Here is a 57,671-nt window from a genome sequence, read left to right as displayed (position 1 = left end):
TTTATTAGCTCAACAAGATTTAGAGGCTTTGGAAAAACTTTGGAACCATATAGATATTTCTCAAGTCTTTGCTGGTGGCTTTCAACCAGATTTTCAATTTGATTTAGATACTATGTTAAATCAATCTAACTTAATTATTTCTTTTTTTAAGAAATATATAAAAGAAAAAGGGGCTGATATTACACCATTAAAGGAACTTATTCGAAGTTTGTTAAAAGAAGAACAACTCTTATCATCACCAATTGATTTTGGCTTGTGTACAGTTCATTATCCATCATTAAAACCATTATTCATTACCAAAGAAGAAATGAACAAACAATATATATTTGATTATCTCATTGCAAGTGCATCATGTTTTCCAGTTTTTCCAATTCATTCAATTCAAAACGAAGACTTTATAGATGGTGGTTATTATGATAATGTTCCAATTGACCTCGCTTTTGATATGGGTGCTGATGAGATTATTGTTGTGGATATGAATAGTAAAGAAGCAACTCATAAACATTATGTCAATCGTCCTCATATCACATATACAATGCCTTATGTGGATTTAGGTGGATTCATGGACTTTAGTCGTGAAGCATTAGATAGAAATAAACGTTTGGGTTATCAAACAGCCATGAAATGTTTTGGTGATTACTTGGGGGTAAAATATACATTTCAGCAGTTTGAATCACCTTTGTTTCATGTTTTTTATAAAGATATTCTTTATTTAGAACGTTATATGCGTAAAATGTTTAGAAGTGATACAGGTGGTAATCTTGTTTATAGATTCATGGAGGCTCATAAGGATCAGCCTTTAAGTGAAAATGATTATTTATTTGTAGCTTTAGACTGGACATTAGAACTTGTAGGGCGTGATCCAAGTTATGTTTATCAGTTTGATTTGGTGGTTCAAGATTTGTTAAAGGATTTTGAAAAATACACAAATCCAGAATATCAAATGGTATCATTACGTTCAACAGATGAAATATCTAAAACATTAAAGAATATTAATAAGTTAGGTGTTGTAGGACGTTTGTTGCATGGTATGCTGTATCCTGCAGAAGAGAAGGTCGATGTTGAGAAATTTCTTACATTATTTTCTAAAGAAGTCATTATCGCTAGGCTTCTGTTTATGTTATATAATGAAAAAAGAGATGAGACTTCAGTTGAAAACTGAGTTCTTATCTCTTTTTATAATTAAATATATATGTTCTTTTTCGTTTTATCGTATATAATTTTAAGTCCTTTGAATGTTAAATCAACATCATAAATATCAATTTCATCAGTTTCGCTTGCAATAATACGTCCTAAACCACCTGTTGAAATGACTTTTAGGTTTTCTCCATATTCTTCTTTAATCGTTCTAATAATATATTCAGTTTGACCAATATATCCGAAAACAATTCCAGCCTGCATACTTTTAATTGTATTCTTAGCAATAATTTTATTAGGTTTTTGAATTTCGATTTCTGGCAATTTAGCAGCTTGTGAGGAAAGGGCATTTGTTGATATACCAATACCAGGAGCAGTTGCTCCCCCTATAAACTCACCCTTAGCAGTAACAACATCATAAGTTGTTGCTGTTCCAAAATCAATGACCAAACAAGGTCCACCATAAGTATAAAAGGCACCAGCTGCATCTACTAATCGATCGGCACCAAGTGTTGAAGGATTGTCAATGCGAATATCAATACCTGTTTTGACACCTGGACCAATAAATATAGGATTCTTATGAAGATATTTTTTAATACAGTTGGTAAAAGAATAGTTGATTTTTGGAACGACGCTACTAATAATAATATCCTCGATTTGTTCAACTTCAATTGAAGATGCATTTAAGAAAGATAATAACATGAATCCATATTCATCAGATGTTCTTTGAAACTTTGTTGTTAAACGATAATTACCAATTAACTGATCTCGGTCATAAACTCCCATTGTAATATTTGTATTACCAATATCGATAGCAACTAACATAATGATTCCTCCATCTTTTTTAATGTCATTAAAATTTCATAAGCAAGCTCATCCTTAGATAATAATCCATAATCTTTCATACTATCTTGAGTTATAAATGTTACAATATTTGTATCCCCTTGAAAGCCAGCACCATCTGTTTTTAAATGATTAGCAACAATCATATCACAATTCTTTTTCTTCAATTTATCCTGAGCATGTTCAATCAAGTCACTGGTTTCCATTGCAAAACCACATAGAATCTGCTGTGGTAATTTTTTTTGACCTAAATCAAATAAAATATCTTTATTTTTTATAAGTTCTAAAGTCATTTTATGATCATTTTTCTTGATTTTTTGATCTGCGATATTTTGGCTAGCATAATCTCCAACTGCGGCTGACATAATGATAAAATCTTGTTGTTTTGAAATCTCATGAATAGCCTGATACATATCATCCGCACTCACAACGTTTATGCAATTGATGCCATATGGTTTTTTGAGATAAGTAGGGCCACTGACAAGTGTAACATCTGCTCCTAAACAAAAGGCTGCTTTAGCGATGGCATACCCCATCTTGCCACTTGAATGATTTGTAATATAACGAACGGGGTCAATACTTTCTTGTGTAGGTCCAGCACTCACTAAAATCTTTTTACCTGTTAATGTTTTTTTAGACAAGGCATAATGTATCATTTCCATAATATCTTCTTGATCAGCCAGTTTTCCACGTCCTATATCGCCACATGCTAATAAACCACAAGTAGGTTCTACAAACAATACACCAGTCTCTTTTAAAGATTGCATATTTTTTTGAGTTATAGGATTTTCAAACATGTGAACATTCATAGCAGGCGCAATCAATTTTGGACAAGTTGCTGCTAAGAAAGCACTTGTTAACATGTTATCTGCCATCCCATAAGCTAATTTGGCAATCGTATGTGCACTTGCTGGAACGACTATAAATAAATCAGCATCTTTGACAATATCAACATGTGTAATGATAGCAGGATTCTCATCATCAAAAGTATCAATATAAACTTTTCTTTTTGTAAGTGATTGAATACAAACTGGTGTGATAAATTTTGCAGCACTCTCACTCATCATGACTTCAATATGATAATCTTTTTTTGTTAAATCACTAATCAATTGGATAGCTTTATATGCTGCAATACTTCCAGTTATTCCAACAATAATCTTTTTAGACATACAATAAACCTCATTTCTTTATTTTAATTTTATTAATATACGTGAGACCATAACTGCAATCATGGTTCCAACAATAGCTTCTAATAAGCCACTTGTTGTTATAATACCAATAAGGTAAGGGAATAAAGCACTTAAATCTTTACCAATAGCACTCGCATATTGAGAACCAAAGATAAAATAAATACCACCTAATACCAAAACTGTATTTGTCATAGCACCTAAAAAAGAACCAACAATCATTGCCATGAATTCATTTTTATCTTTTAACTTTTCAAAAAGAAGACCAGCAATATATCCGATAAGAACTCTTGGCACAATTGCAATGAATGCACTCATCAAAGATTTACTGATAAAAGGTGAAAAGACAAAAGAAGTCAAGGTTGGTTGAATAGTATTGATAACTAAACTAGAGATACCAAATACTAGTCCTATGCCTGCTCCCTGTTTTTTTCCAAGAACAATTCCTGCGATAATAACAGGAATATGCAATGTTGTTGCACGTAAAGGTCCAATTGGAATGAAACCAAGAAAAGGCACCATAACCATGAGAATTTCTATCGCTATAAATAGCGACATGAACGAAAGGTTCTTTGTTTTTTGTTTATTCATTTTTCTCCTCCACTGTCGTTTCTTTTGAATACGACGCTTCCTTAAATTTGTCAAAAGAATATATAAGTTAATGCTTATAAAAGTCACTACTTGAGTTATATTTCCTTTAACAAAGCCATTATACACTACTTATAACGAAAAAACAATTTTCCTACTCATTTTATGTTCCATATTTTGACAATCAAAATGAAATAAGGGAGTGGTCTTTTTTTAAATCACTGACATATGTTAAATATGGATATGATCATATTAGTATAGAGATTGCTTTTTAAAATAATTATGTTGGATATGATTGTATTTATAAAAAAGCATATCAAAAATATTAAATAATATAATTATTTAATAGTAATAATTACTATTATTAAAAAAGTTCTTGATTTTGCCAATTTTTGTAGTATAATAAAGACAGATGAAAAAATGAAGGAGGAAATTTAATTATGGCTAAATGGGTATGTAAAGTATGTGGGTATGTACATGAAGGAGATACACCTCCAGAAGTATGTCCAATTTGTAAAGTTTCAGCTGATAAATTTGAAAAAGTAGAAGAAGAAAAAAATTCAAAATATGCAGGTACAAAAACAGAAAAGAATTTAATGGAAGCATTTGCTGGTGAATCACAAGCAAGAAACAAATATACGTATTTCGCAGAAATGGCAAGAAAAGAAGGTTTAGAACAAATCGCTGCTATTTTTGATGAAACTGCAGATCAAGAAAAACAACATGCAAAAATGTGGTTCTCTGAATTTCATGGTATTGGAGCGACTGATGAAAACTTAGTTGCTGCAGCTGCTGGTGAAAATGAAGAATGGACAGATATGTATGCAAGAATGGCTAAGGAAGCAAGAGAAGAAGGATTTGAAGAATTAGCAATTAAATTTGAAAACGTTGGTAAAGTGGAAAGATCACATGAAGCACGTTATTTAAAATTATTGGATTCATATAAGAATGGTAAAACATTCAAAGGAGATGCACCAAAGGGATGGAAGTGTAGACAATGTGGATTTATCTACGAAGGTGAAGAAGCGCCAGAAAGATGTCCAACTTGTGGTTATCCAAAAGCATTTTTTGAAAGAATGACTGAAAACTATTAATTAGTATGTGGTGATGAGATTTTCTCATCACTTTTTCTTTTTCTTAATGGGTTCACATTTTATGAGATTTATTGTAGAATAAAAAGGCATGAAAAAAGGAGAGGTTTTATGGCTAGAGAGAAATTTTCATCGCGTTTTGGCTTTATTTTGATTTCAGCTGGGTGTGCGATTGGATTAGGAAATGTATGGCGATTTCCTTATGTGGTAGGGCAATATGGTGGTGCTCTGTTTGTTTTAATTTATTTGTTGTTTTTAATTCTATTAGGAGCACCAATCATGACAATGGAATTTGCGGTTGGAAGAGCAAGTCAAAAAAGTGCCGTTTCTGCTTTAACAACTTTAAAGCCAGGGCAGAAAATCTGGAAAGGTGTTGGCTATTTTCAGGCAGCTGGAAATTATATGCTGATGATGTTTTATACAACAGTTGGTGGCTGGATGCTTGCTTATTTCTTGAAGATGATCAAGGGAGAATTTAATGGTATAACACCAACTCAAGTGGGAGATATCTTTAATCAATCTTTACAAGATCCATTTATGCAGGTTTTTTGGATGATTGTTGTTGTTGCATTAGGATTTGGTGTTTGTTCATTAGGACTACAAAATGGTGTTGAAAAGATGACAAAGATTATGATGTCATCATTATTTGTCATTATTTTGATTTTGGTTGTTCGTGCTATCACTTTACCTGGTGGCGGTGAAGGTTTAGCTTTCTATTTAATTCCTAATTTAGATTCTATTGCTAGATATGGAGTCTTGGAGGTTATATTTGCAGCTATGGGACAGGCATTCTTCACCTTGAGTTTAGGGATTGGAGCTATTGCTATATTTGGAAGTTACATAGGCAAAGAACGTCGTTTATTAGGCGAAACAATGAGTGTTTGTACATTAGATACACTTGTTGCTTTGATGTCAGGTTTAATTATTTTTCCAGCCTGTTTTGCTTTTGGTGTAAATCCTGAAAGTGGACCTGGTCTTGTCTTTATTACTTTACCTAGTATTTTTAATGAAATGTGGATGGGACAGCTTTGGGGAAGTTTATTTTTTGTTTTTATGAGTTTTGCAGCCATGTCTACAATTATTGCTGTATTTGAAAACATTATATCTTTTGGTATTGATTTGTTTGGGTGGACAAGAAAGAAATCTGTATTTGTTAATTTGGTTTTGATTTTGTTTCTTTCATTACCATGTGCTTTAGGATTTAATGTTTTAAGTGGCTTTCATCCTTTTGGAGCAGGAACATATATTCAGGATTTAGAAGATTTCTTTGTAACATATAATTTTCTGCCACTAGGATCACTTGCTTATTTGATTTTTTGTACATCTCGCTATGGGTGGGGATTTGAAAATTTTTTAGAAGAAGCGAATACTGGTCAAGGGATTCATTTTCCAAAATGGACAAAAGTTTATTTAAAGTATATCTTACCATGTATTATTATTTTCATATTTATTCAAGGATATTGGACTTTTTTTATGAAATGATTAAGATACTTCGTTATGAGGTATCTTTTTTTATGATACCTCTTGACACATTATACTATGTAATGTATAGTATAAGATATAAGGAGGTATATTGATGGATACACAATTAAAAAAGGGGTTCTTAGAGTTTTGTGTATTGGCAAGTTTAATTCAGAAAGATTCATATGGTTATCAGATTATTAAAGATGTGAGTCAATGTATAGATATATCTGAATCAACGCTTTATCCAATTTTAAAAAGATTAGAAAATCATTCTTATGTAGAGACATATACTGTAGAACATAATGGTCGACTTAGAAAATATTATAAGTTAACAGCAAATGGACAGGAACATATTCAGGATTTCTTATCTGGCTGGAATCAAATAGAAAATATATATCATTATATAGAAGGGGAGTTAAATCATGACTAAAAAAGAATTTATTGAAAAATTAGAAGCAGAATTAAAAGATGAAACTTATAGTACTGTTACACAAGTGATGACTTATTATGAAGAAATCATTGCTGATTTAATGGAAGATGGATATAGTGAAGAGGATGCTATCTCAAAACTAGGAAGCATTCAAGAAACAGTTGCGAATGTTAAGGGGAATGAGGAAATTATTGAAATTAAAAAGATGAAAACAACAACATCTGCTTGGGTGAGTATTTTATTAATATTAGGTTTTCCTCTTTGGGGTTCTTTAATGGCTGCTTGGTTATGCTTGTTGTTGGCAGCATATATTTTAATTTGGTGTGTTCCTATCATAACAGTTGCGTTAGGACTGGCTGGCTCTATGAGTTTTATTGTTGGGATTTTTGGTTCATTTGTACTGTTTACAGAATCCGTCTCTTTAGGAATTACACAATTAGGTGTGAGCGCAATATTTGGAGCTGTTGGACTTATTGGGATCGCCCTAACTTATCGAGTATCAGGAACAATTCTTGCATATTCTAAAAAGATGACAGTTTATGTTAAGGAATTTAGTGTTCAAATATTAAGAAAGGTGGGCGTTGTATGTTAAAAACAATGGGAATGCATAAATTGGTTGCTCCAGCAATTGCATTAATGTTAGGAATTGGTGTTGTTCTTACTGGTATAGGTTTTGCAATGGAAAGAAATACAGAATATTTAAAAGAAGATGGAAATCATAAATGGTATCAAATTGTTTATATTGATCAAAATGGATGGTTTCGATTTGGTGTGACTTTTGGTGATTTGGTTTCTTTTGGTGGTTTTGGGATTTCAGATGCACCAGATGCACCAGCAGTGCCACAAGCTCCAAGTGCACCTGTTGCACCTTAGTGATATATGAAATTTGTAGGAACTTAGGGTTCCTATTTTTTTTGGAGATACGATTTTGTCGATATTTGTTGCCTACATGAATAAGGAAGTGGTAAAATATATATGATAGTAAATGGAGGGATATATATGGAATTTATAGATATGCTATCAAATAATTTGGCAGTTATTATTGGTGTTATTGTTGCTGTACTTATTCTCATAGTTATTGTTACAGGATATGTCAAAGCATCACCAGATACTGCTTATATTATTTCAGGGCTAAGAAAACAGCCAAAGGTTTTAATTGGAAAAGCAGGAGTGAAAATTCCTTTTTTGGAAAAGAAGGACGAATTGAATTTACAGTTAATTCCTATTGATGTGAAAACATCAAATGCTGTGCCAACTGCTGATTATATCAATATTAATGTTGATGCAGCAGTTAATATCAAGATTAGTGATGATTCAGAAAGATTAAATCTCGCAGCTCAAAACTTTTTAAATAAACCAGTTGAATATATTGCTAATGTGGCAAGAGAAGTCTTAGAGGGGAATATGCGTGAAATTGTTGGCCGTATGAATCTAGAGGAGATGGTTTCTGATCGTCAAAAGTTTGCTGAATTGGTAAAGGAGAATGCTGAACCTGATTTGGCAAAGATGGGTTTGGATATTGTTTCGTTTAATGTTCAGAATTTTGTTGATGGCAATGGTGTTATTGAAAATCTTGGGGTTGACAATATTGTAAAGATTCAAAAAAATGCGGCAATTTCTCGTGCTGTGAGTGAAAGAGATATTGCTCAGGCTCAAGCCAAAGCATCTCAAGAAGCGAATGATGCAAGAGTTGATGCAGATACAAAGATTGCAGAGCGTAATAATGAGTTGGCTATTAAACAGGCTGAGTTAAAGAAAATTGCGGATGCTAAGCAGGCAGAAGCTGATGCTGCTTATAAGATTCAAGAGGAACAATCTCGTAAGTCAATTGAAATTGCAACAGCTGATGCAAATATTATGAAACAAGAAAAAGAAATTGAATTGAGACGTAAAGACGTTGAAGTTACAGAACAAGAACTTGATGCAAAAATCAAGAAGCAAGCTGAAGCAGAAAAATTTGCTGCTCAACAAAGAGCAGATGCTGAATTATATAAACGTCAAAAAGAGGCAGAAGCACAATTGTTTGAAATGCAAAAAGATGCTGAAGCACAAAAGGCTCAAGCTGAAGCTATAAAATATCAAATGGAACAAGAAGCAGCTGGGATTCAAGCAAAAGGTGAAGCAGAGGCCAAAGCAATTGAAGCAAAAGGGATGGCAGAAGCAGAGGCTCTTAATAAGAAAGCTGATGCGATGAAAAAATACGGTGAGGCAGCCGTTATGGAAATGTATTTTAATATGTTGCCTAAAGCTGTTGAAGCTGCTGCTAAACCTCTTGAGAATGTTGATAAGATTACAATGTATGGTGAAGGTAACAGTGCTAAACTTGTTTCTGATATTGTAACAACTGCAACTCAAGTGAGTGAAGGAATGAATGAGTCTATTGGTATTGATTTAAAGAGTTTGTTGGCAGGTTTTCTAGGTGGAAAAATCGCAACGAGTGATCATGATGATACTGATGACAAAAATGATAAAAGAAAATAAATGAATGAGAACTGAAAATTTTCAGTTCTTTTCTTTTTTCTCATGTTATAATAATCAAAAGATAAGAAGGAGAAAGACATGCAAACAATACCAGCCAAAACAATATTATCAAAAAATAAATATGCCAATGTATGGTTTGGAAATGACTATAATATGAATTTATATCGTGGCTGTCACCATGGGTGTATTTATTGTGATAGTCGAAGTGAATGTTATCAAAACGATGAATTTGATATCGTCAAAAAGAAAGAGAAAGCTTTAGATATATTGAGTTTAGAATTGATGAAAAAAAGACAAAAGGGTGTTGTAGGAATTGGAGCAATGAGTGATAGCTATAATCAATATGAAAAAAAAGAAGAAATAACAAGAGGAGCTCTCCAGTTAATTAGAGATTATCGTTTTGGTGTTTCTTTAGAAACAAAGAGTGATTTGGTTGTTAGAGATATTGATTTGTTTTTAGAAATTCAAAAATATAATGATGTCATTGTAAAGATGACAATTACGACATATGATGATACTTTATCTAAAATTATTGAACCTCATGTTTGTGTATCATCAAAGCGTTTTGCAGCAATTAAAAAAATGAGCCAGGCTGGTCTCTTTACTGGTATTTTAATGGGTCCTGTTTTACCATTTATTAATGATACTGAAGACAATGTTATTCAAATGGTGAGATTGGCGCATCTTCATGAAGCTAAGTTTATTCATGCTTATTTTGGGGTGACCTTGAGAGATCGACAAAGAGATTATTACTATGAAAAATTAGATGAATTTTTTCCTGGTCTTAAAGAAAAATATATGAAATATTATGGAAGTAGATATAACTGCAACTGTCTAAAAGCAAGCCATTTGTGGAGGGTTTTTCAAAGAGAGTGTAAGAAATATGGTTTATTATATAAAATGGATGATATTATTAAAGCTTATAAGACACATCAACAAAAATTTGAGCAATTAACATTATTTTAAAAGCATCCTTAAGGATGCTTCAGCCTGTTGACAAAGAAGGTCGACAGGCTTTACTTAATATGATAGAATAAATAAGGCAGTAAGATGACTACTCAACCTAAAACATGTGGCTCTTACTGTCTTTTATAATGGAAAAATGGTATAATATGTATAGGTTGAGTAGGAGAAAATACATATGACAATGACAAGAAGAATAGGTAAACATGATAATATAATTTTAAATACAATAGAAGGTTTAGTACCACAAGATCATGATGTAAGAAAGCTAGATTCCTGTATAGACTGGGATTTTATTTATCCCTTAGTAAAAGAACTATACAGCAATTTTGGCAGACCCAGCATTGATCCTGTGGTACTTTTTAAAATGGTTTTTATTAATATCACTTTTGGAATTCATTCGATGAGGAAAACATGTAGGGAGATACAAGTCAATTTAGCGTATCGATGGTTTTTGGGTATTTCTATGGATGAGGAAGTTCCTAATTATTCTACATGGAGTCAAAATTACATGAGAAGATATAGTGACAGCGATGTATTTGAACAGATATTTGATGAAATATTAAGGCAGGCTATGGGATATGGATTTGTGGATATGGAAACAATTTTTGGGGATTCAACACATCAAAAAGCAAACGCAAACAAAAATAAGTGTTTAGATAAAGAAGTCGCAATAGTAAAAAAGGTGTATGAAGATGAGTTGTTAGATGAAATCAATAAAGATAGAGAAGCACATGGGAAAAAGCCATTGAAATCAAATGAGAAAGAAGAGTTCAATTTTGATGAAAAAAGTGGAGAACTGAAAAAAGATATAGAAACGAAGCATATTAAGGTTAGTAAAACCGATGGAGAAAGCGGATGCTTTGCCTATTCTCACCAAACATTCTGTGATAAGAATGGATTTGTGGTATTAAGTCTATGTGTGCCTGGAAATGTACATGATAGTGTATCTTTCTTTCCAGCATATCATTTATTAAATAAAAAGTATAAAGACCAAATCAAGAATCTATGTTTAGATGCAGGGTACATCACACCAGCAGTATGCAAGACAATATTAGAACACAAGCAAAAAATGTATGCGCCATACAAAAGACCAATGACGAAGAAAGGTTTTTTTAAGAAATACGAATATGTATATGATGAAAGATATGACTGTTACATATGTCCAAATATAAAGTTACTGGAATATAGCAATACGAATAAATTGGGTTATAAAGAATATAAATCAAATCCAAAAGAGTGTAAGGAATGCCCATTTTTAGAAAAATGTACACAATCAAAGAATTATCAAAAAGTGATTACACGCCATGTATGGGAAGAATATCGAGAAGAAGTCATGGATGAGATACGGCATACTCCAAAATGGAAAGAATTATATCCAAAGCGTAAGGAAAGTATAGAACGGGTATTTGGAGATTGTAAGGAGCAGCATAATTTAAGATATACAAGATTGCGAGGAATAGAAAAAAATCAGCATCAAGCGCTGATGATTTTTGCATGTCATAATTTAAAAAGAATGGCAAGGTGGAGTTGGAAAACTTCATCAAATACCATTCATAATTGGTTGAAAATGATGATTTCCCGCTTTGAAACACACAAAGAAAAGCGATACTCGTTTTGGAGTACCACTTTGTCAACAATCTGAAGCATCCTTAAGGATGCTTTTAATCACTCACTGGACTTGATTGAGGATGACGAGAGTCATTCTTTTTATCATAGCCAACTTTATTTTGGATGTTTTGTTCATAATCTTTTTGAAAAAGACATGAAAAAATAACATTTAATAGATATTCCATAGAGATTTGTGAAGCAAATGGTGCAATCTTTGTAAATATTTTTTCACGAGAACCTATATTTAAGATATAATCAGCGTAATGAGATAAACGATTATCGCCAATAGAAGTTAAAACAATAAGTGGTGTTTTCTTTTCTTTTAAAGTTTGAGCAATTTGAATCACTTCATTGGTTTCACCTGAATAAGAAATAATCATTCCAATTCTATCAGGGTTTGTATTATAGGACATGAAAATCTGTTCGCCATGTAATACTCTTAAATTCACATCTCTTGAAATTCTCATCATCTTATGTTGAAAGCTCATAGCAGCCAATAAAGAATTTCCCGAACCATAGATATCAATTGTTGGATAGTGATATATTAAATCAACAATTTGATGAAGCTGATTAAAATCAATAAGTTTAACTGTATCAGCAATGACTTCTTGCGAAAGTGAAGCCAGCTTATGACAAATCAAAGGATGTGAGTCATCTTTTTGAAATGGGAAATTGACATCTATACGATCAGTGTGTTGTAAATCATATTGAAGTTCAGCAGAATATTTGATTTTAAAGTCATTGTATCCTTCTAGACCAATTTTTTTGCATAGTCTTACTATTGTTGCTGGAGATGTATAAGTATGTTTAGCAAGTTCTTTAACGGACATACTTAAAACAGCTTCACCATGATTTAAAATATATTTTGCAATCTCTTTTTCAGATTCGGAAAACTCTAATTCAAATTCTAACTGTGTCATTATGCTCATTTTTATCACCAGTATTAGTATATCATGAAACGAAGTTTCATAAAAGTAAGATTTTATGAAATGTTTATGAAATTATTTTGAAACAATTCAATATTTGTTTACCCTTATATCATTTTCAAATATAATAGGGGTGTAAATTAAGGAGGAATAACAATGACAATAAAATTACCTAAAGATTTTTTCTTTGGTGCAGCAATGTCTGGACCACAAACTGAAGGATCATGGAACGTTGGTGGAAGACTTCGTTCATATTGGGATATGTATTCTGATCAGGAAATCAATGCCTTCCATAATAATGTCGGTTCATATGTTGGAAATGATATGTATCATAAATATGAAGAGGATATTAAGTTATTAAAAAGTTTGAATTTTAAATCATTTAGAACATCTATGCAATGGACAAGATTATTAGATCAAGATGGCAATATTAATCCAGAAGGAGCTGCATGGTATCATAAATTAATTGATTGTGCGAATGAAAATGGGATTGATATTTATATGAATATGTATCACTTTGATATGCCAGAGTACTTAATTAAGCGTGGTGGCTGGCAAAATAGGGAAGTAGTAGAAGCATATGCAAACTTTGTCAAAAAGGCAATGGAAGAGTTTGGTATGAAAGTGAAATACTGGTTTACTTTCAATGAACCAATTGTAGAACCAGAACAACAATTCTTACATGGAGCTTGGTACCCATATTTACATGACTTCAAACAATCTATCAATGTTCAATATGGAATTACATTGGCCCATTGTTTAGCAGTGATGAATTTTAGAAAACTTCAAGAAGAAGGAAAATTAATTGAAGGTGCCAAGATTGGTATGATTAATTGTTTTGCACCTCCTTATACAAAAGAAAATCCATCACCAGAAGATTTAGAAGCAGTCCGTATGACTGATGGATTGCATAATCGCTGGTGGTTAGATGTTGTGGCGCATGGACATTTGCCTCAAGATGTATTGGATACTGTTGAAAATGACTGGAAAGTAGAAATTGATAGACGTCCTGGTGATGAAGCGATTTTAGCACAAGGAAAGGTCGACTGGTTAGGGTTTAACTATTATCAGCCAACAAGAGTCCAGGCACCAGATTCAAAATTTGATGAAAATGGTTTACCATGTATTGCAAAACCTTATATCTGGCCAGAAAGAAAAATGAATGTTCATCGTGGCTGGGAAATTTATCCAAAAGGAATTTATGATTTTGGAATGAAAATCAAAACGGAATGTCCTGATTTGCCATTCTTTATTTCTGAAAATGGTATGGGTGTTGAAGGTGAAGAGAAGTTCATGGATGATAGTGGAACAATTCAAGATGATTATCGAATTGAGTTTGTGAGAGATCATTTGGAATGGATTGCTAAATCAATTGAAGATGGAGCCAACTGTTTAGGATACCATTATTGGGGAGCTATTGATAACTGGTCTTGGTGTAATGCTTTTAAGAATCGTTATGGATTTGTTAGAGTCTGTTTAGATGATGGATATAAACGTAAAGAAAAGAAATCTGCTTCATGGATTAGAGAAGTAGCAAGAACAAACGAATTTGAATAAAGGTATTTAAACATAATATTTTAATAATGGATTATTTTATTGACGTTGTTGTATATATGTGCATATAATAAATATGTAAATAGCAAGCCCATTGAAAAATGGAGTACGCAAAACTATAGGGTCTAAGCTTGTTGAAGTAGGATAGCCAGTTGCCAATATGATAATGTTGATATACCTGTAGTCAATTACGCATTCTATTTTTCGTGTGGAAATAGTTTGCGTTTTTATATTATGACAAAGGGAGAGAATGTAATGAAAGAATTAAGAAAGGTGTTTTGTGTTTTTGCAGTATTTGTTTTGATGTTGTCTTTAGGGATAGTGGGACATGCTGAGACTGGTTTCAATCATGCACTGACTTTTTCAATAAGTTATAATGGAAATGATTGGACTCCTTATTCACCAACACCCCTTCAATTTGGCGGATTTGATAAAACATACATCACTTTAGAAAATGATTCACAAGATGTCTATTTAAAAATAGATTCTTTTGTAGAAAATAATCAGCAGCTTGATGCTTCTGATATTCATGTGAGTTTTCAAAATGACTGGGGAGTTTATAGTGTGGAATTGGATTCTAACAAATGTACAAAGATACCTGCTTCTGTATTGAATCAATCTAGAGATTCTTATAGTTATCTTTCAATCCAAAGTGCTGGGTTAAATAATAATGCAAATATTGATTTTGGAGAAAAGAGTGGAAGTTCTTTTGATCGTTCTCTTTTTGCAGGGACATACGTTGATTCAAAAGATAATAGTATCGTTATTGATAAAAATGGAAAAGTGACTATTCAGGATATGACTGTATCAGATAATCATCTTGATTCTTATCATATCATTCATAGTGATGGTTCTGTAAAATATAATCATCAATTGTATGTATATACGTACTCTACATGTTTATTATTTAACTATGATCAAAAAAATTCTATTATTGAGTTTGAACAGATAATGAGTAACAATACTCAGTTGCCATCCTTTTTGTATAAAGGAGCGAAGTTTAAAAAAGAAATTCAAGCAGAAAAGATAACTTTAAATAAAAGTAAACTCTTATTAGAAAATGGAAAGGAATTTCAACTCCTTGCAACTATAAGTCCATCACAAGCCACTTCAAAAATAATGTGGATTACTTCTGATTCATCAATTGCAGAAATTAATGAACAAGGAGTTGTTCAAGGGTTAAAAGAAGGTAATGCTGTCATTACAGCATCTTCAGCTGGTCAATCAGCAACTTGCAATGTAACAGTGGTGAAGCCCATTATCATATCAAGTCTACCAGCAATAGATGAATCACTTGACAGCACACAAGTAACAGTGGATCAAAAATCATTAGAAGTCTTAAAAGAACTATTAAACTCTGTTATTGACTCTAATGTACCAGAAGGTGCAATGAGTTCAGATACAATCAATGCTATTGAACAGGCATTAACTCATGGAAAACCGATAACTATAGAACCAACAGCAAAAATGATAGATAAAAATTCTATTGATCAAGTTACAATTGATAAAATAGAAATACTTTTGGATAATCTTTCTTTACAAAATAAAAGTCAGATTAAGATTACTCAGTACCTTGATTTAAGTGTAGTCTTGAAAACTGGAAGTGATATTTTAGGAAATGTTTCTGTGTTGCCAAATAATACAGAATGGACAGTTAAAATTCAACAGAATTTATTGAGTAATCAAAGAAAATTTCATATCATTCGTGTGCATAATGGAAACGCTGAATTGCTTCCTGTAACCATTCAAAATGATATGATAAGTTTTCAGACAGATCGTTTTTCTACTTATGCAATAGCGTATGAAGAAGAAATGGAAAGTACACAAAATTTTCACACTGTTACATTTGTAGATATGAATAATCATATATTGAAAACTGAAAATGTGAGACATGGAGAAGCAGCTACACCGCCATTGGTACCGTATGTGGAAGGGTATGAATTTGTAAAATGGGATGATAATTATCAAAATGTTGTTAAAGATATGACTATAAAAGCAATTTATAAACCAATGAAATCAAATGATAATTCCAGTCATTTGGAGGATAAAGACACTGTACGAACAGAGGATTCCACTTTATTTATATTTTACTTGATTTCTCTTATATCTTCACTATTTGTTCTAGGTTATTATACAAAAACTAAAAATCATTAGTAAAAGATAGATGTTCAAAAAACATCTATTTTTGTTTGATTATCATTAAATCATATCTATAAAAATGAGAAGAAGTCAAAACTATAATAAAAATGTAGATATAAAATAAAGATAAATTTATAACAATGACTTTCTTTTGTTTCTTGAAATTATGATTTTTTTATTGACACGAAAATGATTGAACAATCTATATATAAATTCTGAATATAAAAAGATAAATACTTTGTCGCATAAATTAAAAAAAGACTATTCTTCATGAATAAATAGTCTTTGTCATATTAAAGATAATGATATTGTTTGCGATATATGAAAATAAGTAGTAAAGATATTAAAGAAGTAAGACATTCGGCAATAGGAACAGTTAACCATACAGCAGTCACTCCGAAATATGTTGGTAAAAAAAGTAAACCAATCATAATAAAACCAAATGTTCTTAGGAAAGAAATGAAGGCAGATACTTTCCCATTAGATAAGGCAGTAAAGGTTGCTGATGTAAAGATGTTCATACCAATAAATAGAAAATGAAATAAAAAGATAGTAAATCCTGAATATGCAATCTGATAAACATATGTATCTGAAGATGTGAAAAGTTGAATCAATTGAGATCTAGAAAATAGCGAAGCTAAAAAGATACACAAAGAACTGATGCCAATAAAAGTCAGACATATTTTATATATTTTCTTAAGTGATTTATAGTTTTGAGCACCATATTGGAAACTAATAATAGGTGCAACACCCATTGAAAAACCAATATATAATGTTGTAAAGAGAAATTGAGTATAGATCATAATTGTCATAGCAGCAACACCACTTTCACCAAGTAATGTCATCATAGCTTGATTGAAGAAAAAAGTTGTGATGGCTGTAGCGACTTGACTGACCATTTCTGATGAACCATTTGTACAACATTCTATGAATACCATTGGTTTAAATGATGGTGTGGTCAATGAGAGTGTTCCTTTATGATTTGTAAAAAAGAAGATTCCAAACACAGCAGGTACCATATAACCAAAACCAGTTCCTAAAGCAGCCCCCATAATACCCATATCAAAAACAACAATAAAAACATAATCTAAAATAATATTTATCATCCCAGCACTGATAGAAAGAAAAAATCCATATTTTGGTTTTCCTGCAGTCACAATAAGACTCTGGAATAAGACTTGTAATAGACTGGCTGGAGTGAATATGAAAATAATCAGAAGATAATCCTTGCAGTAAGGAAATAATAAAGGACTTGCACCTAATCCCCATATGATATTCTCAATAAAGAATAAACCTACTAAAGTTATGATTAAACCTAAAAGAATAGTCAATACAAAAATTATTGTAAAGTTTTGATGTGCTTCTGTCATTTTCCCAGCACCCATTTGTCTTGCGATTATAGCACTACCACCAGTTGCTATCATGGTGCCAATTCCTACAATAATGTTAATGACAGGACACACAATATTTAATGCAGATAAAGCAAATGTATTGACAAATTGTGAAACAAAAATAGTATCTACAATTGTATATAGTCCCATAAATAACATCATCACAATTGTTGGAAATGCAAAGTGTAACAGTGATGAAAAGGTAAAGTCTTTTGCTAAAGGATTATTCATAATAAGATTCCTCTTGTTTGGTAAGTCTTAATTTTTGGGTGGGATAATTGAATTCAATTAATAATTCATCTTCGATAAATCCTAAATCTTTATAAAGTTTTCGATAACCAGTATCAGCCTTATCACCTAAACGAAAAGTTGTTATTGTGATATCAATATCTGGAATGAGTTCATTTCTCAGTTTATTGATGAATGCTTCCATAATTCCATATTTATGATAAAGTGGGTGAACTCCAAAGAAATCAATACTTCCTGTTTCTTCATTCATTAACATGACACCAATAGCGAGATCTTCTTCTTTTAATATAAAGGCTCTTTTTTGATCAATGTATTTTTCTAGTGTTTGCATATACTTTGTTTTATCTAAATTGGGAAACCCATCTATGATAAGATGGACTAAATTCATCCAGGCAGGAATATCTGATAAAGAAGCCAAATGAATTTTCTTTTGAATATCTTGACTTGTGAGGTGTTTTATCTCTTTATTGAATTGAAATCTCAGTTGTAAAGGATAAAAATTTTGATTGTTTCGATATTCATTTGGTGTTTGTTTATACATCTGTTTAAAAATTTTAGAAAATGCCTGTTGACTTTCATAGCCAGCAACAAGAGAAATTTCTAATATTGGTTTTTGGGAGAAAACCAATAGTTTAGCAGCTTCAGTTAATTTTCTTCTTTGTACATAATCGTGAATAGATATACCAATGGTATCAGCAAACATTCTATGTAAATGATATTTTGAATAGCCTACAGCTTGAGAAATATTATATAAATTGAGTTTGTCACTTAAGTTCTCTTCGATATAATCGATAACGGTCATAATGTTATGAATTTTATTCATATATATCAACCTCCTTTCTTTAACATTATATACAAATATTATCTGAATATTTAATAAATCTTGCGGTTTTTGAGTATTATGATGAAAAAATAATTTTTAAATTAAACCTTATATAATATTTATAGAAAAGTGTTTTTTTATTCTGCTTGACTCTCCCCTAACAGGAGGATATATCCTAGACGTGTAAGGAGGAAGAGAAGATGAATAAATGTATTGAAGTCCATCAGTTAACAAAAACATATGATGGTAGAAAAGTTGTTGACAACCTGACATTTGAGGTTGAAAAAGGAGAGGTTTATGGACTCTTGGGTCATAATGGGGCAGGAAAGTCAACAACAATAGAGTGTATACTTGGTTTAAATACCCCTGATAGTGGTTCTGCAAAGTTGTTGGGAAAAGAAGCAGCCAAGCATCGAAAAACAGTATTTGAAAAAGTAGGTGTCCAATTACAGCAGTCACATTATCAAAACAATATTCGTGTTGGTGAAGTCTGTGAAGAAAGAGCGGCAATGTATAGTCACCCCGCAGATTATCATTATCTTTTAAAACAATTTCAGTTAGAACAGTATATTCATCAGCCAGTTGCTCAATTATCAGGTGGAGAAAGGCAGAAGTTATCAGTTGCTATTGCCTTAATTCCTCGTCCAGAGGTCATTTTTTTAGATGAATTAACTACAGGACTTGATGTTGCAGCTCGTCGAGAAGTTTGGCAGATTTTAAAACTGCTGAAAAAGCAGGGAATGACATTGTTACTGACTACACATTATATGGAAGAGGCAGAAAATCTATGTGATCGTGTTTTGCTTATCAAAGAGGGTCAAAAAATTGTTGAGGGAACGGTTGATGAGATTATCAAGAAGAGTCCTTATAACAATCTGGAAGAAGCTTACTTATGGTATATGGGAGAGGAGAAACTTGTATGAAAAGAATGATGACAATGTTGAAAGTTGAAGGAAAATTAGCATTAAGATGTCCTGATGGATTAATATTTGGAGTTGGAATGCCAGTCGGCGTTCTGTGCCTAATTGGAATTATTGCTGGAGATCAAACTGTGAGTGGGCAAAGTTCTTATACTTTTATGGAAAGTGCTTTTGCATCTTTGTTAACTGTTGGGATTTGTGCTACAGCATTTATGGGATTGCCACTCACTTTTGCTGACTATCGTGATAAGAAGATTTTGAAGCATTTCTTTGTGACGCCAATCAGTCCTATGCTTATGTTGTTTATACAAGTCATTATTGCAATGCTGACTGCATTGTTATCATCAATTATTGTATCAGCTGTTGCAATATTTGGGTTTGGTTATCAGATGCAAGGGAATGTATGGGCATTTATTGGAGCATATTTCTTAGTTGTCTTGTCAATGTTTAGTTTAGGTATGATTATTGCGAGTTTATGTAAAACGGTGAAAATAGCAAATGTTGTGACAACTTTTGTTTATTTTCCAATGTTATTTTTATCAGGAGCAACAATTCCATATGAATTATTTCCTTCATTTTTACAAAATATAGCAAATATATTACCACTCACACATGGAATTAAATTATTAAAGGATATATCAATGGGTGTTTCAAGTGAACATATGTTTTTTTCAATTGGCATTTTAGTTGCATTTACTATTGTCGGATGTGTTATATCTGTTGTATCATTTAAATGGGAATAATGGAGGAAGTCGTTATGAGTAGAGAAAATTGTTATGTAGAGAAACTGCCTCAGAAGTTATATAAAATTGGAATGTTTGCACAAATGAATAGAGTAACTATTAAAGCATTAAGACATTATGATGATATTGGGTTGTTAAAACCTGAGTACGTAGATGAAATTAATGGTTATCGTTATTATACTTCAGCTCAATTACCACAATTGCATAGAATTTTAGCTATGCGTGAACTTGGGTTTTCGTTAAAAGAAATAAAGAAAGTCAATGATGGCGTTTCAGAAAAAGATTTGCTGATACGCAAAAAATGTGAATTGTTACAAGAAATGGCTCATATCCAAAAACAGATTGCATGTGTTGAAGGGTATCTTGCAGGGAATTGTTTAAATAGTGATTATCGTGTTGTTATGAAATCTATACCAGAAGTGATTGTGGCTTCAATGCAGGTACACATGGATAGTTATGAAGATCTTTTTGAATGTATGCCAACAATGGGAAGTGAAATGGAAAAAGCAGGTTGTGAATGTGCAATCCCTGAATATTGTTTTACTATTTATTATGATGAAGAATACAGAGAATCTGATATTCATGCAGAAATTTGTGAAGCTATTACAGAAAAGCCTGAAGATACAGAACTTGTTCAGTTTAAGGTTCTTCCTGCTGTTGATATGGCCGCATGTGTTTTACATAAGGGGCCATACTATACTTTACCACAAGCCTATGGGGCGATAGTCCAGTTTATTGAAGAGAGTGGCTATGAAATTATTGGATATCAAAGAGAATCTTATATAGATGGAATTTGGAATAAGGATACTGAGGATGAATGGTTAACTGAAATTCAATTTCCAGTTCGTAAAATTTGAGTAGAAAGTCATGATTGTTCATGGCTTTCTTTTTTGTTAAGCTTTGTTTGTTAGTTGTATAATAAGTTAGGAATTGTATAAAAAAGATTAGAAGTTGAAAATTAGTTTCATAAAATGTATCAATTTTTAAGTAAATATGAAACGATATTATAAAGTCTTAACAATATATTTACTCTTTTGCTTATTTCAAATAAAATGAAGACAGAGAAAATAAGGAGGATATTTTGAATGGAAAAGAAATTACCTAAAGATTTTTATTGGGGTGGCTCAGTATCATCTTTTCAAACAGAAGGTGCAAGAGATGAAGGTGGAAAAGGAACATGTATTTATGATGTGAGACCTATGAACCCTGAGTTTTCAGATTGGAGTGTTGGTATTGATGCTTATCATCGTTATGATGAAGATATTGCATTAATGAAAGAAATGGGATTCAATTTTTATCGTTTCTCTATTTGCTGGTCACGTATTATTCCTAATGGATCATTAGATGAACCAGTGAATGAAGAAGGGGTTGCTTTCTATAATAGTTTAATTGATAGATTGCTTGCTGCTGGAATTGAACCAATGATTACATTAGTTCATTTTGATATGCCATATGAATTAGTGAAAGAGCATAATGGTTTTGCTTCTCGTTATGTTGTTGATTGTTTTGAAAGATATGCAAGAGTATGTATTGAAAGATTTGGAGATAGAGTGAAACATTGGATGAGTTTCAATGAACAAAACTTACATGGAATGATGTTAAGAGTTTCTAATGCTGAAGATATTCCAGAAGGTGTGAGTCTTCCAAAACATTTATATCAAGTTAATCATAATGTTTTTATTGCTCATTGTAAGGCTGTCAAAGCATTAAGAGAATTACAACCAGATGCAAAGTTCTGTGGTATGAATGCTGTCACTAATATTTATCCATATACAAATACGCCAAAGAATAACTTATTTGCATGGCAGGCTTATCAATATATGAATGGTTTCCACTGTGATGTTTTTGCAAAAGGGAAATATCCTGATTATATGGTTGCTTATTTAGAAAATAGAGGATGGATGCCTACATTTGAAGAAGGCGATGATGAATTGTTAAAATATACTGTTGATTATATTGCATTTAGTTATTATCGTTCTAATACAATTACTGAAGGCGAATTTGATTATGAAAGACCTTATCATGAAATTGTCAATGAACATTGTGTGAAAAATCCACATTGTGAAGCCAATGAGTGGAATTGGGAAATTGATCCAATTGGATTTAGATGGACATTAAATGATTTGGCTGTACGTTCTGATTTACCAGTGTTTGTATTAGAAAATGGAATTGGATGGCGTGAAGATTTCTCTCAAGAAGAAATTGATCAGATGTTAGCAGAAGGAAAAATGATTGAAGATGATTATCGTATAAATTATCATAGAGATCATATTCAAGAAATGAAGAATGCAATGATTGAAGAAGGTGTCAAATGCTTAGGATATGTGACTTGGGGGCCTATTGATATCTTAGCAAGTATGTGTAATATGGATAAGAGATATGGTTTTGTTTATGTTAATAGAACAAACAAAGATTTAAGAGATTTAAAACGTATTCCTAAGAAATCATTTGCATGGATTAAAAAGGCATTTGAATCTAATGGTGAAGATTTAGATTAATAGAAATCATAAAGCACATTATGAAAATGATGTGCTTTTTTCTTTATGCACCTAAAAGTTGACAAAGAAAATGTAGTGGTTGCGCTACAGTTGGTAGACGAATCTATGATAATCTGATATGCTTGTGCCATCTTAGGAGGATGTTTATGTTTATTGGAGAAAAGATTAGAGAATTAAGAATAAGAAATCAATTATCTCAAGAGAGTATTGCTCAATTGTTAGATGTGAGTCGTCAATCAGTCAGTAAATGGGAAAAAGGGTTATCTAAACCAAGTACAGATAACTTATTAAGATTATCAGCGATCTTTTCGGTTTCAGTAGAAGATTTGATTGATAACGATATTCAGTTTAAAAAGGATTATGAGTCAACTAGTTTTTTTAAAGAATTTTTATGCACAAAAAAAGTGCTCATTCCTATTTCAATATTCTTGGGACTATTTATTGTTATATTTTTGTTTGCAGTAGTGATGAAAGGATATGGATATGATACGAATACTGTGAATTTTATAGCAGGGTTATCAGGTTTTTTCATGTTTTGTGCTTACCTTATTTTCTTAGTAATGATTTTAAAATATGTTTATAAGGATTGTCAGATGAGGCATATTCAACCTATTGGGTATGTACTGGTTTCAATTACTGTTGTTGGTTTTCTTTTTTATTTGTTAATACGTGATGATATTTCAAAAGAAAACTAAATTATTGGGAAAGGAGATTATATGGATTTTGTGAAAAATAGGAACACAATCAAATTGCTTATACTTAATGTTGTTTTGATATTCTTTTCTTTATTGACAAATATCACAAATATGATGATTTTATGGTTTATCCTGATTGGTCTTTTATCTTTATATTTTATTGTGAGTTATAAAGAGAAAATGAAAAAAAGAGAGATTATAATAAGTCTTGTCTTAGGAATGATAACAATGATATCGAATGCATTCATGGCAATCTTTGTTTGTTTGGCATATTTAGCTGCTCAAGTTATTATGGAGAATCATTCTCAAAAAATGATGTTATATCATCCAGCAAAAAACATGAGTTATGGAAAACGTTATTCTTTATCTTTATGATTGGGGGTTTACTAGGTTGCATCAATGTATTCTTGGCAATGAATAGTTATTCGTTGCAGATTTCCTTTCATTTACATTTTCTTTTTGACGCATTAAGGGCCGGTATTTTTGAAGAAATATTTTTTAGAATGTTTTTGTTTGCTTTATGTTTACACATCACTCAATCTACTTGTTTGAATCATACACAAGTTATACTATCTTATTTCATTATGGTTCTACCACATGTATTGCTGCATAATTCTTTCTCTATTGATATGATGAGTGTTGCTATTCTTTCATTGCTTTTTGGATTGCCTTTTGCTCTTATGTCAAGAAAAATCAATTTGTTAACAGCGATAGGAGCACATTCTTTTGTTGACTTCATCCGGTTCATTATGCTAGGGATATAATGTTTTGTCAGGCACTAAAATTCTTGTTTTTAATTTCAAATATTATATGATAGAGGACGGGAGGGAATTTATGAATATATTATTGAGTTCTTATGATTTTCATGAAGAGTGGGCACAAGATATTATACGCCCATTATTACATCAAGATATGAAAGTGGTTGTTATCCCTTTTTCATTTGATGAGAAGGAAGTGAAAACAGTAGATGATTATGATCAACATTATGGTGTTCATGGACACCATATTCCTTATATTTTAAGACCTTTTCATTATTATGGAATAGATGATATTGAGTTTGTTGATTATTTTAGAGATGATAAAGAAACTGTTCAAAAGAAAGTGATGGCTGCTGATATTCTTTTCTTTACTGGTGGTTTACCAGACCAGTATTTTGAACGTTTAAAACAATTTGAATTGATACCACTAATTCAAAAGAGTTCGGCCCTGATCATTGGAGCAAGCGCTGGTGCCATGATTCAATTCGATCATTATCACATCACTCCTGATGATGATTATCCTGAGTATCATTATCAAAAAGGTTTGGGATTAGTGAGTGGGTTTGAAATAGAAGTTCATTATTGCCATAGTCCTGTTCAAGACATGGGAATACAAAGAGTCATTGAGGAAAAAGGATTACCAACATATACGGTCGCTAATGATGGAGGGATTCTTTGTTATCAAGATAAGTTGATTCCGTTTGGAAATGCTTATTTAGTGAATAATAGTGAAGACAAAGAGATATTCTTTTGATATAATAGTCAAGATATGTCAAAAGAGGAGAGAGAAGAATGAAAGAAGAAAAAACATTAATCGTAGATGTTGATGAAATGCCAAGTGCACCTCAATGGGTATTCTTGAGTTTTCAGCATGTTTTTGCAATGTTTGGAGCAACAATACTTGTTCCTATGTTGACTGGTTTTCCAGTATCTGTGGCATTATTTGCATCTGGTATAGGAACATTCATTTATACGTTTTGTACAAAAGGAAAAGTTCCAGTTTATTTAGGATCATCTTTTGCTTATATTACGGCAGTTATTTTAGCTGTTGAAGCTATGGGTGGAGATATTTCTGCAGCCCAAACAGGATTGATTCTTGTGGGATTGATTTATGTTGCTGTTGCTATTATTATTAAATGTGTTGGCAAAGATTGGATTGATAAATTATTGCCTCCAATTGTTATTGGACCAATGATTGCAGTTATTGGATTAGGTTTAGCTGGAAATGCAGTGACAAATGCCGGATTTGTTGTTGATGGTGATGTTGCACCCATGATTATCGCAATTGTGACATTCTTGGTTGCTGCTTTCATTTCAAGTCAAGCAAAAGGCTTCTTGAAGATTGTTCCATTTTTAGTAGCGATTGTTGTTGGTTACATATTGGCATTATGTTTTGGAATTGTTGATTTGAGTGGTGTTGCTAAAGCTGATTGGTTTTCAATCCCAAGTTTTGCATTTCCATTTTCAATGCCAGACTTATTTGGGACAAGTTTTAGAGAATATCACTTCTATTTTGGTCCAGAAACTTTAGCTATTTTACCAGTTGCAATTGTGACAATTTCTGAACATATTGGAGATCATACAGTTTTAGGGAAAATATGTGGTAAGAATTTCTTGAAAAATCCAGGATTAGATAGAACTTTAATTGGAGATGGTGTTGCAACTGCAGTATCAGCATTTCTAGGAGGACCTGCGAATACAACTTATGGTGAAAATACAGGTGTGATTGGTTTGACAAAAATTGGTTCTGTTTATGTGACATGTGGAGCAGCTGGAATTGCAGTTCTCTTATCTTTTTGTGGAAAGATTGCAGCAGTGATCAGTTCTATTCCAGCCTGTGTACTAGGTGGAATGAGTATATTATTATATGGTGTCATTGCAAGCAATGGTCTTCGTATTTTGATTGATGCGCAAGTTGATTTCAATAAACAAAGAAATTTAATTATTGCTTCTGCAATGCTGGTGATTGGTTTGGGTGGAGCTGTTTTCCCACTGGGTGGAAGTGCAACTTTATCTGGAACAGCATTAGCTGCTATTGTTGGTGTTGTTTTAAATTTAATTTTACCTGAAAAATCTGAACAATAGTCATTTATAATGATTTGTATTGGATATAAGATTTCAAACTGAAAAGATTTGAAATCTTTTTTCTTAAAAATAAGTTTTTCAATGATTTGTTATGTGATAAAATGAAGAAAGGTGGTGAGAAAATGGAATATATACCTATTCAATGTAAAAGTGCAATTCGTAAGGTGAGGGGTGGAATGCCTTATCAACATGATGTCAATATTTATCGCGGCTGTGAACATGGATGTTTATATTGCTATGCATTGTACTCACATGATTATTTAGATGATGAAAAGTTTTATGACCATATTTATTATAAAGAGAATATTGTAGAAATTTTAGAAAAAGAAATCAGCAAGCCAAGTTGGCAGAAGAATATCATTAATTTTGGGAGCGTGAGTGATAGTTATCAGCCTTGTGAAAAAGAATTAGGATTGATGAGAGAGGTTTTAAAGTTAATGATTCGTTATCAAAATCCTGTCAATATTTCTACCAAATCAACATTGATTTTAAGGGATATTGATCTTTTGGCTGAATTATCAAAGGTGGCAGCTGTGAATTTGACTTGTACAGTGACATGTGCTGATGAAAGTATCCAACAGGTTATTGAACCACGTGCTGCAACGAGTTTGGAAAGAATGAAAGTTCTTCAAATTTTGAAACAGAAAACCAATGCAAGTGTTGGTATTTTAATGATGCCAATTATTCCATATATCACTGATTCATATGAAAATATAGAAGCTATTTACAAATTGGCTCAACAAATTGATCTCGATTATATTGTTCCTGGAACATTGTATTTAAGAGGAAAAACAAAACCTTATTTTTTAAATTCAATTCGCCAATATGACGAAAACCTTTATTGGAAATTAAAACATCTTTATCCTAAAGGGAGTTGTTTAAAAGAATATAAAAAAGAATTTTATCAATCATTAAATCAAATCCGAAAAAAATATGATTTAGAAAATAAGGTTCTTAAAGATACACATAAAGACGAATGAAAAACTCATATCAGTTTAGGAATTGTATCCTATGATATGAGTTTTTATTTTCACCCTTCATATAAATCACCACTGTTTTCTTTGTTTAATGTTCCTGCCAGTTCAATCATCAGAAATTTAGTTAATGAATTTACAACTGGACGGTGTTTAACTCCTTTGGGAACAATAATGAATTCTCCTGCCTGAACTGGAAATTGATTGTCTTTTGTTTCTAAAATAAAATGACCCTCAATAACATAAAACAGTTCATCAGAAGTTTCATGGATATGAAAATCTAATGTACGATTCTCGACTTGAACAAGACTTAAAACATGTTCATTTAAAATTCCTACCTTGTTATAAACATAAAGACATTGTAGTGCGTTGGCTTCTTTTAATAAATTGACTGTTTTCATAACAGACCTCCTTGGTTATTGTTAATTGTATATATTTATGTTAACATAAATATACTCATCATAAAAATAGATTGTTTAGATGATAACAATCACAAAACAAGATGATTAAGGGGGTCTTTATGGATTTAAAGCATTTACAGACATTTTTATGCTTATGTGAAATTAAGAACTTTACAAAGACTGCTGAGCATCTTCATTATGCTCAGTCCCATGTGACAATGCAGATTCAGCAGCTTGAAGAAGAATTAAATGTCAAATTGTTTGAACGTTTGGGAAAGAAAATTAGTCTCACAACAGATGGGCAGAAATTAATTCCTTATGCTCAAAAAATGCTTTCTCTTTCTAAGGATATAGAATTTCAGTTTGCTAAACAGGATAATGGTCGCATTGTGATAGGAGCGTCTGAATCTCTTTGTCTATATCGTTTACCCAATATTATTAAACTGTTTTCAAATCAGTATCCAAGTGTTGAGGTTTGTTTATATGTATTAGAAAGCAATGATTATTTGTCTTTATTAGCAAACAATACGATTGATATAGCATTTGTATTAGATCGGCCACTAGCTCATTTGCATTTTGAAAAGGTTTTACAGATTCCAGAAACAATTGGTATTTTCTCATTGCCACAACATCCACTTGCTCAAAAGAAAAATGTTTCTTTAAAAGATTTAGCTAATCAGCGTCTCATTGTCACAAAAAAAGAATGTTGTTATCGTCAACAATTTGATTATGATTTAAATAAAATAAAAATAACTCCTCATATTGTTCTTGAGACAAGTAGTATTCAAGTTATTAAACAATCTGTATTAAGTGGACTAGGAATATGTGTATTACCTGAGTTTGTTGTTCAAGATGAAATGAAGCAAAACCAATTAAAGGCAATTGAATATCTCACTCATTATTCTATTCAATCGCAATTAATTTATCATAGAGATAAGTGGCTATCGCCCAGTTTAAAACATTTTATAGATATGGCTAAAAAATTGATTGAATAAAAAAGAGACTATCTCTTGATAGATATCTATCAGGTTATAATCTCTTAATCATTATCTAAATCTTCAGCATAATCATGTCCATCTTCTAGAATTTCTCCAACACGCATTCTTCTTTCCAGTTTCATTTTTTCAACATGTTGATGAAGAAGTTCTTTCACATCAAAAGGTGTTTTGATATTTCTGATTTCTAGAACAGGTGATGTTTTGTCAGATGATTGGACAATAATAGATCCAACACCAAAAATACGTTGTCCTAGCGTTTGAGAAACACTTAAATCACGGACGCGATAAAGTAATATTTCATCACTTTGTAGTCTGACCAATCCTTTATCAACAAAAAGGCGATCATCTGATAAAGAATAAGTTGTAAAGCTGATAGGCATACCAAGTATTCTTTTTTTATCTGACCAAAGTTTTTTGACATTTGTTTTCATATTCCTACCTCCATATATCGACATTATACAATGAATATAGAAATTTGTATAGATGTTATAAATTAGCAGTTTGATATTGACAGTGCTAAGAAAAAGGTATAAGATATCATTAGCACAGTTAATCAAAGAGTGCTAATTAAAGGAGATGTAAAAAATGGCAAAAAAGAAACAATTTAAAGCTGAGTCACAAAGATTATTAGACTTAATGATTAATTCTATTTATACGCATAAGGAAATCTTTCTTAGAGAATTGATTTCTAATGCAAGTGATGCTTCTGATAAATTATACTATAAAGCATTAACTGAAAATATCAGTGGTATTTCAAGAGAAGATTTGTCTATTCAAATTGTGATCAATAAAGATCATCGTATGCTGTCTATTATTGATCAAGGAATTGGGATGGATGCAAAAGAGTTGGAAGAACATTTAGGAACAATTGCGAATTCTGGTTCTTTTGAATTTAAAAATGCCTTAGAAAAGGGACAGGATGATGTTGATATTATTGGGCAATTTGGTGTTGGTTTCTATTCAGCATTTATGGTGGCTCATAAAGTCGAAGTGATTTCTAAAAAATATGGTGAAGATCAAGCTTATATTTGGGAATCAGATACAAGTGATGGTTATACTGTTAAAGAATGTGATTATCCACAACATGGGACAAGAATTAATTTGTTCTTAAAAGAAAATACAGATGATGAAAATTATGATCAATATTTAGATGAATATGAAATTCAAAGACTTGTTAAAAAATATTCTGATTATGTTCATTATCCAATTGAAATGGATATGACAACTTCTAAACAAAAAGAAGACAGTGATGAGTATGAACAAGTTGTTGAACATAAGACATTGAATTCTATGGTTCCATTATGGAAAAGACCAAAGAAAGATATTACAAAAGAAGATTATAATGAATTTTATCAAGATAAATTCAATGACTTCAATGAACCATTAAAAGTTATGCATAATAGTGTTGAGGGAACAATCTCATATGATTCATTATTATTCATTCCTTCAAAACCACCAATGAACTATTATTCTCAAGATTATGAAAAAGGTTTACAACTTTATTCACGTGGAGTCTTTATTATGGATAAAGCAAGTGATCTTGTTCCAGAACATTATAGATTTGTAAAAGGCTTAGTTGATTCACAAGATTTATCATTAAATATTTCTCGTGAAATGTTACAACACGATCGTCAATTAAAGTTAATTGCTGATAAAATTGAAAAACGTATTCAAAGTGAACTTGAAAAGATGTTAAAGAATGAAAGAGAAACATATGAAGAATTCTTTAAAAACTTTGGATTGCAATTGAAGTTTGGTATCTATAATAGTTATGGTATGCTCAAAGATAAATTACAAGATTTATTGTTGTTCTATAGTGCAAATGAAAAGAAACTCATCACTTTAAATGAATATGTTGAAGCTATGAAAGAAGAACAGAAAGAAATCTATTTTGCAAGTGGTGAAACAATTGAAAAGATTAATCATTTACCAACTGTAGAAATGGTTAAGGATAAAGGTTTTGATATCCTTTATTTGACTGATAATGTTGATGAGTTCTGTATTCAAATGTTAAGAGAATATAAAGAAAAAGCCTTTAAGAATATTAATCAAGGTGATTTGGATATTGAAAGTGAAGAAGAAAAGAAAGAACTTGAACAAGTCAATGAAGATAACAAAGATTTGTTAGAAACATTAAAAGAAGCACTAAAAGATCAAGTTCAAGATGTTAAGGTTTCTTCAAGATTAAAAACACATCCAGTATGTTTAGTAAGTGGTGAAGGTGTTTCATTTGAAATGGAAAAAGTATTGAGCCAAATGCCAGATGCTCAAGGTGTTAAAGCAGGAAGAATTCTTGAAATTAATCCTAATCATCAAATCTTTACAGCTTTACAGTCAGTTTTTGATAAAGATAAAGAAAAGATTAAGGATTATGCATCGTTGTTATATGATCAGGCTTTATTAATTGAAGGATTTAGTATTGATGATCCTGTGGGATTCTCTAATAAAGTTTGTGATTTAATGGTTGAAGCTAATAAATAATAAAAAGATAGTATATCAATTTTGATATACTGTTTTTTTATGTTAAAATAAGAAAAAGGGAGAAAAATATGGGAAAGAAAATTGTGATTGTTTTCAGTGTTTTAATCATGTTATGGGGATGTCAAGCATCACATTTCAGTGTTTCATATGAAGATACATACAAACAATTAGAAAATCTAAATATCACGATGGGAATGATACCTAGTCATCAACCTAATATGTTTTTACGACAAGAGGAAATACAGTGGGATATTTTTATGGATGAAGATTATCAAGTTGTTTTTCTGGGAAGTTCTGAGGGGTATATAGTTTATGATGAATCTGGTTATCATGATAATTCATCTTTCAATAGTTTTCTTGAGTCTATTGGATTAACTGAAGAGGAATTGCTTGATTTTACTAAACAGTTTTATGAGATCAATATAAAAAAAGCATTAAGAGGGTAAGGAGGATATAGTTATGCAATTGAATGATGTTTTAAAGCAAAGAAGGAGTATAAGGAAGTATAAAAAGCAATTTGTTTGTATTGATGATATTCATCAAATGATAGAAGCTGCTATTTTAGCACCATCATGGAAGAATTCCCAAGTGACACGTTATTATATTGTGGAGGGTGAAATAATGTTGGAGAAAATAAAAAACACATTGCCTGAATTTAATTTTGACAATGTTAAGAATGCACCAGTTCTTATTATATCAACTATTATACTCAATCGTTCAGGATACGAAAGAGATGGAACACCTAGTAATGAATTAGGAAATGGTTGGGGGTATTATGATTGTGGTTTACAAAACATGAATTTATTGTTAAAGGCAACAGAGTTAGGGTTATCAACACTTGTGATGGGAATAAGGGATGCCAAACAAATCAAAGATTTTCTAAGCATTCCAGAAAATGAAGGTGTTGTGAGTGTTATTGCTGTAGGATATGGAGATATTGAACCAGATATGCCTCAACGAAAAACATTTGAAGAAATTACGAGAATATATGAAAAATAGAAGACGAGTGTCTTCTATTTTAATTCATCTGGCATTAATGAATATATGCAATCATCATAAATGATATCTTTATAACCTTTTATCCCTTTTCTTAAAGTTCCTTCGTGAACAAATCCGAGTTTTTTAAGAAGGACTTGAGAAGCAGTGTTTCCACCAAAGTGACGAGCAACAATGATTTCAACATCAGTTTTAAATAAGACTTTTAAAAAATGATGTAAAGCTTCATACATATAGCCTTTTCTTGCAAAGGCTTCATCAAGATAATAGGATATTGTAATAGAAGATATTCCATGACGCAGATTATCAGGATGTGTTGATATTTCTCCAATAATTTGATGAGTATCTTTGAGTTCTAAAATGAACATATCTTTATTGTTGTTTTGAATTTCTTGGGTAAGAACTTCTGGTGTAGGTGTTTTCATAGCATTATACATTTGAACAAATTCACTACTGCGTATTTGACAAAGTGCTAAATTGTCTTCTGATTTGACAGGACGAATGATTAATCTTTCTGTTTCAATAGTATGCATAGAATATCTCCTTTGTTATTGATAGAATTGTATGATTTGATAAAGTTGTTGTGTTGATAATTGAAAACTGAATGATACAATAATGACACTTTTTTCTTTTTGAAAAATTAAAGTTGTTAAAGTGTCTTCATGATAACCATAAATAATGTTTTCTTTAACCTCTATACGTGTACATAAATATTGATCAGGGTGATCAATGAAATTTTTAAAAAGTTCTTTACTCTTTGTTGGGGAGTTTAATTGATATTCCTTTGTGAGGAGAATAGTCTCATCATTTGTCATTTCTAAAGCTGAATAATAATGTGGGACTGTGAAGCTTGAATGTTTTTTTGTTTGAATTGTGCTTTTTCCTGAAATGCCTAGCTTCTCTAAAGTGATGATAGGATGTTCTTTAAGTGTATAACTTCTGGCATTAAAAATATCTTCTACCAAACCACCAGCAAAACATGATAAAGAAATCATTGCACAAATAATATATATCAGACGCCATTTTTTTAGCCTAGAGAAAGACTGTCTAATATTTTTAAATAATTGATTGTAACTAGAAAAACCTATCATTTGTCTATAAAAAAGTGTCAATAAACCTAAAAAGATACCTATGTATACAAATGTGATTCCATATGTTAACCAACTATCAATTGTGGCTGTTTTCATGACAAGAAAAGATAGAAAACAGATTAAAAATAAGAAAAGCATTGAAAGAAATATTGTCTTTATTCGTTGTGATGAAATAATAGTTTCTAAATTATCATAATGACGTTCTTTTGTATCGCATTCTTTTTGACCTTTAAAAACATACATTCCTCTTTTAGAATAAATAGGTTGATAATCTCTTTCTATATAATAATTCAAGAAATGATTGCGATTTTCCATTTTTTCAAATCTTGATTTCCCTTCGCTTTTATAGAAATCGATTTTATAATAAACAGGTTGCTTCACTTTTTTGAAAAGCGATATAAAAGATAAATCCTGACATGAAAAACCTTCTTGACCAAGTTTATCTAAAGTTTTTTGAAATAATTCATATTCATAAGGCTGATAATTAATAATTTTAATTTTATACATAATGACTTTCCTTTCTGTGTTATTATAACAAACTTAATGACAGATGTCTAATTTGTCATATTATGTTAAGATTATCTTAAGAAAAGGTTAAAGAAATGTAAATTATTTGTTTTCAATCAGATATTTATATAGTATAATACGTTTGTAACTTTGTAGAAAAATGGCAAATACAAGGAGGTCATTTATGGATTTGACGTTAGCATTCTCGCTAATGGGTGGGTTAGGAATGTTCTTATATGGGATGAAATTAATGAGCGATTCCCTAGCAAATGTAGCGGGAGCCAAATTACGTAATATACTAGAAAAGATGACAAAGAATACTTTTATAGGTATGATTGTAGGAATGATTTTTACTGCTATTGTACAGTCATCTTCAGCAACAACTGTGCTCGTTGTGAGTTTTGTGAATGCTGGATTAATGAATTTGTATCAAGCGACTGGAATTATTATGGGGGCCAACATTGGAACCACAATTACAGGACAGTTAATCGCTTTTAATTTATCTGATATTGCTCCTTTGTTTGTTTTGGCTGGTGTAATCATGTTGATGTCATCTAAGAAGCCAAATATCCAAAAAATAGGTGAGGTCATTCTTGGTTTTGGTATTTTGTTTGTTGGATTGTCATCCATGTCAGCGGCTATGTCAACATTAAAGGATTCACCAGTAATAGTTAATGCTTTATCGACATTGACAAATCCATTGATTGCAATTTTCATTGGGTTTGCAATTACTGCTGTACTGCAATCATCTTCAGCTACTGTAGGAATAGTTATATTGTTAGCATCTCAAGGTCTTTTACAATTTAATATCTGTTTTTATATTATTTTAGGATGTAATATGGGATCGTGTGTATCTGCTTTGATTGCAAGTTTGGGTGGTAAGAAAAATGCCAAACGTGCTGCTTACATACATTTCTTATTCAATGTTTTTGGTTCATTAGCCATTGTCATTGTTTTACAGTTATTTATGTCTCAGATAGAATATGGAATTATGGCATTAACAAATTCGCAAAATTTAACTGGCGCTGCATTGAATGAGGCAATGGCTAGAAATGTTGCCAATGCACATACAATCTTTAAGGTTTTCCAAGTTATCATTTTATATCCATTTGCGAAATGGATTGTGAAAGCAACATATGTACTTGTTCCAGGTGATGATGAAAGCAAGGGATTCTCATTACAGTATATTAGTGAAAAAGTCGGTTTTTCAGCGACAACTGCTATCCCACAAGTTATTCATGAGGTTGAACGTATGGCTGAACTCTCAAGAAAGAATTTGAATTTAGCTGTTAATTCCTTATTGGATGTAGATACTTCGACTCAGGATGAGATTACAAAGAATGAAGAACATATCGATTATTTAAATCATGCCATTTTTGAATATTTAAATCATATTAATCAATCACCTTTACCTGAAGAAGATTCAAGAATGATTGGTCCTTTGTTCCACGTCATTGCTGATATTGAAAGAATTGGCGATCATGCAAGATCAATTGGTAACATTACCTTGACTTGTGAACGCAAGAAGTATCGTTTTACACATGAGCATAAGGTAGAAATTAGAGAACTATTAACTATGGTTAATTCTGAATTAGAATTAAGTTTAGAAATGTTCACTCAGAAATCTTTAGATCATTTAAATGAAATATTAAAATTAGAAGAATTAATTGATAGAAAAGAAGATAGATTACAAAAAGCTTATTTAACAGATATAAAAAGAAAAGAAACTGCACCACGAGAAGGAATGCTTTATTCTGATTTAGCAGCTGCTTTAGAAAGAGTTGGCGATCATGCGACAAACATTGCTTTCTCAATATTAAATGATGATAGTGAAGAAATTAACAGATTAATAGAAGAAGAACATGTTGATCCTTCTGATTATATTTTATAGGCCTATAATTGTAGGCTTTTTCAATGGACGAGGATTTGAAAATGATGTACAATATCAACATGAATAAAGGGGGAAAATGAAAATGAAGGGAAGATTTAGAAAGTTTTTATCATATTATAAGCCATATAAAAAGTTGTTTTTTACAGATATGTTCTGTGCTATGGTAGCGGCAGCTATTACTTTGGTTTTTCCAATGCTTACCCGTTATATTACAGGAGTTATATTGATTGAAAGTCCAATTGATTTAAAAATTATTTATCAATTGGGATTGATTATGGTTGTTTTGGTCATTATTGAATTCTTTTGTAATTTCTATGTAGCTTATCAAGGGCATGTTATGGGGACATATATGGAAAGAGATATCCGTAATGAATTGTTTGAGCATTATCAAAAATTATCTTTCAGTTTCTATGATGAACAAAAGACAGGACAATTAATGTCTCGTATCACAAATGATATCTTTTCACTGACTGAACTTTATCATCATGGTCCAGAAGATATTGTGATTTCATTAATTAAATTTGTTGGAGCTTTTGTTATTTTATCTACAATCAATTTACAATTAACGTTAATTGTATTTGCATTTATTCCTGTTATGGGTGGATTTGCATTATACTATAACAAAAAAATGAAAAAAGCATTTAAGAGAAATAAACAAAGAATTGGTGATATTAATGCTCGTATAGAAGATAATTTATCAGGTATTCGTGTTGTCAAAAGCTTTGCTAATGAGTCTAAGGAAATGGATAAATTTCAAGTTGAAAATACAAACTTTGTTAACAGTAAACGCAATAGTTATTTATATATGGCGAAATATCATTCTGGATTAGGTGTTTTTACGAGTTTGATTACAGTTGCAGTGATTTTCTTTGGAGCGCTGTTTATTAGTCAAGAATTGATTACAACACCAGATTTAATAGCTTTTGTCTTATATATTGCGAATTTAATTGAACCAGTAAAGAAATTAATTAATTTTACTGAACAGTTCCAAGAGGGGGCAACTGGATTTGAACGTTTTATGGAAATCTTAGAAATTCAACCAGATATTCAAGATCATAAAGATGCTGTTGAGTTAAAGGATGTTCAAGGTCATATTGAATTTCATGATGTTGGATTCAGATATAATGAAAAGAATGATTATGTTTTTCAACATATCAGCCTTGATGTGAAACCAGCTGATTATATTGCTTTGGTAGGTTCATCAGGAGTAGGAAAGACAACAATATGTTCTTTATTGCCTCGTTTCTATGAGGTGAGTGAAGGGGCTATTACGATAGATGGCAAAGATATCAGAGAAGTCAAACTAGCATCATTAAGAGAAAATATTGGAATTGTTCAACAAGATGTTTACTTGTTTGCTGGAACCATTATGGACAATATTCGTTATGGAAAATTCGGTGCAACTGATGAAGAGGTTATTGAAGCTGCTAAACAAGCCAATGCGCATGATTTTATTATGGAATTGCCTGAAGGATACGATACAGATTGTGGTCAAAGGGGAGTTAAATTATCAGGTGGACAAAAACAAAGATTGTCAATTGCTAGAGTTTTCTTAAAAAATCCACCGATATTAATTTTTGATGAAGCAACCAGTGCTTTAGATAATGAAAGTGAACATATTGTTCAAGAATCATTAGAATCATTAGCTAAAAATCGTACAACATTTGTTATTGCGCATCGTTTATCAACGATTAAAAATGCTAAAAGAATTTGTGTCTTAACTGAAAAAGGAATTGAAGAAGAGGGGACACATGAAGAATTGTTAGAACGTCAAGGTCAATATGCTTATTTATATAATATGCAGTTTAAAGATCAATAAATAAGAGTATTTGAAGAGGAAGTCAGGAAAAGAAAATTGTTTTAAGACTTTTTGAAGATAATTTTCCATACCTGTTATGACTTGATCTATGTTTGAATATTATGCATTATATTTTTGTGATAAGTGTCTTTTGTTATAAATGATAAAATGAAATTTATATAAAAAATCATATCACTTGGATATGATTTTTTTATTGATTTCCATAACACTGTGTTGGAATTAGTTCTTCTTCAATACGTAACAATTGATTGTATTTTGCAATACGTTCACTTCTTGACATGGAACCAGTTTTGATGTAACCAGCATTTGTAGCAACTGCGAGATCAGCAATAAATGTATCTTCAGTTTCTCCAGAACGATGAGAAACAATAACTTTGTATTGATGTTGTTTGGCTAATTCAATCGCATCTAACGTCTCTGTTAAAGTTCCTATTTGATTGACTTTAATTAAAATCGCATTCGCAATGTTTTCATCAATACCCATTTGTAAACGTTGTTTATTTGTGACAAATAAATCATCACCAACAAGCATAATAGATGATAAATGCTTTGTAAGAGCCATCCAACCTTCTTGATCGTCTTGATCTAAACCATCTTCAATTGAAATGATGGGATAATGACTGCATAAATTTTGATAATATGTTACCAATTCACTAGAAGTGTAATTTTTACCTTGCATATGATAAAAACCGTCATGATAGAATTCACTGGCCGCAACATCTAAAGCAATACAAATATCATCTTTAGCTTTATATCCAGCATTTTGAATGGCCTCAACAATTAATTTTAATGCTTCATCATTGTCTTCTAACATTGGTGCAAAGCCACCTTCATCACCAACAGAGGTATTTAAGCCTTTGTTTTTTAAAATCTTTTTGAGATGATGGAAAACAGTTGAACCCATTTCGATAGCCTGCTGGATACTATGAGCACCAACAGGAACAATCATAAACTCTTGGAAGTCTAATGGGTTATCAGCATGAGCGCCACCATTAATTATATTCATCATTGGAATTGGTAAAACATGAGCATTGCAACCACCAATATATTGATAAAGTGGCATATCATAATAATTACTTGCACAAGTTGCACAAGCTAAAGAAACCCCTAATATAGCATTCGCACCTAGCTTTGATTTGTTTTGAGTTCCATCTAATTTGATTAATTCTTCATCGATTAATCTCTGATTTGTGACATCATAACCTAGAAGATGATCTTGAATGAGATCATTCACATGATTAACAGCTTTAAAAACACTTTTTCCTAAATAACAATCTTTTTGTTCATCTCTTAATTCATGAGCTTCATAAATTCCTGTAGAAGCACCAGAGGGAACAATGGCTTTCCCTTTAGCACCACTTTCAGTATAAACTTCTACTTCAATTGTTGGGAAACCTCTTGAATCTAAAACTTGTCTAGCAAACATATTTGTAATATATGGCATATACTTTCACTCCTTTTTGAATAGGGTGGGCAAAATAAAAGAAATTATTCATTTTCATATGATAATCAAATTATCTTTTTTAAATCAGTGATTTGTATATTTTTTTGTGGTTATTCAATAATAGATGAATAAGAGATTGACAAAGAATATATTATTCAAATAAGAAAAGTTATGTTATAATAAATAAAGAAATGAGGGATAGTTATGATTGTTATCTATATTATTGGAGGACTTTTCGCTCTTATCTTAGCAGTATATTTTTTAGATAAAAGAGAAAAGATGACTCATGAAATTAAAGAAATTAAAGAATATCGTCATGATATTGAAGAAACAAATAGACAGTTAGATGAAGTCCAAGAACAATTGGATATGATGCACGAACCATTATCCAAATTAAATGATATTTCTAAGAAGATTTTAAGTCATATGAAGTAGGTGGTGGGCATGAAGAAGAGATTAAGTGATGAATATTTAAATGAAGTTAATGTACAATCATTAGAGCCGTATAATCATACTATCGTTTTAGAAGAATATAACGATTCTTGGCCAATTGTTTATAAGTATGAAGAAAAACGCTTGTTAACAATTCTTGGTGACAAAATAAAATGCATAGAGCATGTTGGGTCAACATCAGTACCAGGTTTGTGCGCTAAGCCTATTATTGATATTCTCATGGTTGTGGATGATTCTTCTAGCGAAGATGATTATATTCCAGAACTTTTAAGTGCAGGTTATTGGCTAAAAATTAGAGAGCCAGAATGGTTTGAACATCGCATGCTTAAGGGGCCAGATACTGATATTAATTTGCATGTTTTTAGTCAAGGAGCAAGTGAAATTGATAAGATGCTGCTGTTTAGAAATTGGCTGCGTGAAAATGATGCTGATAGAGAATTGTATGCTGATACAAAGCGTCAGTTGGCAAAGCAGATTTGGAAATATGTTCAAAACTATGCAGATGCTAAGAGTCAGGTTGTTTTAGAAATCATGGAACGAGCATCAACAAAATAATATAAACACTAACAGTAAAGAGTTTGCTCTTTGCTGTTAGTGTTTATGCATAATGGGATGATAAATACTGCCGTTTGTTATAGAAAATGTGAAAATTGCCCTTGTTATAGTTCGAGAGGCTAAAATCAAGGGTAATTATTGAAATTTTAAATCTTTAAAAACATATTATTTTAGTTACTAATTATCATAGGCTGCTATTTGGCTTCTAATATTTTTTTAATAACTTCTGATAATTGCTTAGGGTTTTCAACCATAATCATATGACAGGAATTGTGGATAAACACCAAATTTAGGTTGCTTAAGGTTTGGGGTGATAAATTTAAATCTTGAATTTTATTTGGATATTCAGGCATGCCTCTATCCCCATATATAGCGTAAATATTCTGTGGGATTTCATTAACTAAATTGGTATAATCAAAATCAACTTGAATTGATTCCAATAATTCATCAGTATAGAATCTTCGTTCTTTATTTAATATTTGTAGAATACTTACGCCATATTTTTCCATGTTTTTTTGTGTCATCAAATTTCTATAAAATTTATTAGCGGGCTTTAGATTTGTATCTAGATAAATTAATTTATCAACTTTCATTTTGTATTTTGTGATTAATTGCATTGCAATTATTCCTCCAAGACTATGACCTATAATAGCATCATAGTGATGCTGATTATAATTTTTATAGACCCATTCAGTTATATCATCAACTTTTTTTGCGGTTGAAGTTATTTCATGAGGATATTCAACATAATCTATTTCGAAATTTTTGAAGTAAGGGACTATATGATTCCATACATCTTTCGTACAATTAACACCATAAAGCATCATCAATCTCATGACTCATTTCCTCCTATGAATTCTCGTTTGCCATCATATAAAAAAGTTTAAAAAGTATTTAAACACAAACGATATTGATAGGGTAATTATATACCTGTTCAATAACATTGGCAATTGAAAGAGAAAGTTATTTTTTTGAGTAATGAAAGTTTTTATGTTGTTTTATGAATATGATCTTTATCATAAGCCTATTTGTTTAAACAGATAGGCTTATGCATTCATTTTGAGAAAATAGATGTTTTCTATATTAATGAACAGTCCTAAGTATTGTATTTTAAGAGATGGCATGATTAATTGCCTTTGTTTTTAATGTTGAAAATTAAAATTAAGTATTGACAATTGCAGACAATTCGTTATAATACAGTTAAATATAAAAACTCAATGAAAAAGAGAGTAGTTTAAGGAAGTATCAAGCGAGCTAACGTTGGTGTGAGGTTAGTATACTGATTTAGATGAACCGCACTTTGGAGAGCAATATCTGAATTGAGTAGGATAATGAGTCAGTCTGCTTTAAAGACAAGAGGGGATATATCTTTGATATATCAACAAGAGTGGTACCGCGGAATCTTTCGTCTCTTAGTTTAAAACTAAGAGGCGTTTTTTTATTAGGGAGGTTGAGTTTATGAGGATGAGTCTATTGCGGTAGGTGAAACTATTCATTTATCAAGGTAAACAAATAAGACAAGAAAGAAGAGGGAAGAACTATGAAAAAGATATTAAAAGTGATGTTAGTTATTATGATGGCAGTTATGGTGACTGCTTGTGGTGGTGGAGACAATACTGATAGTGGCGATAAAAAAGAAACAAAATTATTGATTGGGATTTCGCCTGATTATCCACCATATGAATCTTTAAATACAAAGAATGAAATGGAAGGTTTTGATATTGATATGACTAAAGAATTGGTAGATATCATGAATAAAAATGGTGGGAATTATTCTTATGAATTTAAACAAATGTCATTTGAGTCAATTCGTTCAAGTGTTGAAACAGATCAAGTTGATTTAGGAATTTCTGGATTTACGAAACATGATGAATGGGATGTTGAATGGTCACATAAATACAACGATTCAAAACAAGTTGCTTTAATTGCTGGTGATAGTAATATTAAGACAGCTGCTGATTTAGAAGGTAAAAAAGTAGGGGCTCAAGTAGGAGCAACTGGTGAAACTTGTGCTAAAGATATTAAAAATGCTGATGTAAAAGCAGTTACAGATGTAAAAGTATTGGTTGAAACTTTAAGAACTGGTGGAGTAGATGCAGTTATTTTAGATTATGCAGTGGCTAAGAACTATGTTGATAATTCAGGATTTAAAATGATTGATCAAGCTTTATTGGAAGAAGAAAACTTAATTATTTCTAAAAAAGGAAATACTGAATTAATGAATGCTGTTAATAAAGCATTAGATGAATTTGTTGGTTCGGATAAATATAATGAATTAAAAGAAAAATGGGGAGCATAGGAATATAGATGGATGTACTTACAAAGTTTTTAACTCAGGACAATTTAATATTTATGCTTCAAGGAGCAGGGTTGTCCTTGTTACTTGCGGCGATAGCTGTATGCTTAGGATTGATTTTAGGAACTTTAGGTGCTGCTGCAAAACTTTCTAAGTATAAAATATTACGTATTTTAGGAAATGTTTATGTTGAAGTTATCAGAGGAACACCAATGCTACTTCAAATCTTATTCTTTTATTTGGCTGTTCCATTGATTATTCAATCAATCACTGGAGAAAGGTTTAATGCTGATCCATTTATTTGTGGTTTAATTGCATTAAGTATCAATAGTGGTGCTTATTCAACAGAACTGATTAGAAGTGGAATTCAAGGTGTTGATAAAGGACAGTGGGAAGCATGTGAGACAATTGGGATGAATTATATTCAGACTATGCGTCATGTTATTTTACCACAAGCTTTTAAAAGAATTGTTCCACCAATCGTTAGTGAATTTATTACGCTGATTAAGGATTCATCTTTAATCAGTTGTATTGGTGTGAGTGAATTGTTATTAAGAACACAAGTAATGGGAGCAAATTACTCTAATTATCTTGTTCCACTTGTGACTGCTGGATGTATGTATTTGGCTATGACATTAACAGTTTCATATTTTGCAAGAAGACTAGAAAGGAAGTTGGCTGCCAGTGATTAAAGTAGAAAATATGACAAAACAATTCAATAGTTTAAAAGCAGTTGATGACGTTTCTTTAGAAATTAAAAAAGGTGAGATTGTTTGTTTAATTGGACCATCTGGTTCAGGGAAAAGTACTGTTTTAAGATGTATTCATGGTTTAGAGAAGCCAGAAAAAGGGGCTGTTTACTTAAATGATCAATTATTAGACCCTAAAGAAGAACATTATCGTGAATTAAGAAATAAAATGGGATTTGTCTTTCAGCACTTCAATTTATTTCCCAATATGACAGTGTTAGAAAATTTAACTTTAGCACCAATTCAAGTTATGAAAAAATCAAAAGAAGAAGCGAAAGAGATTGCTTGCCAATATTTAAAAAGAGTTGGCTTATTGGATAAGAAAGACGAGTATCCAAACAAGTTATCAGGTGGACAAAAACAACGTGTAGCAATTGCGAGAAGTTTGTGTATGAATCCTGAGATTATGTTATTTGATGAACCTACAAGTGCTCTGGATCCAGAGATGGTTATTGAAGTTTTAGAAGTTATGCAGGAACTAGCAAAAGAAGGAATGACAATGGTTGTTGTTACACATGAAATGGGATTTGCTAGGACAGTTGCTGATCGTGTTATCTTCTTAGAAGATGGTAAGATTATTGAGGAAAATAGTTCAAAAGCATTCTTTTCTCAGCCCAAAACAGAAAGAGCCCAAGACTTCTTGAATAAGGTCATGCATTAATGAAAATTGCAGAGTTTGAAGTTGAAACTTGGATGACAGATCATGAAAATCATTGTCGATATAATTTGACAGAGACATGTGTGTCATCCTTGTCTTTAAATGACCTTCAAAAATATGTTCAAGAAGATATTTCTAAAACAATAATGTCAATGACCTTGGACTATGGTCCAATAGTTGGGTCATCTCGTCTTAAACAAGCTATTTTGTCTTTATATGAAACAGGTACTGTAGAGAATATTACCATCGCACATGGTGCAATCAATGCTAATGAGTTGGTTATGATATCATTGCTAGAACCGGGCGACCATATTGTCAGTCTATTTCCATCTTATCAACAAATGTACGACTTTCCTAAATCATTGGGCTGTGAAGTGTCTTTGATTCATTTATCTGAAGAAAAAAAATGGATGCCAACAATTGAAGATTTTAAACAATGTATGAGAAATAATACAAAGATGATTTGTTTAAATTCACCTAATAATCCAACGGGAACAACACTGCCATTATCATTTATGAAAGAACTTATCACTTTGGCTAAGGATTTTGATTGTTATATTTTGTGTGATGAAATTTATCGGGGTGTCAATACCATTACCCAAACTATGTCTCCTTCATTTAGTGATTATTATGAGAAAGCTATCGTGACACAGAGTCTATCAAAAGTCTTTTCATTTCCTGGGCTTCGCTTAGGTTGGATAAAAGGTTCTAAAGAGGTTGTTCACACAATTGATATGCGTAGAGATTATCATATTATTAGTAGTGGACCAATGGACGATTATCTTGCATGTCTTGTTCTTGAAAACAAAGAGCATATTATCAAGAGAAGTCTTTATATTTGTGATGAAAGTAAAAAAATATTAAAATCATGGTTAGAACAAGAGCATTTGGTGTCTTGTGTTATTCCTGATGAAGGAACAGTTTGTTTCTTGAAATATGAAGTTGATATGCCATCTATTGAATTCTGTGAAAAATTACAGGCAGAAACAGGTATATTCTTTGTTCCAGGAAGTGCGTTTGGAGTGGAAAATCATTTACGATTTGGATTGACTCATTTAAATGAGATTAAAGAAGGATTACCATTGTTTTCACAATGGTTAAGACAATTTGATAAATAGTTAAAGGAGGATGAAATAATCCTCCTTTATGCTTCTCTATAAACATATTTATAAACATGATAAATGGATAACACCAGAGTTGTAAATAGACCAATCAGCATAACCATAGCAACACTTAAAACATGATAGCGAGGAGTTAATATTAATAAGCAGACAAATTCAATAATGACTTCTAGAGTGCTCATCATGAACATTTCTTTATTCTTATTGAGAGCCTGAAGTGTTGCACTTAAGGGGGTCTGCAAATAAAAGAGGGTAAAAGGAATAGACATGTATTTTAGATAATCATAACCGTTGTTTGTGTTATACATAAACAGCAGGCACTTGTCGCCCCAAAAGTAAAATAACAAAGTAAATGGTAAACTGATAAGGAAGCAAACGATAACACCATAAATAACATGTTTCCGTAAGTCTCTTAGACGCCGGTATGCTATATCTTTATTTAAAATGGGAAGTAATAAACGTAAAACAACGTTGTTGAAGAATGTTGGAGTAACAAGCAATGATATAACATAGCCACTGATAATAGCATATTGCATATGAATATCTGATTCATTAATATTTAATTTGGTTAAAATTGCCACCAGAACAATTGGCTCAATAAAGTTATAGCATGTATGCAAAATGCGTGAGCCTGTTAAAGGTAGGGCGATATTCATCATGTCTTTGAGAATGAAATGATCTTTAAAGTATTCAATGGGGTGGTAGGTTACATTAACTTTGCGATGCATTTTGAAATATAAATAAATGATAGATGCAAGTTCACCAACGCTCATAGCGAGTATTGCAATAGAAACAAGATAAGTCATATCAAGGTTTACAAATGATTTAATCATAAAATAAGTGAAAATAATTCGAGCAACTTCTTCAAGTAATTGAGCAACTGATAAAGTCCAAACATCTTCTTTTCCTAAATAATAATTCTTAATAATTCCACTAATAGCAACCAAAGGAATAAAAGGCAGCATAGTTAAAAGTGGATAATAGGCTTGATCTTGTTTTAAAAAATCATGGGCTATAATTTGTGAAAAACATAAAATAGATAACATTATCAAAAGACAAGAGGCAAAACATATCAGAATTGCTGAGATTATGACTTTCTTATTGTTGTATTTTGGATGTGAAATTAATCGAAAGACAGCAGACGGAATGGAAAACTGGGCTAAGGTTATACACAAAGAAAGTGTCGGAATAACCAAAATGTATAATGCCATACCTTGTTCACTTAAAAGTCTCGATAAAAGCATTCTGTTAAACACTGAGAAGACCTTGGTTATGAGGGTACTGCCACTTAAGATAATAAATGAATTAATCAATTTTCTTTTCATAAAACACTTCCTTTATTGGTGATTTTCCTTTATAATAAATATGTTGAAAAATTGAGAAATATGTTAGGAAGTGCAGTAAATGGAAATCAATCTCAAGAATAACTTGCCATTAGATATTCTTTTTTTAATTCGAATCAAGGCTAATGAGTTCAAGACAGAGGGGGTTCATGATATCGATGCTAGTGATATTAAAGAATACCTTTATAAAATCAAATGGAAAAATGAAGAAACATTGGCTATGTGTGATGTGATTGATGATATTATGTCTCTTCGTTTTTCGGAGGTCTTTGATTATTTAAAAGTGAAAGTGATTAAAGAAGCGTCGTCTTTGAATTTAAATGATTTTAGTGAATTGATTGCGAAATAACTGTTAGTCAGTTATTTTTCTTTTTAAGGAGAATATATTATGGAATATAAAATTATAGAACCAAAAAAATATCAAGATATTCAAAATCAATATCAAGTCAATTCCTTATTGGCCAAAGTTATTGATATTCATGAATATGATCAAGAGACTTTACAAACACTATTAAGTCCTAGACTCATCTATCATGATTTTTCTTTGTTTGAAGAAGCTGATATGACATTAGAAAGAATTCATGAGGCTATTGAGAATGAAGAAAAAATATGCATTTATGGTGATTATGATTGTGATGGAATCTTAGCAACAACGATTCTTGTCCAGGCGTTTGCAGAATTAGGAGTACAGGTAGGTTATCATATTCCTAATCGTTTTGATGATGGCTATGGATTAAATGCTGCTAGAGTGAAGCAAATGGCTCAAAGAGGATATTCTTTAATCATTACAGTTGATAATGGTGTGAAAGCTTTTGATGCTGTAGAGTGTGCAAATGAGTTAGGTGTTGATGTCATTATTACAGATCATCATCAATTTGATAATGATTTGCCTGACGCTATGTCTTTTATTCATACCAAACTTTCACCAGAATATCCTTTTAAAGAAATATCAGGTGGGTTTGTTGCTTATAAATTGGCGAGTGCATTATTAGAGAAACAAGATAAATATTTATATTGTTTGGCAGCTATTACAACGATTTCTGATATGATGCCTTTATTAGATGAGAACCGTTCTCTTGTTAAAAAAGCATTGACTTTTATGAAGAGTGAAAAATATCCATCTTTAGAATTATTATTAGGAGATCAGCAAAGCTATACGACAACAACAATAGGTTTTACAATTGCTCCTAAAATCAATTCATTTGGAAGATTGCCAGAATTATGCAATCCGAATATTCTGGTTAAATATTTCTTAAAGGATGCACCAAGAGATTTAATGATGAAAGTTGCTCAAATGGCGACACAAATTAATTCAAAAAGACAGGCTTTAACAAATGAACAATATACTTTGGCAAGTGAAAAAATGAATGATGAATTTTTATATTGGGCTAGCGAAGATGTTCATGAGGGGCTGGTTGGATTAATTGCTGGTAAATATACTCGTCAATATGAAAGACCAAGTTTTGTTATGCATTATGATAAACAACTTGGTATATATAAAGGCAGTGCGAGAAGTGTTGATGGATTTTCTTTGCATGAATTTTTCACTGCTCATAGTGAGCAATTTGTGGCTTTTGGAGGGCATTCTTTAGCTGGTGGATTTAGTATTGATGAAGACCATTTTGAATCTTTTTATCATTGTATAGAAGAGAATTTAAAGGATGTTGAACTTCATGCAACGACCAATGCTTTATTGATTGATGAAAATGATTTAAGTATTGAAAATATAGAATCTTTGGCTATGTTGGAACCTTTTGGGATGGGAAATGAAGAGCCTTTATATCTTTTGAAAGATGTTCCTGTCATGAAATTTTATCAGTTAAGTGGAGGAAAACATTTAAAAATGGATATTGATTTTCCTCGTACAAAGATGACTGCATTGTATTTTCAACAAGGACAGTTATTTGATGAATTAAAGGATAAAAAATATATAAGTATTGTTGGCACTTTAAGTGTAAATGAATTTAGAAATCAAAAGAGTATAAATTTTATTATAAAAGATATTGTATAGATTCTTTATTATTATGATGAATTTTGGTATAATAAAGAAACAAGGAGGGCTTTTTAGCTATGGATTTAAAGAAATATATAGCAGATATACCTGATTTTCCTGAACCAGGTGTTCTGTTTAGAGATGTCACACCTTTACTTGCTGATAAAGATGCTTATCAAGAGTCTGTTCGTTTGTTAGCTGAATTTGGTAAGGATAAAAACGTAGATGTTATTGCTGGACCAGAAGCACGTGGGTTTTTATTTGGATGTCCTGTTGCTTTAGAATTGGGATGTGGATTTGTTCCAGTAAGAAAACCTGGGAAATTACCAAGAGAAATTTTGTCTAAGACTTATGAATTAGAATATGGTCATAATGAAATTCAAATGCACAGTGATAGTATTAAGCCAGGGCAAAATGTTTTGATTGTTGATGATTTATTAGCAACAGGAGGGACTGTTGAAGCTGCTGTGTCTTTAATTGAACAAATGGGTGGAAATGTCGTAGGAATTGCTTTCTTGATTGAATTAGAAGCATTAAAAGGAAGAGACCTTTTAAAAGGATATGATATTTATTCTGTCTTAAAGTATTAAAAAGAGACATTGTCTCTTTTTTCATAAATGAAAGGAGGAAGAATGATGGAATATAAAGGAGCACATGATCAAGTCATATTTCAGGATGTTTTAGATGTTTGTTCAACTTATATTACAAAACCGGAAAGTATTGATCTTATTAAAAAGGCTTATGATTTCATTATGGTTAAACATGAGGGACAAAAACGAAAAAGTGGGGAACCATATACAATTCATTTGATCTGGGTTGCATACATTCTTTCGACTTTAGAAACAGGACCAATTACGATTGCTGCTGGTTTGTTACATGATGTTATGGAAGATTGTGATGTGTCTCATGAAGAGATGGTAGAGCGTTTTGGTGAAGAAATTACAACACTTGTTGAGGGTGTTACAAAGATTAATAAAATGCCATTCAAAGATGAAGCAGATGTTTATGCAGAGAATCATCGTAAAATCTATATTGCAATGGCAAAAGATATTCGTGTTATCTTGATTAAATTGGCAGATCGTCTGCATAATATGCGTACTCTAGAATATATGCGTCCTGATAAACAGCAGCGTATTTCAAGAGAAACGCTGGAAGTCTATGCACCAATAGCTCATCGTTTAGGAATTAACGATATTCGTATTGAGTTAGAAGATTTATGTTTGTATTATTTAGATCCAAAAGCATATAAAGAAATTTCTGATTTACTTGAAGAAAAGCGTAGCGAACGGAGAGAATCAGTTGATAAAATGATGCAATCTGTCAAACAATTATTAGATGAAAATCATATTGATTATCGCATGAAAGGTCGTGCTAAACATATTTATAGTATTTATAAGAAAATGGTTATCAAGCATAAACGATTTGATGAATTATATGATTTAAATGCTTTACGCATTATTTTAAAAGATAAAATGAAATGTTATGAAGTCTTAGGTATTGTACATGATCATTATCGTCCATTGCCAGGGCGTTTTAAAGACTATATTGCAATGCCTAAACCAAATATGTATCAGTCACTTCATACAGCTATTATTGGTGAAGGTGGACATATTTTTGAAATTCAAATTCGAACTGAAGAAATGGATGAACTGGCAGAACGTGGAGTGGCATCACATTGGCGTTATAAAGAAAATAAAGGTTACTCTTCTAAACAAGAACAAAAAGAAATTGGGGAGAAGTTGCAATGGCTTGGTGATTTTATTACATTAAGTGATGAAATTAAAGATGGTGATGCAAAAGAATTCTATGATTCTTTAAGACGTGATATCTTTGAAGCCAATGTTTATGTGATGACACCACAAGGAAAGATTGTTGAACTTCCAAATGGGGCTACACCTATTGATTTTGCTTATCGTATTCACACAGAAGTTGGTCATCATGCAGTTGGAGCCATTGTTAATAATGTTATGGTCCCAATTAATACTAAATTGAAGACTGGAGATATTTGTGAAATTAAGACAAATAAAAACTCTGGTCCTAGTGAAGACTGGCTGAAATTTGTTCAAACTGCAGGTGCCAGAAATAAAATACGTCAATATATTTCTAAACAAGATAGTGAAACGCATAAAGAAACAATTGAAGAGGGTAAGAAACTATTAAGAGAAGAAATTAAAAAACGTGAATTAGATGAAAAGAAGTATATGGATCCGGATACTTACAAGGCTTATTATGGTTCGTTTGGTGCAAATAACTTTGAAGATTTAATGCTTGTGATTGGAAAAAAACAAGCAACAGCTTCAACATTACTTGATAAAGTTATCCCAAATCATACAGGTTTCTTTGATAATCTATCAAAAATGCTGAAAAAAAATAATAATGCTATTAAAAATCAGAAACGTTCAAATAGTAGCAGTTTAGGAATTAGTGTTAATGGTGTTGATGGATTAAAAGTACAATTATCTAAATGCTGTAATCCAATTCCAGGTGATCCAATTATTGGATATGTTTCTAAAGGACAGGGGATTAAGGTTCATAGAGCTGATTGTCCCAATTTGAATGGAGCAGAAAAAGGCCGATTGATTGATGTTTATTGGGATTATACAAATATTACAGAAAAACGTTTTGAAGTTGATATTGAATTAGTAGGATTAGATCGTCCTAATTTATTAAATGATATTATTACAGTCTTAGGGCAGGTAAAAGTGAATATTCTTAATATTAATGCTGGTATTCATGATATGGATGCCAATATACAGTTGAGATTATCAGTTGAAAATGCTGAAGTTTTACAACTCACAATTGATAATTTAAATAAGATTCAGGGAATCTATGAGATTAAAAGAGTTATACATTAATGATAAAGAATCATATATTTGGGAAAACTATTTTCAAATATATGATTTTTTGTATATGTATGAATAATTTCTCATATACTGAAAAGTATGTTATATTATAAAGAGTAGGAGGATTTTATATGAAACAATATACATATATGATGTTAAAGCCAGATGCTTTTGTTGATGGTAAAAAAGAAAAAGTTATTCAGGAATTAGAAAAATATGGATTGCATGTTGAGTCATCATGTTTATTAGAAGTTGATATGGAAGTTATGAAAATATTATTGGATCATTATCAACAAGTGATAGATGAAAAGGGTGCAGAGATTGATTTTACTGGTAAACTCTTTTATACATTTTATTACAATGGACCTAAATATATTATGCCTATGAAAATTTCATATGAAGGTGATGAGGATATTATTACATATTCTCGTCGACTGGTAGGAAAGACGAATCCTGTACAGGCTGATCCAGACTCGATTAGAGGGCATTTTAGTCAGGATAGTTATGTGAAAGCTGATCAGGAACATAGGCTTGTTAATAATATTATTCATGCCTCTGATTCACATGAATCTGCCAATAGGGAATTGCATATTTGGGAAAAATTTTTAAACTTATAATAGCCATCTTTTATTTTCAAAATATGAAAGTGAAAGGGCTTTCAATTTTGATGGAAATATGTTAAGATATAAATGAAGAAAAGGAAAGAACATGAAAGGAGGTCACAGAGATGCTGGAGAGTAGAAGAATAAAAACTTTATATTTGGGACCTGTATTCATGGTTAATCTAAATCTACCAAAAGATTATAGATTAATAAGAGACGTTTTACCCCCTAACATACGTTAGGCCTAAAGAAAAGGCCTTAGATATAAAGAAAAAAGTTCATGATATAGTAAAGAAAGATCATTATAAGTGAACAAAATAGTTTATAAATGAATGATATATTTTATTTGGAATGAATTCATATAGATATATAAGAAATTCATTAGTAAATAAGTATAATGAAATCACTTTATGGAAAAGATGTAAACATCCTTCGTGAGATTATGATTGATATGGAAATGAAATTATAAAAATTCCTAAGATATGTAAAATAGATAAGTCAGAATGTGAAGAGTAGATAATAGGAAATTGTTTATAATGGAATGAAATATGAATGATAAGTAAATGAGTTATTCACAAGAATATGAATAATTAATTAAGATTGAAAAATATAAATTATTCACATAGAAGATAAATATTTCTTCTTAATATAAAAGGGATAGGAGTTATAAAAACTCCTATCTTTTTTTGATAGCATAGTGGTCTTATAAATGATTATGTAATCAAAGAGTTAACTCATATGTTTAGTATGATTTTCATTATTGATTTTATAATTAAAAGCAAATATGTTTTATATGAAAGATTTATCAATTTTATTATATTTTGGTATGTCTAAGGGAAGTGGTTTCATATTTCTTTCTATTCAAGAAAGCGATTTTATGATAGAATAACAACAATAAGGTGGTGAGAAAATGTATATTGTCAAAGTATTGACTGAACATCCTGTTCATTCTTTAGATACAACTTTTGATTATTTAAGTGAAAGTTGTTTAAATAAAGGTGTACGTGTTTTGATTCCTTTTCATCATCGTAAGATTATTGGATATGTAGAGAATGTTGAAAAAACATCTTTAACGAAGGAAGAATTAGAACAAGAAGCTGGTTTTACATATCATTATATATTGGAAGTGATTGATGAAGAACCATTATTAAATCAGGAATTACAAGATTTGGCGAATACATTATCTCAAATGACACTATCTCCTCGTATTGCCTGTTTACAAGCTATGTTGCCAACACAATTAAAACCAAGTACAACACATGCGGTAGGAGTAAAATTAAAAACAATTATTGAAGTGTTAAATGATGGAACACCTCAAACTATTAAACAAAAAGAATGTTTGGAGTATTTAAAAGAAAATCCTCAATCACAAGCCAAAGATATTCCTTATACTAAAGGAGTTGTTGATAGATTAGTTGAACAAGGTTTTGTTCAATATGTTCAAGTGGAAGATTATCGTAATCCATTTTCAAAAGATATAATGGAAAACAAACGTGTTGAACTAACATCTGATCAACAGGCAATCGTTGATGGGATTATGCAAAAAACAGGGAGAGTTTCTTTGATTCATGGTGTGACTGGATCTGGAAAAACAGAAATTTATTTGGCATTGGCTGGATATATATTAGAGCAAGGGAAGACAGTTATGATGCTGGTGCCTGAAATTTCATTGACACCAATGATGGTAGAAGTGTTTAAACGACGTTTTAAAGAGGCTGTTGCTATTTTGCATTCACGCTTATCACAAGGTGAAAAATATGATGAGTATCGTCGCATTAAGCGTCAGGAAGTCAAAATTGTTGTAGGAGCACGATCAGCTGTTTTTGCACCGCTTGAAAATATTGGTTTGATTATTCTTGATGAAGAACATGATGCGAGTTATAAGCAAGAGTCAAAACCGCGCTATTTGACTTCTCAAATTGCCAAAATGCGTGCTTCATCACATCATGCTTCTGTTGTATTGGGGAGCGCAACACCTTCTTTAGAGAGTTATTCACGTGCAATGAAGGGCATTTATGATTTGTATACATTAGATAAAAGAATTAATCAGAAGCCTTTGCCAAAGGTTGAGATTGTTGATATGTTAGAAGAAATGCATCATCGAAATTATTCATTGTTCTCAAGAACGATGAAAGAACGCATTCAAATGACTCTTGATCGGCAGGAACAAGTTATTTTGCTTTTGAATAAACGTGGCTATGCCAGTTATGTTCAATGTCGAGACTGTGGAGAAGTGATAAAATGTCCCCATTGTGATGTATCTTTGACTTATCACAAGGATGAACATCGTTTAAAATGTCATTATTGTGAGTATCAGATTCCTTACCCTCAAGTTTGTCCTCATTGTGGTTCGAAGCACCTAAAAACGGTTGGATTTGGAACACAGAAAATTGAAGAGGAAATTGAAAGAATGTTTCATGGGGCTCGTGTTATTCGCTATGATGTGGATACAACACGTCAAAAAAATGGTCATTTGAAATTGTTAGAAAAATTCAAGAATAAAGAGGGAAATATTCTTTTAGGAACACAAATGATTGCGAAAGGTTTGGATTTTGAAGATGTGACATTTGTTGGTGTATTGAATGCTGATTTAAGCTTGAATATTCCCGACTTTCGGGCAAGTGAAAGAACCTTCCAGTTATTGTGTCAGGTGGCTGGAAGAAGCGGACGCGGTCAAAAACAAGGAACTGTTTTAATACAAACTTATAATCCTGAACATTATGCAATCACATCCGCTGCTCATCATGATTATCAATCATTTTATAAACAGGAAATGCTTTATCGTCAAAAGGCTAAGTATCCACCATATTGTCATATGGTCAGTTTAATTATTCAATCACGACAAGAAGGGCTGGTTCATCAAGCAGCAATAGAAATCAAAGGCTATTTAGATAAACATATTCAGCAAGCTGTATTATTAGGTCCAGCAAAAAGTGGCATCTTTAAAATGCAGGATATATATCGTGAGAGAATTCTCATAAAATTTATTCATAGTCAAGAAGTTTATCAGGCTTTAGAAACTATTAATGAATTCTATAATAAAAAACAAAAAGGAAAGGTAACTGTAGTATGTGATTTTAATCCATACTCACAAATATAGATTTATGGATAGACAATTTGCATTAGACATTTTATTAAAATATAAACAAGAGAAGAGTTATTTGAACTTATCTCTTCATGCCTGTTTTCAAAATCAACAGATTTCTAGAGAACAAAAAGATTTTATAACAAGAGTTGTGTATGGAACAGTTCAAAATATGCTTTATCTTGAATATTTATTAGAACCACATTTAAAAACAAGAGTGAAAGCTTATGAAAAAATGCTTTTATTAATGAGTTTATATCAGCATGAATTTATGGATAGTATTCCTGATTATGCAATTGTCAATGAAGCAGTTCGTTTGGCGAAAAAGAAAAAAGGAACAAAAACTGCCCAGTTTATCAATGCAGTTTTAAACCATGCTTTTCATCAGCATCGTTCCCTAGATGAACTTGATGATGAAAAAGAACGCTTATCAATTGAAACAAGTCATCCTTTATGGCTGGTAAAAATGCTTTCTAAGCAATATGGTGAAGAGGAAACAAGGAAAATTTGTTATGCTGATAATGAAGTTCCTTATAAAAGTGCCAGAGTGAATACTTTAAAAACAAAAAAGGAATCATTATTAAAAGATGACATGTGGAGTGAAGGTCAATTGAGTCCAGATTGTCTTTATTATCAACGTGGAAATATTGCGAATACAAAATATTACCAGGAAGGACTTGTTACCATTCAGGATGAATCTAGTCAAATGGTTGCAAGACTTTTAAATCCTCAACCTCATGAATATATTTTAGATATGTGTTGTGCCCCTGGAGGGAAAACATCACATCTTGCTGCTTTGATGAAAAATCAGGGAAGAATTGATGCTTATGATTTATATGAACATAAAATTCCTTTGGTTAAAGAACAAATGCAGCGTTTGGGAGTTGATATTGTTCATGTTCAAGCATATGATTCTACACATCTTATCGAATTATATCCAGCGGATACATTTGATAGAATTTTATTAGATGCGCCATGTAGTGGTTTGGGGGTATTGGCAAGAAAACCTGAAATAAAGTACCATGATTCTGATTCTATGGATGAAATTATTCAAATCCAACAAAAATTATTAGAAAATGCATATTTTTTATTGAAAAATGGTGGTAGAATTGTGTATAGTACTTGTACAATTAATAAAAAAGAAAACGGAAAGCAAATAGAAACCTTTATAAAAAATCATTCTGATATGAAAAAGATTGAAGAAACAACAATTTTACCATATCAATACCATAGTGATGGTTTCTATATGTGTTTATTAGAAAAGGAATGAAATAATGAAATCAATTTATGATTATACCCAAGAACAACTGATTGATGAATTTTTAGAATTAGGAGAAAAGAAGTTTAGAGCAACGCAAGTTTTTGAATGGCTGTATCTTAAAAATGTGAATTCATTTCATGAAATGAATAATATATCACAGGGTCTCAGACAAAAGCTTTCAGCACTATATTCAATAGGACCTCTTCAAATTAATGTTAAACAGGTATCTAAGGACGGAACAATAAAATATCTTTTTGAATTAGAAGATGGTGGTTTGATAGAAGCTGTTTTGATGGTTCATGATTATGGGAGAAGTTTGTGTATAACAAGTCAGCTTGGCTGTAATATGGCTTGTGAGTTTTGCGCGAGTGGATTATTAAAGAAGCAAAGAAACTTGACAGCAGGAGAGATGGTCAATCAAGTTTTAACTGTTATGCATGATACAGGAGAACGTGTATCTCATGTGGTTGTGATGGGAACAGGTGAACCTTTTGATAATTATGACAATATGATGAATTTCATACATATTATTAACCATCCCAAAGGTTTGGCAATTGGCGCTAGACATATAACGATTTCAACATGTGGTTTATGTGATAAGATTGAAATGTATGCTCACGAAGGGATTCAAAGTAATTTGGCAATTTCTCTACATGCTCCCAATGATGAAATTAGAAATCAGTTAATGCCAATTAATAAAAAGTATCCAATGGATAAGTTAAGAGAAACATTGGCATACTATATTCAAAAGACAAATCGTCGTGTGACATTAGAATATATTCTTTTAAAAGGCGTTAATGATGATATTACACATGCTAGACAATTGGCGCATTATGTAAAAGGATTGAATGCATATGTCAATTTGATTCCTTATAATGCTGTTGATGAACATGGTTATCAACAGTCACTACAAAAAGATGTTGAAGCTTTTAAGGCAGAACTTTTGAGGTTTCATATCAATGTAACGCAAAGAAAAGAGCATGGGCGTGATATTGATGGAGCGTGTGGACAATTACGAGCAAAGAAAGTAGGTGAGAAGTAGATGGAAGTCATTGCAATGAGTGATATTGGAAATGTGAGGACAGTTAATCAAGATTATGTGCGTTATTTCCAAAAAAATGACAATGAATGTTTGATTGTTCTCTGCGATGGTATGGGAGGACATAATGCGGGTGAAGTGGCATCTCAATTGACATGTGATGATATCATTGAACATTATCAAAATCATGGGGATTTTCATAATGAGGAAGATATTCGCATATGGATGATGGAGATGATTAATCATGCTCATGAATTGGTGAAGTCAAAAAGTCATATTTCTGATGATTTAGAAGGTATGGGGACTACAGTTGTTTTAGCACTATTAAAAGATGATTATATCTATATTTCTCATGTTGGAGACTCACGTGCTTATTTTTATGAAAATCATGAGTTAAAACAATTAACGAAGGATGATACATTGGTCAATGTGCTTGTAGATTCAGGAACAATTTCTAAGGATGAAGCTTTATATCATCCACAGAAAAATGTTTTG

Annotated in this window: 55 protein-coding genes, 1 riboswitch and 1 other annotated feature (1 of these 57 running past the window's edge); of the genes, 42 read left to right on the top strand and 13 right to left on the bottom strand. The window is 31.4% G+C overall.

What is annotated here, in order from left to right; translation table 11 throughout:
- Positions 1 to 1,162: the 3' portion of a patatin-like phospholipase family protein gene (locus tag AC5M21_RS06320; protein ID WP_008789877.1), read on the top strand. The gene continues 134 nt to the left of window position 1, outside the view; the window shows 1,162 of its 1,296 coding nt (coding positions 135–1,296); its start codon lies beyond the left edge, outside the window; it ends in the stop codon at positions 1,160 to 1,162.
- Between the two features lie 20 nt (positions 1,163 to 1,182).
- On the opposite strand, the gene AC5M21_RS06315 is transcribed toward AC5M21_RS06320, so the two are convergent.
- From AC5M21_RS06315 to AC5M21_RS06305, 3 genes are read right to left on the bottom strand one after another with little or no spacing between them, the layout of a single operon-like run.
- Complete coding sequence (locus AC5M21_RS06315; protein ID WP_008789876.1) at positions 1,183 to 1,962, bottom strand: type III pantothenate kinase; 780 nt, start codon at positions 1,960 to 1,962, stop codon at positions 1,183 to 1,185.
- The gene (coaBC, locus tag AC5M21_RS06310; RefSeq protein WP_017143767.1) at positions 1,956 to 3,149 is read right to left on the bottom strand and encodes a bifunctional phosphopantothenoylcysteine decarboxylase/phosphopantothenate--cysteine ligase CoaBC; all 1,194 of its coding nucleotides are present in this window, start codon (positions 3,147 to 3,149) and stop codon (positions 1,956 to 1,958) included. Before coaBC ends, AC5M21_RS06315 begins: the two co-directional genes overlap by 7 nt.
- A gap of 18 nt (positions 3,150 to 3,167) precedes the next feature.
- A complete protein-coding gene (locus AC5M21_RS06305; RefSeq protein WP_008789873.1) occupies positions 3,168 to 3,758 on the bottom strand; it encodes an ECF transporter S component in 591 nt (196 codons plus the stop codon).
- A gap of 437 nt (positions 3,759 to 4,195) precedes the next feature.
- Here AC5M21_RS06305 and rbr point away from each other — a divergent pair, with 437 nt between their 5' ends.
- The 8 genes from rbr (at position 4,196) to AC5M21_RS06265 (ending at position 11,829) form a co-directional block, all read left to right on the top strand.
- The gene (gene rbr / locus AC5M21_RS06300; RefSeq protein ID WP_008789872.1) at positions 4,196 to 4,849 is read left to right on the top strand and encodes a rubrerythrin; all 654 of its coding nucleotides are present in this window, start codon (positions 4,196 to 4,198) and stop codon (positions 4,847 to 4,849) included.
- 108 nt (positions 4,850 to 4,957) lie between these two features.
- Complete coding sequence (locus AC5M21_RS06295) at positions 4,958 to 6,328, top strand: sodium-dependent transporter (RefSeq protein WP_008789871.1); 1,371 nt, start codon at positions 4,958 to 4,960, stop codon at positions 6,326 to 6,328.
- Positions 6,329 to 6,422: 94 nt separating this feature from the next.
- Positions 6,423 to 6,740: a PadR family transcriptional regulator gene (locus AC5M21_RS06290; protein WP_008789870.1), complete on the top strand. Its 318-nt coding sequence runs from the start codon at positions 6,423 to 6,425 to the stop codon at positions 6,738 to 6,740.
- Complete coding sequence (locus AC5M21_RS06285; RefSeq protein ID WP_008789869.1) at positions 6,733 to 7,332, top strand: DUF1700 domain-containing protein; 600 nt, start codon at positions 6,733 to 6,735, stop codon at positions 7,330 to 7,332. The genes AC5M21_RS06290 and AC5M21_RS06285 overlap by 8 nt, the downstream gene beginning before the upstream one ends.
- Positions 7,326 to 7,613, top strand: a complete 288-nt coding sequence (locus tag AC5M21_RS06280) for a hypothetical protein (protein ID WP_008789868.1) — start codon at positions 7,326 to 7,328, stop codon at positions 7,611 to 7,613. The genes AC5M21_RS06285 and AC5M21_RS06280 overlap by 7 nt, the downstream gene beginning before the upstream one ends.
- A gap of 126 nt (positions 7,614 to 7,739) precedes the next feature.
- Positions 7,740 to 9,221: a flotillin family protein gene (locus tag AC5M21_RS06275; RefSeq protein ID WP_017143766.1), complete on the top strand. Its 1,482-nt coding sequence runs from the start codon at positions 7,740 to 7,742 to the stop codon at positions 9,219 to 9,221.
- A 78-nt stretch (positions 9,222 to 9,299) separates the two neighbouring features.
- Positions 9,300 to 10,187, top strand: coding sequence for an SPL family radical SAM protein (locus tag AC5M21_RS06270; protein ID WP_008789866.1), 888 nt, complete (start codon positions 9,300 to 9,302; stop codon positions 10,185 to 10,187).
- A gap of 175 nt (positions 10,188 to 10,362) precedes the next feature.
- On the top strand, positions 10,363 to 11,829 hold the full coding sequence (locus AC5M21_RS06265) for an IS1182 family transposase (RefSeq protein WP_008789865.1): 1,467 nt from the start codon (positions 10,363 to 10,365) through the stop codon (positions 11,827 to 11,829).
- Positions 11,830 to 11,848: 19 nt separating this feature from the next.
- On the opposite strand, the gene AC5M21_RS06260 is transcribed toward AC5M21_RS06265, so the two are convergent.
- A complete protein-coding gene (locus tag AC5M21_RS06260) occupies positions 11,849 to 12,724 on the bottom strand; it encodes a MurR/RpiR family transcriptional regulator (protein WP_008789864.1) in 876 nt (291 codons plus the stop codon).
- 153 nt (positions 12,725 to 12,877) lie between these two features.
- Here AC5M21_RS06260 and AC5M21_RS06255 point away from each other — a divergent pair, with 153 nt between their 5' ends.
- Positions 12,878 to 14,278 (top strand): glycoside hydrolase family 1 protein, encoded by a 1,401-nt coding sequence (locus tag AC5M21_RS06255; RefSeq protein ID WP_008789863.1) that lies wholly within the window; start codon positions 12,878 to 12,880, stop codon positions 14,276 to 14,278.
- A gap of 71 nt (positions 14,279 to 14,349) precedes the next feature.
- Positions 14,350 to 14,435: riboswitch (cyclic di-GMP riboswitch) on the top strand.
- Positions 14,436 to 14,530: 95 nt separating this feature from the next.
- Positions 14,531 to 16,429, top strand: coding sequence for an Ig-like domain-containing protein (locus tag AC5M21_RS06250; protein ID WP_008789862.1), 1,899 nt, complete (start codon positions 14,531 to 14,533; stop codon positions 16,427 to 16,429).
- Between the two features lie 278 nt (positions 16,430 to 16,707).
- On the opposite strand, the gene AC5M21_RS06245 is transcribed toward AC5M21_RS06250, so the two are convergent.
- Positions 16,708 to 18,036 carry an MATE family efflux transporter gene (locus tag AC5M21_RS06245; protein WP_008789861.1) on the bottom strand — a complete coding sequence of 443 codons (1,329 nt, stop codon included), beginning with the start codon at positions 18,034 to 18,036 and terminating at the stop codon, positions 16,708 to 16,710.
- Positions 18,029 to 18,877, bottom strand: coding sequence for a helix-turn-helix domain-containing protein (locus tag AC5M21_RS06240; protein WP_008789860.1), 849 nt, complete (start codon positions 18,875 to 18,877; stop codon positions 18,029 to 18,031). Before AC5M21_RS06240 ends, AC5M21_RS06245 begins: the two co-directional genes overlap by 8 nt.
- Before the next feature lie 200 nt (positions 18,878 to 19,077).
- Here AC5M21_RS06240 and AC5M21_RS06235 point away from each other — a divergent pair, with 200 nt between their 5' ends.
- The 10 genes from AC5M21_RS06235 (at position 19,078) to AC5M21_RS06190 (ending at position 27,556) form a co-directional block, all read left to right on the top strand.
- Positions 19,078 to 19,800, top strand: a complete 723-nt coding sequence (locus AC5M21_RS06235) for an ABC transporter ATP-binding protein (protein WP_008789859.1) — start codon at positions 19,078 to 19,080, stop codon at positions 19,798 to 19,800.
- Positions 19,797 to 20,540, top strand: a complete 744-nt coding sequence (locus tag AC5M21_RS06230; protein ID WP_008789858.1) for an ABC transporter permease — start codon at positions 19,797 to 19,799, stop codon at positions 20,538 to 20,540. Before AC5M21_RS06235 ends, AC5M21_RS06230 begins: the two co-directional genes overlap by 4 nt.
- A gap of 14 nt (positions 20,541 to 20,554) precedes the next feature.
- The gene (locus AC5M21_RS06225; RefSeq protein WP_008789857.1) at positions 20,555 to 21,397 is read left to right on the top strand and encodes a MerR family transcriptional regulator; all 843 of its coding nucleotides are present in this window, start codon (positions 20,555 to 20,557) and stop codon (positions 21,395 to 21,397) included.
- 228 nt (positions 21,398 to 21,625) lie between these two features.
- A complete protein-coding gene (locus tag AC5M21_RS06220; RefSeq protein ID WP_008789856.1) occupies positions 21,626 to 23,038 on the top strand; it encodes a glycoside hydrolase family 1 protein in 1,413 nt (470 codons plus the stop codon).
- Positions 23,039 to 23,184: 146 nt separating this feature from the next.
- The gene (locus tag AC5M21_RS06215; RefSeq protein WP_117768988.1) at positions 23,185 to 23,733 is read left to right on the top strand and encodes a helix-turn-helix domain-containing protein; all 549 of its coding nucleotides are present in this window, start codon (positions 23,185 to 23,187) and stop codon (positions 23,731 to 23,733) included.
- A gap of 21 nt (positions 23,734 to 23,754) precedes the next feature.
- The gene (locus AC5M21_RS06210) at positions 23,755 to 24,108 is read left to right on the top strand and encodes a hypothetical protein (protein ID WP_238638467.1); all 354 of its coding nucleotides are present in this window, start codon (positions 23,755 to 23,757) and stop codon (positions 24,106 to 24,108) included.
- The gene (locus AC5M21_RS06205) at positions 24,105 to 24,497 is read left to right on the top strand and encodes a CPBP family glutamic-type intramembrane protease (protein ID WP_412254072.1); all 393 of its coding nucleotides are present in this window, start codon (positions 24,105 to 24,107) and stop codon (positions 24,495 to 24,497) included. The genes AC5M21_RS06210 and AC5M21_RS06205 overlap by 4 nt, the downstream gene beginning before the upstream one ends.
- A 70-nt stretch (positions 24,498 to 24,567) precedes the next feature.
- Positions 24,568 to 25,245, top strand: coding sequence for a Type 1 glutamine amidotransferase-like domain-containing protein (locus AC5M21_RS06200; RefSeq protein WP_302378497.1), 678 nt, complete (start codon positions 24,568 to 24,570; stop codon positions 25,243 to 25,245).
- A gap of 38 nt (positions 25,246 to 25,283) precedes the next feature.
- Positions 25,284 to 26,576 (top strand): uracil-xanthine permease family protein, encoded by a 1,293-nt coding sequence (locus tag AC5M21_RS06195; RefSeq protein WP_008789852.1) that lies wholly within the window; start codon positions 25,284 to 25,286, stop codon positions 26,574 to 26,576.
- A gap of 122 nt (positions 26,577 to 26,698) precedes the next feature.
- A complete protein-coding gene (locus AC5M21_RS06190; RefSeq protein ID WP_017143764.1) occupies positions 26,699 to 27,556 on the top strand; it encodes an SPL family radical SAM protein in 858 nt (285 codons plus the stop codon).
- Positions 27,557 to 27,606: 50 nt separating this feature from the next.
- On the opposite strand, the gene AC5M21_RS06185 is transcribed toward AC5M21_RS06190, so the two are convergent.
- Entirely contained in the window at positions 27,607 to 27,951 is a 345-nt protein-coding gene (locus AC5M21_RS06185; protein WP_008789850.1) for a cupin domain-containing protein, read from the bottom strand.
- A 119-nt stretch (positions 27,952 to 28,070) separates the two neighbouring features.
- Here AC5M21_RS06185 and AC5M21_RS06180 point away from each other — a divergent pair, with 119 nt between their 5' ends.
- Positions 28,071 to 28,946, top strand: coding sequence for a LysR family transcriptional regulator (locus AC5M21_RS06180; protein WP_017143763.1), 876 nt, complete (start codon positions 28,071 to 28,073; stop codon positions 28,944 to 28,946).
- 44 nt (positions 28,947 to 28,990) lie between these two features.
- Here the strand turns inward: AC5M21_RS06180 and AC5M21_RS06175 are convergent, their stop codons facing one another.
- Complete coding sequence (locus tag AC5M21_RS06175) at positions 28,991 to 29,380, bottom strand: PH domain-containing protein (RefSeq protein WP_008789848.1); 390 nt, start codon at positions 29,378 to 29,380, stop codon at positions 28,991 to 28,993.
- Positions 29,381 to 29,534: 154 nt separating this feature from the next.
- On the opposite strand from AC5M21_RS06175, the gene htpG reads away from it, so the two are divergent.
- The 3 genes from htpG to AC5M21_RS06160 all read left to right on the top strand — a co-directional run bounded on the left by htpG (position 29,535) and on the right by AC5M21_RS06160 (position 32,429).
- On the top strand, positions 29,535 to 31,430 hold the full coding sequence (htpG, locus tag AC5M21_RS06170; protein WP_008789847.1) for a molecular chaperone HtpG: 1,896 nt from the start codon (positions 29,535 to 29,537) through the stop codon (positions 31,428 to 31,430).
- Positions 31,431 to 31,498: 68 nt separating this feature from the next.
- Positions 31,499 to 31,876 (top strand): hypothetical protein, encoded by a 378-nt coding sequence (locus AC5M21_RS06165; protein ID WP_008789846.1) that lies wholly within the window; start codon positions 31,499 to 31,501, stop codon positions 31,874 to 31,876.
- Positions 31,877 to 31,889: 13 nt separating this feature from the next.
- Positions 31,890 to 32,429 (top strand): nitroreductase family protein, encoded by a 540-nt coding sequence (locus AC5M21_RS06160; RefSeq protein WP_008789845.1) that lies wholly within the window; start codon positions 31,890 to 31,892, stop codon positions 32,427 to 32,429.
- 14 nt (positions 32,430 to 32,443) lie between these two features.
- Here the strand turns inward: AC5M21_RS06160 and AC5M21_RS06155 are convergent, their stop codons facing one another.
- Entirely contained in the window at positions 32,444 to 32,959 is a 516-nt protein-coding gene (locus AC5M21_RS06155) for a GNAT family N-acetyltransferase (protein ID WP_008789844.1), read from the bottom strand.
- Between the two features lie 15 nt (positions 32,960 to 32,974).
- On the bottom strand, positions 32,975 to 34,024 hold the full coding sequence (locus tag AC5M21_RS06150; protein ID WP_008789843.1) for a hypothetical protein: 1,050 nt from the start codon (positions 34,022 to 34,024) through the stop codon (positions 32,975 to 32,977).
- Positions 34,025 to 34,208: 184 nt separating this feature from the next.
- Between AC5M21_RS06150 and AC5M21_RS06145 the strand changes: the two genes are divergently transcribed.
- Together AC5M21_RS06145 and AC5M21_RS06140 are read left to right on the top strand one after the other, a co-directional pair.
- The gene (locus tag AC5M21_RS06145; RefSeq protein WP_008789842.1) at positions 34,209 to 35,915 is read left to right on the top strand and encodes a Na/Pi cotransporter family protein; all 1,707 of its coding nucleotides are present in this window, start codon (positions 34,209 to 34,211) and stop codon (positions 35,913 to 35,915) included.
- Between the two features lie 82 nt (positions 35,916 to 35,997).
- On the top strand, positions 35,998 to 37,734 hold the full coding sequence (locus AC5M21_RS06140) for an ABC transporter ATP-binding protein (RefSeq protein WP_017143762.1): 1,737 nt from the start codon (positions 35,998 to 36,000) through the stop codon (positions 37,732 to 37,734).
- Between the two features lie 190 nt (positions 37,735 to 37,924).
- Here the strand turns inward: AC5M21_RS06140 and eno are convergent, their stop codons facing one another.
- Entirely contained in the window at positions 37,925 to 39,178 is a 1,254-nt protein-coding gene (gene eno / locus AC5M21_RS06135) for a phosphopyruvate hydratase (protein WP_008789840.1), read from the bottom strand.
- Between the two features lie 204 nt (positions 39,179 to 39,382).
- Here eno and AC5M21_RS06130 point away from each other — a divergent pair, with 204 nt between their 5' ends.
- Both AC5M21_RS06130 and AC5M21_RS06125 read left to right on the top strand, forming a co-directional pair.
- Positions 39,383 to 39,613, top strand: a complete 231-nt coding sequence (locus tag AC5M21_RS06130; RefSeq protein ID WP_008789839.1) for a hypothetical protein — start codon at positions 39,383 to 39,385, stop codon at positions 39,611 to 39,613.
- Positions 39,614 to 39,622: 9 nt separating this feature from the next.
- Positions 39,623 to 40,186, top strand: a complete 564-nt coding sequence (locus tag AC5M21_RS06125; protein WP_017143761.1) for a GrpB family protein — start codon at positions 39,623 to 39,625, stop codon at positions 40,184 to 40,186.
- Between the two features lie 194 nt (positions 40,187 to 40,380).
- Here AC5M21_RS06125 and AC5M21_RS06120 read toward each other — a convergent pair whose 3' ends face one another.
- A complete protein-coding gene (locus AC5M21_RS06120; protein WP_008789837.1) occupies positions 40,381 to 41,022 on the bottom strand; it encodes an alpha/beta hydrolase in 642 nt (213 codons plus the stop codon).
- Between the two features lie 372 nt (positions 41,023 to 41,394).
- Positions 41,395 to 41,602 (top strand) — a binding site (T-box leader).
- Positions 41,603 to 41,726: 124 nt separating this feature from the next.
- Between AC5M21_RS06120 and AC5M21_RS06115 the strand changes: the two genes are divergently transcribed.
- Genes AC5M21_RS06115 through AC5M21_RS06100 form a run of 4 tightly spaced genes read left to right on the top strand, consistent with a single transcriptional unit; the run spans position 41,727 to position 45,007 of the window.
- A complete protein-coding gene (locus tag AC5M21_RS06115; protein ID WP_008789836.1) occupies positions 41,727 to 42,485 on the top strand; it encodes a transporter substrate-binding domain-containing protein in 759 nt (252 codons plus the stop codon).
- Positions 42,486 to 42,493: 8 nt separating this feature from the next.
- Entirely contained in the window at positions 42,494 to 43,174 is a 681-nt protein-coding gene (locus AC5M21_RS06110; protein ID WP_008789835.1) for an amino acid ABC transporter permease, read from the top strand.
- Positions 43,167 to 43,892, top strand: a complete 726-nt coding sequence (locus AC5M21_RS06105; RefSeq protein ID WP_008789834.1) for an amino acid ABC transporter ATP-binding protein — start codon at positions 43,167 to 43,169, stop codon at positions 43,890 to 43,892. The genes AC5M21_RS06110 and AC5M21_RS06105 overlap by 8 nt, the downstream gene beginning before the upstream one ends.
- On the top strand, positions 43,892 to 45,007 hold the full coding sequence (locus tag AC5M21_RS06100) for an aminotransferase class I/II-fold pyridoxal phosphate-dependent enzyme (protein ID WP_008789833.1): 1,116 nt from the start codon (positions 43,892 to 43,894) through the stop codon (positions 45,005 to 45,007). Before AC5M21_RS06105 ends, AC5M21_RS06100 begins: the two co-directional genes overlap by 1 nt.
- Positions 45,008 to 45,033: 26 nt before the next feature.
- On the opposite strand, the gene AC5M21_RS06095 is transcribed toward AC5M21_RS06100, so the two are convergent.
- Positions 45,034 to 46,335 (bottom strand): oligosaccharide flippase family protein, encoded by a 1,302-nt coding sequence (locus tag AC5M21_RS06095; RefSeq protein WP_008789832.1) that lies wholly within the window; start codon positions 46,333 to 46,335, stop codon positions 45,034 to 45,036.
- Between the two features lie 79 nt (positions 46,336 to 46,414).
- On the opposite strand from AC5M21_RS06095, the gene AC5M21_RS06090 reads away from it, so the two are divergent.
- The 9 genes from AC5M21_RS06090 to AC5M21_RS06050 all read left to right on the top strand — a co-directional run.
- On the top strand, positions 46,415 to 46,702 hold the full coding sequence (locus AC5M21_RS06090; protein ID WP_008789831.1) for a post-transcriptional regulator: 288 nt from the start codon (positions 46,415 to 46,417) through the stop codon (positions 46,700 to 46,702).
- Positions 46,703 to 46,741: 39 nt separating this feature from the next.
- The gene (gene recJ / locus AC5M21_RS06085) at positions 46,742 to 48,364 is read left to right on the top strand and encodes a single-stranded-DNA-specific exonuclease RecJ (protein ID WP_008789830.1); all 1,623 of its coding nucleotides are present in this window, start codon (positions 46,742 to 46,744) and stop codon (positions 48,362 to 48,364) included.
- A 59-nt stretch (positions 48,365 to 48,423) separates the two neighbouring features.
- On the top strand, positions 48,424 to 48,936 hold the full coding sequence (locus AC5M21_RS06080; RefSeq protein ID WP_008789829.1) for an adenine phosphoribosyltransferase: 513 nt from the start codon (positions 48,424 to 48,426) through the stop codon (positions 48,934 to 48,936).
- Positions 48,937 to 48,978: 42 nt separating this feature from the next.
- Positions 48,979 to 51,201: a RelA/SpoT family protein gene (locus tag AC5M21_RS06075; RefSeq protein ID WP_008789828.1), complete on the top strand. Its 2,223-nt coding sequence runs from the start codon at positions 48,979 to 48,981 to the stop codon at positions 51,199 to 51,201.
- Between the two features lie 119 nt (positions 51,202 to 51,320).
- A complete protein-coding gene (locus AC5M21_RS06070) occupies positions 51,321 to 51,806 on the top strand; it encodes a nucleoside-diphosphate kinase (protein WP_008789827.1) in 486 nt (161 codons plus the stop codon).
- Positions 51,807 to 52,701: 895 nt separating this feature from the next.
- Positions 52,702 to 54,891 (top strand): replication restart helicase PriA, encoded by a 2,190-nt coding sequence (priA, locus tag AC5M21_RS06065; protein WP_008789826.1) that lies wholly within the window; start codon positions 52,702 to 52,704, stop codon positions 54,889 to 54,891.
- A 4-nt stretch (positions 54,892 to 54,895) separates the two neighbouring features.
- Entirely contained in the window at positions 54,896 to 56,146 is a 1,251-nt protein-coding gene (gene rsmB / locus AC5M21_RS06060; protein WP_008789825.1) for a 16S rRNA (cytosine(967)-C(5))-methyltransferase RsmB, read from the top strand.
- Between the two features lie 4 nt (positions 56,147 to 56,150).
- Positions 56,151 to 57,179 (top strand): dual-specificity RNA methyltransferase RlmN, encoded by a 1,029-nt coding sequence (rlmN, locus tag AC5M21_RS06055; RefSeq protein WP_008789824.1) that lies wholly within the window; start codon positions 56,151 to 56,153, stop codon positions 57,177 to 57,179.
- The coding region (locus AC5M21_RS06050) for a protein phosphatase 2C domain-containing protein (RefSeq protein WP_493531478.1) at positions 57,180 to 57,671 on the top strand (492 nt) is incomplete at its 3' end.

The organism is Coprobacillus sp. (genome assembly GCF_984815275.1).
This window is presented reverse-complemented; position numbering and strand designations above follow the sequence as displayed.

Bases quoted from the DNA above. Each gene is read 5' to 3' on its own strand.
- AC5M21_RS06255 (WP_008789863.1), top strand. From the start codon at position 12,878: ATGACAATAAAATTACCTAAAGATTTTTTCTTTGGTGCAGCAATGTCT.
- recJ (WP_008789830.1), top strand. From the start codon at position 46,742: ATGGAATATAAAATTATAGAACCAAAAAAATATCAAGATATTCAAAAT.
- AC5M21_RS06145 (WP_008789842.1), top strand. From the start codon at position 34,209: ATGGATTTGACGTTAGCATTCTCGCTAATGGGTGGGTTAGGAATGTTC.
- AC5M21_RS06230 (WP_008789858.1), top strand. From the start codon at position 19,797: ATGAAAAGAATGATGACAATGTTGAAAGTTGAAGGAAAATTAGCATTA.
- AC5M21_RS06315 (WP_008789876.1), bottom strand. From the start codon at position 1,962: ATGTTAGTTGCTATCGATATTGGTAATACAAATATTACAATGGGAGTT.
- AC5M21_RS06080 (WP_008789829.1), top strand. From the start codon at position 48,424: ATGGATTTAAAGAAATATATAGCAGATATACCTGATTTTCCTGAACCA.
- coaBC (WP_017143767.1), bottom strand. From the start codon at position 3,149: ATGTCTAAAAAGATTATTGTTGGAATAACTGGAAGTATTGCAGCATAT.
- AC5M21_RS06090 (WP_008789831.1), top strand. From the start codon at position 46,415: ATGGAAATCAATCTCAAGAATAACTTGCCATTAGATATTCTTTTTTTA.
- AC5M21_RS06190 (WP_017143764.1), top strand. From the start codon at position 26,699: ATGGAATATATACCTATTCAATGTAAAAGTGCAATTCGTAAGGTGAGG.
- AC5M21_RS06075 (WP_008789828.1), top strand. From the start codon at position 48,979: ATGATGGAATATAAAGGAGCACATGATCAAGTCATATTTCAGGATGTT.
- rlmN (WP_008789824.1), top strand. From the start codon at position 56,151: ATGAAATCAATTTATGATTATACCCAAGAACAACTGATTGATGAATTT.
- AC5M21_RS06110 (WP_008789835.1), top strand. From the start codon at position 42,494: ATGGATGTACTTACAAAGTTTTTAACTCAGGACAATTTAATATTTATG.
- AC5M21_RS06160 (WP_008789845.1), top strand. From the start codon at position 31,890: ATGCAATTGAATGATGTTTTAAAGCAAAGAAGGAGTATAAGGAAGTAT.
- AC5M21_RS06285 (WP_008789869.1), top strand. From the start codon at position 6,733: ATGACTAAAAAAGAATTTATTGAAAAATTAGAAGCAGAATTAAAAGAT.
- rsmB (WP_008789825.1), top strand. From the start codon at position 54,896: ATGGATAGACAATTTGCATTAGACATTTTATTAAAATATAAACAAGAG.
- AC5M21_RS06100 (WP_008789833.1), top strand. From the start codon at position 43,892: ATGAAAATTGCAGAGTTTGAAGTTGAAACTTGGATGACAGATCATGAA.
- AC5M21_RS06165 (WP_008789846.1), top strand. From the start codon at position 31,499: ATGGGAAAGAAAATTGTGATTGTTTTCAGTGTTTTAATCATGTTATGG.
- AC5M21_RS06235 (WP_008789859.1), top strand. From the start codon at position 19,078: ATGAATAAATGTATTGAAGTCCATCAGTTAACAAAAACATATGATGGT.
- AC5M21_RS06125 (WP_017143761.1), top strand. From the start codon at position 39,623: ATGAAGAAGAGATTAAGTGATGAATATTTAAATGAAGTTAATGTACAA.
- AC5M21_RS06180 (WP_017143763.1), top strand. From the start codon at position 28,071: ATGGATTTAAAGCATTTACAGACATTTTTATGCTTATGTGAAATTAAG.
- AC5M21_RS06205 (WP_412254072.1), top strand. From the start codon at position 24,105: ATGATTGGGGGTTTACTAGGTTGCATCAATGTATTCTTGGCAATGAAT.
- priA (WP_008789826.1), top strand. From the start codon at position 52,702: ATGTATATTGTCAAAGTATTGACTGAACATCCTGTTCATTCTTTAGAT.
- AC5M21_RS06245 (WP_008789861.1), bottom strand. From the start codon at position 18,036: ATGAATAATCCTTTAGCAAAAGACTTTACCTTTTCATCACTGTTACAC.
- AC5M21_RS06295 (WP_008789871.1), top strand. From the start codon at position 4,958: ATGGCTAGAGAGAAATTTTCATCGCGTTTTGGCTTTATTTTGATTTCA.
- AC5M21_RS06260 (WP_008789864.1), bottom strand. From the start codon at position 12,724: ATGAGCATAATGACACAGTTAGAATTTGAATTAGAGTTTTCCGAATCT.
- AC5M21_RS06305 (WP_008789873.1), bottom strand. From the start codon at position 3,758: ATGAATAAACAAAAAACAAAGAACCTTTCGTTCATGTCGCTATTTATA.
- AC5M21_RS06215 (WP_117768988.1), top strand. From the start codon at position 23,185: ATGTTTATTGGAGAAAAGATTAGAGAATTAAGAATAAGAAATCAATTA.
- rbr (WP_008789872.1), top strand. From the start codon at position 4,196: ATGGCTAAATGGGTATGTAAAGTATGTGGGTATGTACATGAAGGAGAT.
- AC5M21_RS06175 (WP_008789848.1), bottom strand. From the start codon at position 29,380: ATGAAAACAAATGTCAAAAAACTTTGGTCAGATAAAAAAAGAATACTT.
- AC5M21_RS06265 (WP_008789865.1), top strand. From the start codon at position 10,363: ATGACAATGACAAGAAGAATAGGTAAACATGATAATATAATTTTAAAT.
- AC5M21_RS06130 (WP_008789839.1), top strand. From the start codon at position 39,383: ATGATTGTTATCTATATTATTGGAGGACTTTTCGCTCTTATCTTAGCA.
- eno (WP_008789840.1), bottom strand. From the start codon at position 39,178: ATGCCATATATTACAAATATGTTTGCTAGACAAGTTTTAGATTCAAGA.
- htpG (WP_008789847.1), top strand. From the start codon at position 29,535: ATGGCAAAAAAGAAACAATTTAAAGCTGAGTCACAAAGATTATTAGAC.
- AC5M21_RS06140 (WP_017143762.1), top strand. From the start codon at position 35,998: ATGAAGGGAAGATTTAGAAAGTTTTTATCATATTATAAGCCATATAAA.
- AC5M21_RS06070 (WP_008789827.1), top strand. From the start codon at position 51,321: ATGAAACAATATACATATATGATGTTAAAGCCAGATGCTTTTGTTGAT.
- AC5M21_RS06155 (WP_008789844.1), bottom strand. From the start codon at position 32,959: ATGCATACTATTGAAACAGAAAGATTAATCATTCGTCCTGTCAAATCA.
- AC5M21_RS06240 (WP_008789860.1), bottom strand. From the start codon at position 18,877: ATGAATAAAATTCATAACATTATGACCGTTATCGATTATATCGAAGAG.
- AC5M21_RS06150 (WP_008789843.1), bottom strand. From the start codon at position 34,024: ATGTATAAAATTAAAATTATTAATTATCAGCCTTATGAATATGAATTA.
- AC5M21_RS06195 (WP_008789852.1), top strand. From the start codon at position 25,284: ATGAAAGAAGAAAAAACATTAATCGTAGATGTTGATGAAATGCCAAGT.
- AC5M21_RS06185 (WP_008789850.1), bottom strand. From the start codon at position 27,951: ATGAAAACAGTCAATTTATTAAAAGAAGCCAACGCACTACAATGTCTT.
- AC5M21_RS06270 (WP_008789866.1), top strand. From the start codon at position 9,300: ATGCAAACAATACCAGCCAAAACAATATTATCAAAAAATAAATATGCC.
- AC5M21_RS06220 (WP_008789856.1), top strand. From the start codon at position 21,626: ATGGAAAAGAAATTACCTAAAGATTTTTATTGGGGTGGCTCAGTATCA.
- AC5M21_RS06280 (WP_008789868.1), top strand. From the start codon at position 7,326: ATGTTAAAAACAATGGGAATGCATAAATTGGTTGCTCCAGCAATTGCA.
- AC5M21_RS06275 (WP_017143766.1), top strand. From the start codon at position 7,740: ATGGAATTTATAGATATGCTATCAAATAATTTGGCAGTTATTATTGGT.
- AC5M21_RS06290 (WP_008789870.1), top strand. From the start codon at position 6,423: ATGGATACACAATTAAAAAAGGGGTTCTTAGAGTTTTGTGTATTGGCA.
- AC5M21_RS06200 (WP_302378497.1), top strand. From the start codon at position 24,568: ATGAATATATTATTGAGTTCTTATGATTTTCATGAAGAGTGGGCACAA.
- AC5M21_RS06115 (WP_008789836.1), top strand. From the start codon at position 41,727: ATGAAAAAGATATTAAAAGTGATGTTAGTTATTATGATGGCAGTTATG.
- AC5M21_RS06250 (WP_008789862.1), top strand. From the start codon at position 14,531: ATGAAAGAATTAAGAAAGGTGTTTTGTGTTTTTGCAGTATTTGTTTTG.
- AC5M21_RS06120 (WP_008789837.1), bottom strand. From the start codon at position 41,022: ATGAGATTGATGATGCTTTATGGTGTTAATTGTACGAAAGATGTATGG.
- AC5M21_RS06210 (WP_238638467.1), top strand. From the start codon at position 23,755: ATGGATTTTGTGAAAAATAGGAACACAATCAAATTGCTTATACTTAAT.
- AC5M21_RS06225 (WP_008789857.1), top strand. From the start codon at position 20,555: ATGAGTAGAGAAAATTGTTATGTAGAGAAACTGCCTCAGAAGTTATAT.
- AC5M21_RS06095 (WP_008789832.1), bottom strand. From the start codon at position 46,335: ATGAAAAGAAAATTGATTAATTCATTTATTATCTTAAGTGGCAGTACC.